This window comes from Albidovulum inexpectatum, assembly GCF_002927635.1.
Classification (GTDB): Bacteria; Pseudomonadota; Alphaproteobacteria; order Rhodobacterales; family Rhodobacteraceae; genus Albidovulum; species Albidovulum inexpectatum.
On the sequence record NZ_PRDS01000003.1, the window covers coordinates 168,062 to 224,971 of the forward strand.

Annotated in this window: 51 protein-coding genes (2 of these 51 only partly in view); 24 read left to right on the top strand and 27 right to left on the bottom strand. The window is 65.4% G+C overall.

The features are described 5' to 3' along the window. The 3 genes from purM to rnd form a co-directional block, all read left to right on the top strand. Window positions 1–625: the 3' portion of a phosphoribosylformylglycinamidine cyclo-ligase gene (gene purM, locus LV82_RS06300; protein ID WP_104070274.1), read on the top strand. Its footprint begins 419 nt before the window's first position; 625 of the gene's 1,044 nt are visible here — the last part of the coding sequence; its start codon lies beyond the left edge, outside the window; its stop codon occupies window positions 623–625. After that, window positions 622–1,212, top strand: coding sequence for a phosphoribosylglycinamide formyltransferase (purN, locus tag LV82_RS06305; protein WP_104070058.1), 591 nt, complete (start codon window positions 622–624; stop codon window positions 1,210–1,212). Before purM ends, purN begins: the two co-directional genes overlap by 4 nt. Before the next feature lie 101 nt (window positions 1,213–1,313). Further along, entirely contained in the window at window positions 1,314–2,468 is a 1,155-nt protein-coding gene (gene rnd / locus LV82_RS06310; RefSeq protein WP_104070059.1) for a ribonuclease D, read from the top strand. Between the two features lie 10 nt (window positions 2,469–2,478). On the opposite strand, the gene LV82_RS06315 is transcribed toward rnd, so the two are convergent. Then, window positions 2,479–2,949, bottom strand: coding sequence for a hypothetical protein (locus tag LV82_RS06315; protein ID WP_104070061.1), 471 nt, complete (start codon window positions 2,947–2,949; stop codon window positions 2,479–2,481). 135 nt (window positions 2,950–3,084) lie between these two features. Between LV82_RS06315 and LV82_RS06320 the strand changes: the two genes are divergently transcribed. Beyond that, on the top strand, window positions 3,085–3,516 hold the full coding sequence (locus LV82_RS06320; RefSeq protein ID WP_104070063.1) for a SufE family protein: 432 nt from the start codon (window positions 3,085–3,087) through the stop codon (window positions 3,514–3,516). 7 nt (window positions 3,517–3,523) lie between these two features. On the opposite strand, the gene LV82_RS06325 is transcribed toward LV82_RS06320, so the two are convergent. Both LV82_RS06325 and LV82_RS06330 read right to left on the bottom strand, forming a co-directional pair. Further along, window positions 3,524–3,913 carry an SgcJ/EcaC family oxidoreductase gene (locus tag LV82_RS06325; protein WP_104070065.1) on the bottom strand — a complete coding sequence of 130 codons (390 nt, stop codon included), beginning with the start codon at window positions 3,911–3,913 and terminating at the stop codon, window positions 3,524–3,526. Then, a complete protein-coding gene (locus tag LV82_RS06330) occupies window positions 3,910–5,283 on the bottom strand; it encodes an FAD-binding oxidoreductase (RefSeq protein ID WP_104070067.1) in 1,374 nt (457 codons plus the stop codon). The genes LV82_RS06325 and LV82_RS06330 overlap by 4 nt, the downstream gene beginning before the upstream one ends. A 106-nt stretch (window positions 5,284–5,389) precedes the next feature. Here LV82_RS06330 and LV82_RS06335 point away from each other — a divergent pair, with 106 nt between their 5' ends. Then, window positions 5,390–7,075 carry a chloride channel protein gene (locus LV82_RS06335; protein ID WP_104070069.1) on the top strand — a complete coding sequence of 562 codons (1,686 nt, stop codon included), beginning with the start codon at window positions 5,390–5,392 and terminating at the stop codon, window positions 7,073–7,075. Between the two features lie 9 nt (window positions 7,076–7,084). On the opposite strand, the gene LV82_RS06340 is transcribed toward LV82_RS06335, so the two are convergent. The 5 genes from LV82_RS06340 to LV82_RS06360 all read right to left on the bottom strand — a co-directional run bounded on the left by LV82_RS06340 (window position 7,085) and on the right by LV82_RS06360 (window position 13,047). After that, window positions 7,085–7,420 carry a DUF427 domain-containing protein gene (locus LV82_RS06340; RefSeq protein WP_104070070.1) on the bottom strand — a complete coding sequence of 112 codons (336 nt, stop codon included), beginning with the start codon at window positions 7,418–7,420 and terminating at the stop codon, window positions 7,085–7,087. 63 nt (window positions 7,421–7,483) lie between these two features. Beyond that, window positions 7,484–9,304: an aminopeptidase P family protein gene (locus LV82_RS06345; RefSeq protein WP_104070072.1), complete on the bottom strand. Its 1,821-nt coding sequence runs from the start codon at window positions 9,302–9,304 to the stop codon at window positions 7,484–7,486. Window positions 9,305–9,419: 115 nt separating this feature from the next. Continuing rightward, window positions 9,420–11,291 (bottom strand): cobaltochelatase subunit CobT, encoded by a 1,872-nt coding sequence (gene cobT / locus LV82_RS06350; protein ID WP_104070073.1) that lies wholly within the window; start codon window positions 11,289–11,291, stop codon window positions 9,420–9,422. Window positions 11,292–11,331: 40 nt separating this feature from the next. Then, on the bottom strand, window positions 11,332–12,306 hold the full coding sequence (gene cobS / locus LV82_RS06355; protein WP_425427732.1) for a cobaltochelatase subunit CobS: 975 nt from the start codon (window positions 12,304–12,306) through the stop codon (window positions 11,332–11,334). 111 nt (window positions 12,307–12,417) lie between these two features. After that, window positions 12,418–13,047, bottom strand: a complete 630-nt coding sequence (locus LV82_RS06360) for a J domain-containing protein (RefSeq protein WP_104070076.1) — start codon at window positions 13,045–13,047, stop codon at window positions 12,418–12,420. A gap of 92 nt (window positions 13,048–13,139) precedes the next feature. Between LV82_RS06360 and LV82_RS06365 the strand changes: the two genes are divergently transcribed. Then, complete coding sequence (locus LV82_RS06365) at window positions 13,140–13,397, top strand: BolA family protein (RefSeq protein ID WP_104070078.1); 258 nt, start codon at window positions 13,140–13,142, stop codon at window positions 13,395–13,397. Window positions 13,398–13,400: 3 nt separating this feature from the next. Here LV82_RS06365 and LV82_RS06370 read toward each other — a convergent pair whose 3' ends face one another. The 5 genes from LV82_RS06370 to LV82_RS15250 form a co-directional block, all read right to left on the bottom strand. After that, window positions 13,401–13,805, bottom strand: a complete 405-nt coding sequence (locus tag LV82_RS06370) for a DUF4177 domain-containing protein (RefSeq protein ID WP_104070275.1) — start codon at window positions 13,803–13,805, stop codon at window positions 13,401–13,403. A gap of 104 nt (window positions 13,806–13,909) precedes the next feature. Beyond that, window positions 13,910–14,836 carry a homoserine O-acetyltransferase MetA gene (gene metA, locus LV82_RS06375; RefSeq protein ID WP_104070079.1) on the bottom strand — a complete coding sequence of 309 codons (927 nt, stop codon included), beginning with the start codon at window positions 14,834–14,836 and terminating at the stop codon, window positions 13,910–13,912. Between the two features lie 30 nt (window positions 14,837–14,866). Beyond that, the gene (locus LV82_RS06380; RefSeq protein ID WP_104070081.1) at window positions 14,867–15,739 is read right to left on the bottom strand and encodes an ATPase; all 873 of its coding nucleotides are present in this window, start codon (window positions 15,737–15,739) and stop codon (window positions 14,867–14,869) included. A 145-nt stretch (window positions 15,740–15,884) separates the two neighbouring features. Beyond that, a complete protein-coding gene (locus tag LV82_RS06385) occupies window positions 15,885–17,051 on the bottom strand; it encodes an outer membrane protein transport protein (RefSeq protein ID WP_104070082.1) in 1,167 nt (388 codons plus the stop codon). Window positions 17,052–17,191: 140 nt separating this feature from the next. Next, window positions 17,192–17,713, bottom strand: a complete 522-nt coding sequence (locus LV82_RS15250) for a DMT family transporter (RefSeq protein ID WP_342750176.1) — start codon at window positions 17,711–17,713, stop codon at window positions 17,192–17,194. A gap of 559 nt (window positions 17,714–18,272) precedes the next feature. Here LV82_RS15250 and LV82_RS06395 point away from each other — a divergent pair. The 4 genes from LV82_RS06395 to LV82_RS06410 all read left to right on the top strand — a co-directional run bounded on the left by LV82_RS06395 (window position 18,273) and on the right by LV82_RS06410 (window position 24,394). After that, window positions 18,273–19,238: a TDT family transporter gene (locus LV82_RS06395; protein ID WP_104070084.1), complete on the top strand. Its 966-nt coding sequence runs from the start codon at window positions 18,273–18,275 to the stop codon at window positions 19,236–19,238. A gap of 86 nt (window positions 19,239–19,324) precedes the next feature. Then, complete coding sequence (gene guaB, locus LV82_RS06400; protein WP_104070085.1) at window positions 19,325–20,773, top strand: IMP dehydrogenase; 1,449 nt, start codon at window positions 19,325–19,327, stop codon at window positions 20,771–20,773. 15 nt (window positions 20,774–20,788) lie between these two features. Beyond that, window positions 20,789–21,976 (top strand): RsmB/NOP family class I SAM-dependent RNA methyltransferase, encoded by a 1,188-nt coding sequence (locus tag LV82_RS06405; RefSeq protein ID WP_104070087.1) that lies wholly within the window; start codon window positions 20,789–20,791, stop codon window positions 21,974–21,976. Between the two features lie 105 nt (window positions 21,977–22,081). Then, complete coding sequence (locus LV82_RS06410) at window positions 22,082–24,394, top strand: PAS domain-containing sensor histidine kinase (protein WP_104070088.1); 2,313 nt, start codon at window positions 22,082–22,084, stop codon at window positions 24,392–24,394. A 244-nt stretch (window positions 24,395–24,638) separates the two neighbouring features. Here the strand turns inward: LV82_RS06410 and LV82_RS06415 are convergent, their stop codons facing one another. Next, window positions 24,639–25,244 (bottom strand): sulfotransferase family 2 domain-containing protein, encoded by a 606-nt coding sequence (locus tag LV82_RS06415; RefSeq protein WP_104070090.1) that lies wholly within the window; start codon window positions 25,242–25,244, stop codon window positions 24,639–24,641. 204 nt (window positions 25,245–25,448) lie between these two features. Here LV82_RS06415 and recA point away from each other — a divergent pair, with 204 nt between their 5' ends. The 4 genes from recA to LV82_RS06435 all read left to right on the top strand — a co-directional run bounded on the left by recA (window position 25,449) and on the right by LV82_RS06435 (window position 31,377). Beyond that, window positions 25,449–26,522, top strand: coding sequence for a recombinase RecA (gene recA / locus LV82_RS06420; RefSeq protein WP_104070091.1), 1,074 nt, complete (start codon window positions 25,449–25,451; stop codon window positions 26,520–26,522). A 194-nt stretch (window positions 26,523–26,716) separates the two neighbouring features. After that, window positions 26,717–29,377 carry an alanine--tRNA ligase gene (alaS, locus tag LV82_RS06425; protein WP_104070093.1) on the top strand — a complete coding sequence of 887 codons (2,661 nt, stop codon included), beginning with the start codon at window positions 26,717–26,719 and terminating at the stop codon, window positions 29,375–29,377. Beyond that, complete coding sequence (locus tag LV82_RS06430) at window positions 29,374–29,670, top strand: DUF1330 domain-containing protein (RefSeq protein WP_104070094.1); 297 nt, start codon at window positions 29,374–29,376, stop codon at window positions 29,668–29,670. Before alaS ends, LV82_RS06430 begins: the two co-directional genes overlap by 4 nt. A 162-nt stretch (window positions 29,671–29,832) precedes the next feature. Beyond that, the gene (locus LV82_RS06435) at window positions 29,833–31,377 is read left to right on the top strand and encodes a trimethylamine methyltransferase family protein (RefSeq protein ID WP_104070096.1); all 1,545 of its coding nucleotides are present in this window, start codon (window positions 29,833–29,835) and stop codon (window positions 31,375–31,377) included. Between the two features lie 64 nt (window positions 31,378–31,441). On the opposite strand, the gene LV82_RS06440 is transcribed toward LV82_RS06435, so the two are convergent. Next, entirely contained in the window at window positions 31,442–31,750 is a 309-nt protein-coding gene (locus LV82_RS06440) for a DUF6477 family protein (RefSeq protein ID WP_104070277.1), read from the bottom strand. A gap of 225 nt (window positions 31,751–31,975) precedes the next feature. Between LV82_RS06440 and LV82_RS06445 the strand changes: the two genes are divergently transcribed. Together LV82_RS06445 and lipA are read left to right on the top strand one after the other, a co-directional pair. Then, window positions 31,976–33,112, top strand: a complete 1,137-nt coding sequence (locus tag LV82_RS06445; protein ID WP_245873089.1) for a DUF6456 domain-containing protein — start codon at window positions 31,976–31,978, stop codon at window positions 33,110–33,112. Window positions 33,113–33,256: 144 nt separating this feature from the next. Beyond that, window positions 33,257–34,207, top strand: a complete 951-nt coding sequence (gene lipA, locus LV82_RS06450; RefSeq protein ID WP_104070099.1) for a lipoyl synthase — start codon at window positions 33,257–33,259, stop codon at window positions 34,205–34,207. A 52-nt stretch (window positions 34,208–34,259) separates the two neighbouring features. Here the strand turns inward: lipA and LV82_RS06455 are convergent, their stop codons facing one another. The 3 genes from LV82_RS06455 to LV82_RS06465 all read right to left on the bottom strand — a co-directional run bounded on the left by LV82_RS06455 (window position 34,260) and on the right by LV82_RS06465 (window position 36,715). Beyond that, window positions 34,260–35,156, bottom strand: a complete 897-nt coding sequence (locus LV82_RS06455) for a hypothetical protein (RefSeq protein ID WP_146065134.1) — start codon at window positions 35,154–35,156, stop codon at window positions 34,260–34,262. A 110-nt stretch (window positions 35,157–35,266) separates the two neighbouring features. Next, window positions 35,267–36,172 (bottom strand): cytochrome c, encoded by a 906-nt coding sequence (locus LV82_RS06460; RefSeq protein ID WP_425427733.1) that lies wholly within the window; start codon window positions 36,170–36,172, stop codon window positions 35,267–35,269. Window positions 36,173–36,250: 78 nt separating this feature from the next. Next, window positions 36,251–36,715: a c-type cytochrome gene (locus tag LV82_RS06465; protein WP_170063363.1), complete on the bottom strand. Its 465-nt coding sequence runs from the start codon at window positions 36,713–36,715 to the stop codon at window positions 36,251–36,253. A 206-nt stretch (window positions 36,716–36,921) separates the two neighbouring features. Here LV82_RS06465 and LV82_RS06470 point away from each other — a divergent pair, with 206 nt between their 5' ends. Further along, window positions 36,922–37,767 carry a LysR family transcriptional regulator gene (locus LV82_RS06470; RefSeq protein ID WP_104070103.1) on the top strand — a complete coding sequence of 282 codons (846 nt, stop codon included), beginning with the start codon at window positions 36,922–36,924 and terminating at the stop codon, window positions 37,765–37,767. Here the strand turns inward: LV82_RS06470 and LV82_RS06475 are convergent, their stop codons facing one another. Continuing rightward, window positions 37,768–37,959 carry a hypothetical protein gene (locus LV82_RS06475; protein ID WP_104070104.1) on the bottom strand — a complete coding sequence of 64 codons (192 nt, stop codon included), beginning with the start codon at window positions 37,957–37,959 and terminating at the stop codon, window positions 37,768–37,770. It lies immediately after the preceding gene. Next, window positions 37,956–38,513: a hypoxanthine phosphoribosyltransferase gene (hpt, locus tag LV82_RS06480; protein WP_104070280.1), complete on the bottom strand. Its 558-nt coding sequence runs from the start codon at window positions 38,511–38,513 to the stop codon at window positions 37,956–37,958. Before hpt ends, LV82_RS06475 begins: the two co-directional genes overlap by 4 nt. Window positions 38,514–38,578: 65 nt before the next feature. On the opposite strand from hpt, the gene LV82_RS06485 reads away from it, so the two are divergent. After that, window positions 38,579–39,058, top strand: a complete 480-nt coding sequence (locus LV82_RS06485; protein WP_104070106.1) for a type II toxin-antitoxin system RatA family toxin — start codon at window positions 38,579–38,581, stop codon at window positions 39,056–39,058. Window positions 39,059–39,120: 62 nt separating this feature from the next. Here LV82_RS06485 and LV82_RS06490 read toward each other — a convergent pair whose 3' ends face one another. The 4 genes from LV82_RS06490 to LV82_RS06505 form a co-directional block, all read right to left on the bottom strand. Further along, entirely contained in the window at window positions 39,121–40,299 is a 1,179-nt protein-coding gene (locus LV82_RS06490) for an ammonium transporter (protein ID WP_104070107.1), read from the bottom strand. 229 nt (window positions 40,300–40,528) lie between these two features. Further along, window positions 40,529–41,002, bottom strand: coding sequence for a CinA family protein (locus LV82_RS06495; RefSeq protein ID WP_104070109.1), 474 nt, complete (start codon window positions 41,000–41,002; stop codon window positions 40,529–40,531). Then, entirely contained in the window at window positions 40,999–41,499 is a 501-nt protein-coding gene (locus LV82_RS06500; RefSeq protein WP_104070110.1) for a phosphatidylglycerophosphatase A family protein, read from the bottom strand. Before LV82_RS06500 ends, LV82_RS06495 begins: the two co-directional genes overlap by 4 nt. Next, entirely contained in the window at window positions 41,496–42,626 is a 1,131-nt protein-coding gene (locus LV82_RS06505; RefSeq protein ID WP_104070112.1) for a bifunctional 2-C-methyl-D-erythritol 4-phosphate cytidylyltransferase/2-C-methyl-D-erythritol 2,4-cyclodiphosphate synthase, read from the bottom strand. The genes LV82_RS06500 and LV82_RS06505 overlap by 4 nt, the downstream gene beginning before the upstream one ends. A gap of 209 nt (window positions 42,627–42,835) precedes the next feature. Here LV82_RS06505 and dusB point away from each other — a divergent pair, with 209 nt between their 5' ends. From dusB to ntrX, 5 genes are all read left to right on the top strand, one after another. Beyond that, on the top strand, window positions 42,836–43,876 hold the full coding sequence (dusB, locus tag LV82_RS06510) for a tRNA dihydrouridine synthase DusB (protein WP_104070113.1): 1,041 nt from the start codon (window positions 42,836–42,838) through the stop codon (window positions 43,874–43,876). Continuing rightward, window positions 43,873–44,952: a two-component system sensor histidine kinase NtrB gene (locus LV82_RS06515; protein WP_104070115.1), complete on the top strand. Its 1,080-nt coding sequence runs from the start codon at window positions 43,873–43,875 to the stop codon at window positions 44,950–44,952. Before dusB ends, LV82_RS06515 begins: the two co-directional genes overlap by 4 nt. Next, a complete protein-coding gene (locus tag LV82_RS06520; protein ID WP_104070116.1) occupies window positions 44,952–46,322 on the top strand; it encodes a response regulator in 1,371 nt (456 codons plus the stop codon). Before LV82_RS06515 ends, LV82_RS06520 begins: the two co-directional genes overlap by 1 nt. A gap of 110 nt (window positions 46,323–46,432) precedes the next feature. Next, window positions 46,433–48,718 carry a sensor histidine kinase NtrY-like gene (locus LV82_RS06525; protein ID WP_425427734.1) on the top strand — a complete coding sequence of 762 codons (2,286 nt, stop codon included), beginning with the start codon at window positions 46,433–46,435 and terminating at the stop codon, window positions 48,716–48,718. Then, window positions 48,711–50,126 (top strand): nitrogen assimilation response regulator NtrX, encoded by a 1,416-nt coding sequence (gene ntrX / locus LV82_RS06530; RefSeq protein WP_104070118.1) that lies wholly within the window; start codon window positions 48,711–48,713, stop codon window positions 50,124–50,126. Before LV82_RS06525 ends, ntrX begins: the two co-directional genes overlap by 8 nt. Before the next feature lie 133 nt (window positions 50,127–50,259). On the opposite strand, the gene gatB is transcribed toward ntrX, so the two are convergent. From gatB to pepN, 3 genes are all read right to left on the bottom strand, one after another. Continuing rightward, complete coding sequence (gene gatB / locus LV82_RS06535; RefSeq protein WP_104070119.1) at window positions 50,260–51,777, bottom strand: Asp-tRNA(Asn)/Glu-tRNA(Gln) amidotransferase subunit GatB; 1,518 nt, start codon at window positions 51,775–51,777, stop codon at window positions 50,260–50,262. Between the two features lie 99 nt (window positions 51,778–51,876). After that, window positions 51,877–52,296: a PH domain-containing protein gene (locus tag LV82_RS06540; RefSeq protein WP_104070121.1), complete on the bottom strand. Its 420-nt coding sequence runs from the start codon at window positions 52,294–52,296 to the stop codon at window positions 51,877–51,879. A gap of 209 nt (window positions 52,297–52,505) precedes the next feature. Then, window positions 52,506–55,091, bottom strand: a complete 2,586-nt coding sequence (pepN, locus tag LV82_RS06545; protein WP_245873090.1) for an aminopeptidase N — start codon at window positions 55,089–55,091, stop codon at window positions 52,506–52,508. Between the two features lie 204 nt (window positions 55,092–55,295). On the opposite strand from pepN, the gene LV82_RS06550 reads away from it, so the two are divergent. Beyond that, window positions 55,296–56,910: the 5' portion of a malate synthase G gene (locus LV82_RS06550; RefSeq protein WP_104070124.1), read on the top strand. 536 nt of this gene lie beyond the right edge of the window; 1,615 of the gene's 2,151 nt are visible here — the first part of the coding sequence; its start codon is at window positions 55,296–55,298; the stop codon falls past the right edge of the window.

Consider the following 56,910-nt stretch of genomic DNA (forward strand, 5'->3'; position numbering starts at 1 on the left):
TGGCGAGACGGCCGAAATGCCCGGCATGTACCACGCGGGTGATTTCGATCTTGCGGGATTTGCCGTTGGCGCTATGGAGCGCGGCAGCGATCTGCCGCGCGACGTGGCCGCGGGGGATGTTCTGCTGGGCCTTGCGTCAAACGGCGTGCATTCGAATGGCTATTCGCTTGTGCGCAAGGTCGTGGAACGCGCGGGGCTTGGATGGGATTCGCCCGCGCCCTTTGCCGACGAAACGGTGGGCGCGGCGCTGCTTGCCCCGACCCGGCTCTATGTGCGCCCGTTGATACAGGCGCTGCGCGCGGGCGGCATTCATGCCCTGGCTCACATCACGGGCGGCGGCATCACCGAGAATCTGCCGCGCGTCCTGCCCGAGGGGCTGGGGGCGGAAATCGACCTGTCGTCATGGACGCTGCCGCCCGTTTTCGACTGGCTTGCCGATGTGGCCGAGCTTGATGCCGCCGAAATGCTGCGCACCTTCAATTGTGGCATCGGGATGATCGTGGTCGTCGATCCCGCCCGTGCGGACGAGGTTTCGAAAATTCTGCAAGATGCTGGCGAAACCGTCCATGACCTTGGCCGGGTCGTGGCGGGGCAGGGCGTGCGCTATCGGGGCAACCTGCGGTGAAGCGCGTCGCGATCCTGATCTCGGGCGGCGGGTCGAACATGGTCGCGCTGTGCCGCTCGATGCGCGGCGATCATCCGGCGCGGCCCGTGCTTGTCCTGTCGAATGATCCGGCCGCCGGGGGCTTGAATCGCGCGCGAGAGATGGGAATTCCGACTGCGGCCATCGATCACCGGCCATTTGGCGCGGATCGCGCGGCTTTCGAGGCCGAACTGGTGAAGCCGCTCTTGCAGGCCGAACCCGACATCATCTGCCTGGCCGGGTTCATGCGCGTTCTGACGGCCGGTTTCGTCAACCGCTTTGCCGGACGGATGCTGAACATCCATCCCTCGCTTCTGCCGAAATATCCCGGCCTGCATACCCATGCCCGCGCAATTGCCGCGGGCGACACAGAGGCCGGCTGCACCGTGCACGAGGTGACGCCGGTGCTGGACGACGGCCCGATCCTGGGCCAGGCGCGCGTGCCTATCCTGCCTGGCGATACGCCCGACAGCCTGGCGGCCCGGGTGCTGGAGCAGGAACACCGCTTGTATCCGGCCGTCCTGCGCCGTTTCGCCGAAGGCGACCGGACCCCGGTGTATCTGGCGTAAGACATGCGCGTCCGGCTGGGCTGCGGGCTCTTTCAAATCCCGGCGCAGTGACCTAAGAGGGGGCTGAGGCGGGATGACCCCGCGCCCCTGACGGACAGCTTATGCGCACGATCACGACGACCCGCGAGCTCGCGGACATTTGCGACAAGGCCAAACAAGGCCCCTATGTCACGCTCGATACCGAATTCATCCGTGAACGCACCTACTTTGCCCGCCTCTGCCTGGTGCAGATGGCGCTTCCGGGCGACGATGGCGAGGCCGTCCTGATCGACCCGCTGGCCGATGGTCTGTCGCTCGACCCGTTGTTCGACCTGTTCCGCCACAGGGGCACGGTCAAGGTCTTTCATGCCGCGCGGCAGGATCTGGAGATCTTCTACACGATCGGCAAGGTCTTTCCCGAGCCGCTGTTCGACACCCAGATCGCGGCGATGGTCTGCGGATTTGGCGATCAGGCCGGTTACGAAACGCTGGTGCGCAAGATCGCCAAGGCGAATCTCGACAAGAGTTCCCGTTTCACCGACTGGTCTCATCGCCCGCTGTCGCCCGCGCAAAAGAAATACGCGCTGGCCGATGTCACCCATCTGCGAAAGATCTACGAGTTCCTTTCCGCTGAACTGAAGCGCACGGGCCGCGAGAAATGGGTCGAGGAGGAAGAGGCGATCCTTCTGGATCCCGAAACCTATGTCACCCATCCCGAGGATGCCTGGCGCCGGGTCAAGACACGCACGACCTCGGGCCGATTCCTGGCCATCGTGCGGGAACTTGCCCGTTTTCGCGAAGAATATGCTCGCGCGCGTGATGTGCCGCGAAACCGCGTCTTCAAGGATGACGCGCTTCTAGAAATCGCCTCGAGCCGCCCGACAACGCTGGAGGAGCTGAGCCGCACGCGGCTGTTGATGCGCGAAGGGCGCAAGCCCGAGATTGCCGAGGGCATCATTGCCGCCGTCAAGGCGGGGCTTGCGGTCCCCGAAAAGGAATGCCCGCGCATATCGAAACCGCGCCAGAACCTGCAGGTGGATTCGGCCCTGGCCGACCTGCTGCGCGTGCTTCTGAAGGCCAAATCCGAACAGACCGGGGTCGCGCCCAAGCTTATTGCCTCGTCTTCGGATCTCGATGCATTGGCGGCGGGCGAAGAGGACGTCCCCGCGCTGAAGGGCTGGCGGCGCGAGGTCTTTGGCGAAGACGCGCTGAAACTGTGCCGGGGACAGATCGCGCTGTCGGCCAGGGGCGGCAGCGTTCGCGTGGTGCCGGTCTGAGGCGTTGCGCCTAGCGGCGGGTGGTCAGCTGGTTCTCGGCGCCGATGACGACGATCTGCCGAACGCGCGGCAGCTTGGCGTTCGAGATCGACCTGGCCACGACGATCTCGCGCGATTGCGGGGTCGAAACGCGCGTCTCGCCCAACGGGGGGGCCACGACAAAGCGATAGGTCATGACCCCATCGACCGGCTCGCCGCCATTTTCGGGGACCAGCTCGGCCTCCCACCAGCCCTGGGTCGGCGGCAGGCCGGTGGCGCGGACGATCGCGCCGCCGGAATAGCGTTCGACGGCAAGTCCCGTCACCCGGGCCACCAGGACGCGCGGATCCTCGGGCCGGTCGGGAACGACCCCCACAGCCTGGGTTTCCACCGACTCGGCGCGTTGGAACCAGTTGAAGGGATTGAACCGGCTTTCGCGGACCGTGCCGCACCCTGCAAGGCTAAGCGCCACGATCACGGCACCTGTCAGCGGCAATCTCATCCCCTTGGCCTCCTTCGATGGTTCCTGCCTTGCCTAGCCCATTCGCGCCCAGCTGAAAAGGCCCACCGCGCGCCGGGTCAGGCTGGACGCGCGCGGCGCGAATGACTAGGTGAAGCAACGCAGACGGAGGAAGCCATGGCCACCGAAGCCTTCGAGGAAATCGCCGAGACGTTCGAATTCCTGGACGACTGGGAAGACCGCTATCGCCACGTCATCGAGCTGGGGCGCGCGATGCCGCCACTGGATGACAGTTTCAAGGTGCCCGCGACCAAGGTCGAGGGCTGCGCCAGCCAGGTGTGGCTTCTGCCCCGCATCGAAGGCACCGGGCCAGAGGCGCGGTTCGACTTTCAGGGCGACAGCGACGCGATGATCGTGCGCGGGCTGATCGCGATCCTTCATGCGCTGTATGCCGGTCTCAGCGTGCGCGAGGTGCTGGAGGTCGATGCCCAGGCGGAACTGGCCCGTCTGGGGCTGGACGAACACCTGTCCTCGCAACGCTCGAACGGACTGCGCGCAATGATCGGACGCATTCGCAGGCTGGCGCAGGAGACGATGGAAACCGCCTGAGGCCAAGCTAGACTTCGGCCGCGAACTGCGCCGAGACGACCCGCCAGCCGTCCTCTCCTTCGGTCAGGACGGCAGACAGGACCGCGCCCACGCGCCCCGCATCGCTGCCGTCCTCGTTCACGATGCCCGACAGCACATAACGCTGCATGATCTGCACCACGCCCGTGGCCAGGGAGCGGATCTTGCCGCGACCCGTGACCATGCGTGCGCGAACAAAGGCGCCGGCCATCTCCTGGGCCAGGATTTCGGCGATCTGGTCGCGGCCTTCGGCCCATGCGCCGGTCAGGGTCAACAGGTCGGCATCGGGCGCGAACAGGTCGGCGATTTCCTCGGGCTCGCGCCGCGACCATGCGGCGGCAAAGGCGCGTGCGAAATCTTCGGGTGAGCCAAGCGTCATGTTTCTATCCTTACCACCTTGCCGGGGTTGAGAATGTCCCGGGGGTCCAGGGCGCGCTTCAGGGTTGCCATGACCTGCCAGGCGGGCCCGTGTTCAAGTTCCATCAGGTCCAGCTTGCCCGCGCCGACACCGTGTTCGCCGGTGATCGTTCCGCCCAGCCGGATCGCGCGTTCGGCCATGCGCCGGGACAGGGCCTTGGCCCGGGCCAGTTCTTCAGGATTGCCGCGCTCGATCAGCAGCAATGCGTGGAAATTGCCGTCTCCCACATGGCCGACGATCGGGCCGGGGATGCCGCTGGATTCGATATCGGCGCGCGTCTCGGCCACGGCCTGCGCCAGGCGCGAGATCGGCACGCAGATATCCGTGGCAAGGCCCATGGAACCCGGACGCGAGGCAAGGATCGTCCGATAGGCCGCGTGGCGCATGGCCCACAGTCGATTGCGATCTTCGGGCCGGGTGGCCCAGGCAAAGTGGCCGCCGCCCATCTCGGACACGATTTCGCCGAAACGTTCTGCATCCTCGGTCACCGCGCGCTCCGAGCCATGGAATTCGACCATCAGATGCGGCTTTTCGGGCAGGTCGGTGCCGTTCATCCGGTTGAAGATCGCCGCAACGGTTTCGTCCACGAATTCGATCCGCGCCATGGGGATGCCGTGCTGGATCGTGGCGATCACCGTCTGGACCGCGGTCTCGAAATCGTCGAAGGCGCAGGTTGCGGCCGAAATCGCTTCGGGCTGGCCATGCAGGCGAAGGGTCAGCTGGGTGATGATGCCCAGCGTGCCTTCGGAGCCGACGAAAAGCCCCGTCAGGTCGTAGCCCGACGACGATTTCCTTGCGCCCGATCCGGTGCGGATCACCCGGCCATCGGCCAGAACGACCTCAAGTCCCATGACATTGTCGCGCATCGTGCCATAGCGCACCGTCGTCGTGCCCGAGGCGCGCGTCGCGGCCATGCCCCCGATCGTGGCATTGGCGCCGGGATCGACGGGAAAGAACAGCCCCGTGGCGCGCAATTCGGTATTCAGCGCCTCGCGGGTGATGCCGGGCTGAACGACGGCCTGCATGTCCTCGGCCCGGATCTCCAGCACCCGGTTCATGCGCGACGTGTCAAGACACAGCCCGCCGCGCACGGCCAGGGCATGCCCCTCCAGCGAAGTGCCCGCCCCCCAGGGCACGACAGGAAAGCCATGGCGCGCGCAGATCCCGACGATCCGGGCCACTTCCTCGGTCGATTCGGGATAGGCCACCGCATCCGGCGGCGTCGCGGGAAACCAGGTTTCGCTTTGTCCGTGCAGGTCGCGATCAGGCTTGGACCGGACCAGCCGATCCCCTAAGAAGGTTGCGATTTCGTCAAGTGCCGTCTGGGCCATTTTGTCCTCGGGTTCTGGCGCGGCGACCCTAGGCCAAGCCGCCTGCCCGGGAAAGCCCCGACAGGGCGGGTCCGCGGAATTGCGCCGGCTGCAGGAAGACTAGCGGATGCAGGAAGAACAGATAAACCCCATTCGCGAGGCACTCGTCTCGGTCCGTGCCGAAATCGCGCGCGCCCTGCATGTGGTGCGCACGCGCGGGCCAAGCCAGATCCAGTTCTGGTTCCTTGCGCTCGCCGTCGGGGTCGCCTCGGGGGCGGCGGCATTGTTCTTTCGTCTGGGCATCGGATGGGTGCAGACCTTCTTCTATGGCAGCGACGATCTGCGCCTGGCCACGACGGCCGAGCGTCTGCCGTGGTGGTGGGTTCTGGGCGTCCCGATCCTGGGCGGGCTGATCGTGGGGCTGATCCTGCACCGTTTCACGCCCGATGGACGGGTGCGATCGGTCGCGGACGTGATCGAGGGCGCGGCGCTGCGCGAGGGCCGGGTCGAGCGGCGCGCGGGTCTTGCATCGGCGCTGGCTTCGCTGATCACGCTGGGCATGGGGGGCTCGTCGGGGCGCGAAGGGCCGGTCGTCCACCTGGCCGCCCTGATTGCCACCTGGGTCAACAACCGCATCCATGCCAGCGGCATGACAGGGCGCGATCTGCTGGGCTGTGCGGTCGCGGCGGCCGTGTCGGCCAGCTTCAATGCGCCGATCGCCGGGGCGATCTTCGCGCTCGAGGTCGTGCTGCGCCATTTCGCCGTTCATGCCTTCGCGCCCATCGCCATCGCCTCGGTCGCGGGGACGGTCATCAACCGGCTGCAATTCGGCGGCGTCACCGAGTTTCACCTGCCGATGAAAAGCGCGCTGGGCTTCTATGTCGAGCTTCCGGCCTTCCTGCTGCTGGGGCTGGTCTGCGGGCTGGTCGCCGTGGTTCTGATGCGGGCCGTGATCTTTGCCGACGATTTCGGGTCGTGGGTGCAGGGCCAGACGGGGATGCCGCGATATCTGCGCCCGGTGATCGCGGGGGCGATTCTCGGGGCGCTTGCCATTCCCTTTCCCCAGATCATCGGTGTCGGCTACGAGACGACCTCGGCGGCGCTGACCGGGCGCATCGGGCTGGGCATGGCAATCGCGCTTGCGGTGGTCAAGGTCGTGGCGGTTTCGGTCACGATGGGCGGGCGCATGGGCGGGGGCATGTTTTCGCCGTCGCTGGTGGTGGGCGCACTGACCGGCCTTGCCTTCGGTCTGATCGCGACCAGCATCTTCCCCGATGCCTCGGGCACGCAGACGGTCTATGCGTTGGCCGGCATGGGCGCGGTCGCCGCCGCCGTCCTGGGGGCGCCGATCTCGACCACGCTGATCGTCTTCGAGCTGACGGGCGACTGGCAGACCGGAATTGCCGTCATGACAGCGGTGTCGCTGTCTACTGCCATCGCCTCGCGCCTGGTCGAACGTTCGTTCTTTCTTGCATTGCTCGAACGTCGGGGCATCCATCTGGCCGCGGGCCCCCAGGCCTACCTGGCCGAGACCATCCGCCTGTCGTCGATACTGAGACCCATGGGGCATCCGCGCGCAGCGGACCGGCAAGCCTGCGAAGAATTGATGCGCGAGGGTACGGTGCTGGACGAGCGGCAATCGCTGGAAACCGCCCTGCGCCTGTTCGAGCGGTCAGGTGCCGATTTCATCCCCGTGACGCGAAGGGCCAGGGGGCAAGAGCAGCCCGAACTGGTCGGCGCCGTGTTCCAGACCGATGCGCTGCGGGCCTATGCGCGGGCGCTGGCCGAAACCGCGGCCGAGGAACACAGCTGATCGACGCCGCTACAGGCATTCGATCGTCACCTTGTCGGGGTAGAAGGCCAGATGGCCCGCAATGGCGGCAACGGACTGATCGGGCGTCTCATAGCTCCACGCGGCATCTTCGATGCGGTTGCTCTTGCCCACTACCGTGAAGTGCACGGCGCTTCCCTTGTGGGGGCAGAATGTCACCGTGTCGGACCGATCCAGAAAGGCCATCGCTATATCCTCGCGCGGGAAATAGATGACCGGCGGCAGATCGGCCTCGATCAGCTCCAGCGCGCGATCGCTTTCGCCGATGATGGCGCCAGCGGCGCGGACGACCCATTTGCCCTGCGCGGGACGAATCGTGATTTGCATGTTCGCTTCCCACCTGTCGTTTTCATCGGGGCAAGTGTCTGCCCGCGATATGTCAGTTCCATGTCAGATCGGCGCCGTCGCTTCGCGCAGCCATCGCGCCGCGGGCTCTGATACGCGATGTGCCAGAAGCTGCGCGACCTGTGCGTGATAGGCATTCAGCCAACCGCGTTCATCGACGCTCAAAGCATCGACATCGATCAGTCTTCTGTCGATGGGGGCAAAGGTCAATGTGCGGAAATGCAGCATCCGGCGGTGCGGATCCGCGCCCGGCAGATCGGGTGCGGGTTCGACGAGAATCAAATTCTCGATGCGGATGCCAAAGGCGCCTTCGCGGTAATATCCGGGTTCGTTCGAAAGGATCATGCCGGGCTGGAAGGCAACGGTGCCGGTTCGGGCAAGCCGTTGGGGGCCTTCATGCACCGAGAGGTGACAGCCCACGCCGTGACCAGTGCCGTGGTCGTAATCCTGTCCGGCCAGCCACAGCGGGTAGCGGGCGATCGCGTCGAGATGCGCGCCGGACAGCCCTTCGGGCCAACGCAGGCGTGAAATCGCGATCATCCCGTTCAGCACGCGGGTAAAGGCCGCGCGTGCATCGGGATCGACCGCGCCATCGGGGCGCGGGACCAGGATCGTTCGCGTGATGTCGGTCGTGCCGAACGGATACTGGCCGCCCGAGTCGATCACGACGACATCGCCGGGATTCAGCGCGCGGTTCGTCTGTCGGGTCACGCGGTAATGGGGCAGCGCGCCGTGGGGACCGGCGCCACAGATCGTTTCGAAGCTGATTTCGCGCAATTGTCCGGTTGCGCGGCGAAACTCTTCCAGCTTCGTGACGACATCGATCTCGGTCAGGGCGCCGCCCGGCGCGGTTTCGTCCAGCCAGGCAAGGAATTCGACCATCGCCGCGCCGTCGATCAGATGGGCCTCTTCCATTCCCCGGATTTCGGCCGGGTTCTTGCACGCCTTGGGCAGAAGGCACGGGTCCTCGGCCCAGGCGATCGGGATATCCGCGGCGCTCAACGCATCCGCCACGGCCAGGGGCGCCGTGGCCGGATCGACGCGCACCGGCCCTTGCAGGGCGCCCAGCGATGGCAGCAGCGCATCGGGGTCACGGATGTCCACGTCCGGGCCAAGATGGGCGCGCAACGCATCATCCAGCTTGGCCGGGTCGATGAAGATCTGCGCCGTTCCGTCTGCGCGCAGCACGGCGAAAGCCTGAACGACCGGATTGCGGGGGATGTCCGCGCCGCGGATGTTGAACAGCCACGAGATCGAATCCGGCAGGGTCAGCACGACGGCTTGCTGCCCGGCCTTGTCAAGCTCGGCCCCGATCCTGCGCCGCTTGTCGTCGGCGGATTCCCCGGCATATTCAAGCGGCTGGATCCTGACCTTGCCACGTGGCGGGGCCGGCCGGTCGGTCCAGATCGCATCGACGAGATTGGCCGATGGCACAAGCTCGATACCGCTGCCCGACAGCGCGGCTCTCATGTCGGCGATTTCGCGATGCGTATGCAGCCAGGGGTCGAATCCGATACGTCCACCCTGTGGCAGCTTCTCGCGAAGCCACGGCCCCGGCCGGGTTTCGGGCCACGGCACGGGCGTGAATGTCGTCAGATCCACCTGTGCCTTGACCTGCGCGCGATAGCGGCCATCGACGAAGATACCGGCCTCGTCCCGCAGGGCGATGCAGAAACCGGCCGATCCGGTAAAGCCCGTCAGCCATGCCAACCGTTCGTCACATGGCGCGACATATTCGCCCTGATGGGCATCCGCGCGCGGGACGATGAAACCGTCAAGTCCTGCGCGCGCCATTTCCCTGCGCAGGAGGGTCAGGCGGGGCGGCCCCTGTTCGGGGCTGGCGGTCGTTTCGAAGCTTTGAAACATGGGGCTCCCTTGGTCTGGGGCCGGACTGCGCGCGATCCGGCCGTCGGGGGCAAGATTGCCCATCGGCGCGTGCCGGGCAAGACCGGATGCAATCGCTTGTCCCCGTGCCGGCCGATCAGACCGCGCGACGAATCCCCATCACGCGGGCGCGGGCCCGGGGGTCCTTGTCGAACAACGCGGCAAGCTGCTCGGTGATGGCGCCGGCAAGCTGGTCGGCGTCGGTGATCGTCACGGCGCGCTGGTAGTAGCGCGTGACGTCATGGCCGATCCCGATGGCGATCAGCTCGACCGCCTTGCGCCGCTCCACCATCGCGATCACGTCACGCAGGTGCTTCTCCAGGTAATTGGCCGGGTTGACCGACAGGGTGGAGTCATCCACCGGCGCCCCGTCCGAGATCACCATCAGGATCTTGCGCGCCTCGGGCCGGGCCAGCATCCGTCGATGCGCCCATTCCAGCGCCTCGCCGTCGATGTTTTCCTTCAGTAGCCCTTCCTTCATCATCAGGCCCAGATTGGGCCGAGCCCGCCGCCACGGCGCGTCGGCGGACTTGTAGATGATGTGACGCAGGTCGTTCAGCCGCCCCGGCGATTGCGGCCGTCCGTCGGCCAGCCATTTCTCGCGGCTTTGGCCACCCTTCCAGGCGCGGGTGGTGAAGCCCAGGATCTCGACCTTGACGTCGCAGCGTTCCAGCGTGCGCGCCAGGACGTCGGCACAGATCGCGGCGATCGAGATCGGCCGACCGCGCATCGAGCCCGAATTGTCCAGCAACAGCGTCACCACCGTGTCGCGGAACTCGGTATCCTTTTCCACCTTGAAGGACAGCGGCGTCGTCGGATTGGCCACGACGCGGGCCAGACGGCCGGCGTCCAGGATGCCTTCCTCGCGGTCGAATTCCCAGCTGCGGTTCTGCTGGGCCTGCAGGCGGCGCTGCAGCTTGTTGGCCAGCCGCCCCACCGCGCCCTTCAACGGTTCGAGTTGCTGGTCCAGATAGGCCCGCAGGCGTTCCAGCTCGACCGGCTCGGCCAGATCCTCGGCGCGCACCTCCTCGTCGAACTCGGTCGTATAGACACGATATTCCGGGTCGGCCTCGGAATGGGGCGCGGGCGGTGGGGGCTCGTCGGGGGCCTGGGCCTCGGGCAGGTCGGTTTCGTCGCCTTCGTCGCTGTCGGCTAGGTCGTCCATCGCGACCTTGGCCTCCTGCTGGTCGGGCTGGTCCTCCTGCGTTTCGTCCTCGCCCTGTTCCTGATCCTGCGACTGTTCCTGGCCGTCCTCGTTCTGGGGCTCGTCCTCGGGCTGGGCTTCCTCGCTTTCGTCGCTGGAGCTTTCGTCCTGCTGGTCGGGATCCTCGCCCAGCTGGTCGCCATAGCCCAGATCCTTGATGACCTGACGGGCAAGCCGGGCAAAGGCGGTCTGATCCGACAGCGCCTTCTGCAGGTTCTCAAGCGTCGCGCCGGCCTGCTGCTCGATGAAGGGGCGCCACAGCTCCAGCACGTTCTGCGCATCCGGGGGCAGGGGGCGGCCCGTGGCCAGATGTCGGACAAGGTATCCCGCGGCCTCGGCCAGGGGGGCGTCCTGCTGCGAGCGGATCTGGCCATAGCCGCGCCGAGCGGCATCGGCGGCGATCTTGGCGTCGATATTGCTCAGCGTGCCCGGCATGTCGCGCGCGCCCACGGCTTCGCAGCGCGCCGCTTCCATGGCGTCATAGATGTCGCGCGCCATCTGACCGGGCGGAGCATAGCGCGCACCGATCTCGGCATCGTGGTGGCGACGGCGCAGCGCCAGCGAATCGGCCGTTCCGCGCGCGACAAGAACCTCGTCCCGGGTCATCCGGCGGCTGACTTGCGGCAGGCGCACCGTATCGCCCGCCATCCCCGGCGGATCGACCGAATAGCTGACCGTCAGGTCAGGCGCATCGGCCAGCGTCTTGGTCGCCTCGGCCAGCGCCTTCTTGAACGGATCGGCAGGGTTGTCGGACCTCGATGCCATTGTTCCCCCGGCGGGGCGGGACCCTTGGGCCCGCGCCCTGTCACTTCATGCTCTGGCTTGCCGCGCTTTCGGGCAGTTCCTCGCCAAAGCAGCGCTGATAGAACTCGGCCACGGTCTGGCGTTCAAGTTCGTCGCACTTGTTCAGGAAGGTCAGCCGGAACGCATAGCCCACGTCACGGAAGATCTGGGCATTCTGCGCCCAGTTGATGACGGTTCGCGGGCTCATCACGGTGGACAGATCGCCGTTCATGAACGCCGTCCGCGTCAGATCGGCGACGGTGACCATCTGGCTGATGATCTGGCGGCCCTTTTCCGTGTTGTAATGCGGGTTCTTGGCCAGCACGATCGCGGCCTCGGCGTCATGCGACAGATAGTTCAGCGTGGCGACAAGGCTCCAGCGGTCCATCTGGGCCTGGTTGATCTGTTGCACGCCGTGATACAGGCCCGTCGTGTCGCCCAGACCCACGGTGTTTGCCGTCGCGAACAGCCGGAAATAGGGGTGGGGCGTGATGATTTCATTCTGGTCCAGCAGGGTCAGCTTGCCGTCATGTTCCAGAACGCGCTGGATGACGAACATCACGTCGGCGCGGCCGGCATCGTATTCGTCGAACACGATCGCGACGGGATTGCGCAGCGCCCAGGGCAGGATGCCTTCCTGGAACTCGGTCACCTGCTTGCCATCGCGCAGCTTGATCGCGTCCTTGCCGATCAGGTCGATCCGGCTGATATGGCTGTCCAGGTTCACGCGCACGCACGGCCAGTTCAGCCGGGCGGCCACCTGTTCGATATGGGTGGATTTGCCCGTGCCATGATAGCCCTGGATCATGACGCGGCGGTTATAGGCAAAGCCCGCGAGGATCGCCAGCGTGGTATCGGGGTCGAACTTGTATGTCGGGTCGATGTCCGGCACGCGGTCGGTGCGTTCGGCAAAGCCCTTGACCTTCATGTCGGTATCGATCCCGAAGACCTCGCGGACGGAGATTTCCTCGGTCGGTTTCACGGTGGTGTCGAGCATGGTTTCCGCCATCGTTTTGAATGCCTGCGCCGCGCGAGCGTGGCCACCGTGACTAGATGAAGCATCTGCCCCCGGGGTTCAAGGGGCGCATGGCGGCGACGGCGGCGCCGGTCAGTCCTTGAAGAACCGGCTGTCGCGGATCTGTTCCCAGGCCCAGACGACTTCCTGCAGCCGCTCTTCGTCGTCGCGGTTGCCGCCGTTCATGTCGGGGTGCAGGTCCTTGACCAGCGACTTGTATTGCTTGCGGATCTCGGCGCGGGTCCAGGTCTCCTGGGCCTGCAGGATTTCAAGCGCGCGCCGCTCGGTCGGCGGCAGGCGGCGCTTGGTCGATGCGGTGCCCGGATTGCGCGTGGCGTTCGAGCCCAGGATTTCCATCGGGTCGTCGATGCCCAGCCGGGCCCAGGCCGGTGCCTCGACCCCCATGCGGCCGAAGGGTTTCGTCGGACGTTCCCACACGCGATTGTTGCGCAGGAACTTTTCGAACTCCTCCTCGGACTTGCCGTCGAAATAGTTCCAGCGCGTGTTGTATTCGCGCACGTGATCGCGGCAGAACCAGTAATATTCGTTCAGCCTGTCGGGTGATTTCGGCGCGCGGTATTGTCCGGGCTCATTGCAGCCCTCGTGCTCGCAGATCCGCTTCGAGGTCTCGAAGGCGCCCGACATTCCGCGCCGCCCGCGCGTGCGCTTCTTCTTGTCGGCGGCCGCCGAGATGTCGAACCCGAAGGGATCTGGTCTGCTCATGTCCTGTGGCCTTCCGTTTCTGGAACCGGTTTGCGACTCGGAGGCGAGAGTTTATGTCATTTGACGCGGCATTGAAGGGGGAAAGCTGAAAAATGCGCACGATCGACGAAATCCGCCAAAGGCTGGAACAGGCGTTCCATCCTGAATTTCTGGAGGTTCTGGACGAAAGCGAACGCCATCGCGGCCATTCCGGTTGGCGGGAAGGAGGGCAGACACATTTCCGTGTGCGCATGAAGGCTGCGGCCTTGTCGGACCAGTCGCGGATCGGCCGCCACCGCGCCGTGCATCGGGCGCTGGGCGACGAGCTGATGGGCCGCATTCACGCGTTGGCGCTCGAGCTTGACGGCTGAGCCTCAGGACTCGCGGTCGGGATCGTCAGCGTCGTCGGGCTTTTGCGCGGGGCGCGTGAACAGAGGCTTGCGCAACGGCGGCTCGGGCTGGGCCGCCCGCAGGACCGAAGCACGCGGCGCGGGCGGCGTCCGGACTGCGGGGTCGTCATTCATGGCCGTCTCGCGCGGCGCGGGTTCGGCGGGGCGGCGGAAGACCAGCATCGAATGATAGACGGTGGTTCGGCGGGTGAAACCCGCGCGTTCCTCGCAGGGCAGGGTGTCCGAACGCAGGTATTCCCAGCCCTTCGCTGCCATCTCGTTGATGGTCGCGGTCAGCGCCGCGCCGAAACGTTCCGCATTGGTCTTTGCTCCCGCGGCCTTCTGTCCGCGCATCGGCGCCGGAACCACCCGGTATTCGTATCGTGTCATCCTTGCCACTCGCTCCTGCGGCGCTGTGCCGCGCACCACTTCTAGCCCGCGCATCCGTTTCGGGCAACGCCCGGCCATGGACCATAGGCGGGAGGTTGCACGGCCTAGGCCCGATCGGTTCCGATGCGGTCGATCTCGTACGGCGTGGTCTGGTAGATCTCGTTGATCCAGTTGCCGTACAGAAGATGCGCGTGGCTGCGCCAGCGGTTCAGTGGCGGCTTGGACGGATCGTCGTCGGGGTAATAGTTCACAGGCACCTCGATCGGCGTGCCATTGGCCACGTCGCGGTCATATTCCTGCTTCAGCGTGTCGCTGTCATATTCGAAGTGGTTGAAGATATACAGCGCGCGGTGGCAGCGATCCTCGACCAGGCAGGGACCGACCTCGTCGCTGCCCAGCAGCGTCACCAGCTCGGGCACCGCGTCGATCTCGTCCTGCCGCACTTCCGTCCAGCGGCTGACCGGGATGACGAAATCGTCCGAGAATCCACGCAGATAGGGTGATGCGGGGGCCAGGTTGCGGTGCCGGTAACACCCGAAGGCCTTGCGCGGCAGCATGTGCTTCCGGATGCCGTGGAAGTGATAGGCCATCGCCATGCCACCCCAGCAGACGCCAAAGGTCGAATGCACGTTGGTCTGGGTCCAGTCCATGACCTCTTGCAGCTCGTCCCAATAGGTCACCTCCTCGAAGGGCAGGTGTTCGACCGGGGCGCCGGTGATGATGAGACCATCGAATTTCTCGCCCTTCACCGCCTGGAACGGACGATAGAATTCCTCCATGTGTTCCGCGGCGGTGTTCTTCGTCTGATGGCCGGTCATCCGGATCAGGTGAAGGTCGATCTGCAAGGGTGTCGCGCCGATCAGCCGGGCGAACTGGTTTTCCGTCTGGATCTTCTTGGGCATCAGGTTCAGCAACCCGATGCGCAGCGGTCGGATATCCTGATGCGCCGCGCGGTCGGGGGTCATCACCATGACGCCTTCCCGCTTCAGGACCTCGAATGCAGGCAGGTTTTCGGGCAGGGTGATGGGCATGTCCGTCTCCGTCTGTCAGGACCGTCGGGATTAGTCCTGTTTTTGCGCATCATCAATGGCGCGGGCGATCAGGTTCACGAAATCTTGTGGGCTGGCGATCCGGGCCACGTCCTCGGCCGCCACGGTCACGCCCCAGTTGCGCGCCATCGCCGCATAAAGCGGCTGGCGATGGGCCAGGGCCCGCGCATAGGTCCAGCGCACGAAATCGTCGGGATCGACGCGATCTTCGGCCACGCCCTTTTCGCGGCGGTATTCGGCCCAGGCCGCGTGCAGGAAATCGGGGCGGTAATACATTGGCTTTGGCGCGCGGTCGAAGCGGCGGATCAGCTCTTCGGTATGGGCCTCGCTGCCCTTGATCCACACCATCAGCGCGGCGCGCGACAGCGCCGTCAGCACCGAATCCTGTGGATCCTCGGGGTCGACCACCTCGCAGATCGAACCGCCCGAATCGCAGACGAAATCGGCATAGCCATAGATTTCCAGCGCGCGCTGGGCGAAATGTTCGGTGTCCAGCAGCGCGGCGATCTCGGCCGTGCGGTGCTGCTCTTGCCGCTTGAGATATTCATCGAAAGGCAGGCCGCCCTTGGCGGGGTCGCCCGGCTTGCCCAGATAGGTCGACAGCGGCGCGAGATTGTCGAAGGTGATGTTCGAGCTGATATGGACCGAGTCCGACATCAAGAGCTCGCGCAACAGCGGCACCTTCATCGCCTCGCGTTTGAAATTGTCGGCGATGTGTTCGCCCATGTATCGCGTGCCGATCCGGTAATCGACGGAGTAGTGGAACCAGGCGCCTTCGCGCCGAAGCAGGTTCGATACATGCGTCTTGCCCAGCCCCGACATTCCGAACAGAAGCACCTTCTTGCGTGGCGCGTTCAACCAGTCCCGGCCCGTTTGATACAGCATGCACATCCCCGCGCATCGACCCTGTCCCACGCGCCTGACTAGCGCGGGACCATGCGGATTTCACGTGGAATCTTTCCCAGGTGACGCCCGCCAACGAAATCGGCCCCGCCGGGGGCGGGGCCGAAAGATCTGCGTCAGGCGCGGATCAGAAGCTGTAGCCGACGCGGATGCCCCAGGCCACGGCATGGTTGTCCGTGAACTTGCCGAAGGTCCCGCAATCGTCATCGCCGCTGGTGTTGCAGGTGCCAAGAAGATTGCCCAGCGAAGAGGGGATCTCGGTCTCTGCATCACCGATCAGGACATAGCGAAGGCCCGCGGTGATCTTCATGTTGTTCCGCGTGTAGCTGACCGCGGCCCCCAGCGCCGTCGAGCCATTCGTCGGCCCAAGGTTGCCCGAATACCCGTCATGCGACGCTTCGTACGAGGCAAAGACCGCGCCCGACCACACGTCGTTGAACTTGCGCCCGACACCCAGCGTGTAGGTCACCACGTCGTCGGAATACGAGACAAGCCCCTCGTTGTACACGTTCGAAGGGTTGTTCACATACAGCGTGGGAGCGATCTCGAACGCCGACCAGTCCACCCACCGGACCGAGCCGAAGAGCAGGGTATTGGCCGCGATACCCGTCTGACCCTCAAGCAGGACCGATTGCGGGATCTCGGTCTCGAAGGTCGTGGTCACGCCATTCTCGTTGGCAGTGAAGTCATGCGTCACGGCCGAGTTGTAGGTCAGCGCGACCCGCGCGGCGATCTCGGGCTTTTCCCACGCGACGCCAAGCACATAGCCATAATCGGTCTCGGTGCTCGATCTCATGTTGTAGCCGTTGAACAGCGCGACCTTGCCCGAGGTCCTGATCTGACGCACACCGCCGATCAGGCTGAAGTTGTTGGGCAGGCGGTAGCGGACGAGCGCGGTCGTGCCGACCGAGTTGATGTCCGCCGTCGAGCCGCCGTACAGGTAATTCAACCCCACAGGGCTTGTTCCGGCCGGATAATTGACGTCCGCGCCCACGGGTTCATCCATGATCAGTGCGACATCGAACTGCTCACCCAGCGACATCTTCAGGCCGAGGCCATAGGTGTTGTAGTCATCGGCCATGTCGCCGGACTTGGACCCCGCCAGGGACATTGCGCCGGCCGAGATCTGCTGCGTGCCGCTTACCTTGGGGGCCACGCGTCCGATGCTGAATTCGGCGTAATTTCCCTTCTCGAACAGGATCGCGACGGATTGCGGCGACCGCTCGATTCCGCCGGCCAAGGCCGTGGTCGCGCCGAGCATCAGGCCCAGTGCGGAAATTCCGATCTTCTTCATGTTACTCTCATCCCAGGTTGTGGTGGTTGCGATTGTTTTTTTGATTTCAGGGTTGTCCCCGCCTGCGCCCTGCGTCAATCGGTGACGTTGCGTATGGCCAAATATCGCATCCGGGCGTGGCCGGAATGCACGACTCGCGTTCACGCGCGCAGGTTGATCCAGTTTGCCGTCAGGATCACCGCTCCACCCAGAAGCACCCAGGGGTCCAGCGGTTCGGCGTAAAGCAGCGCTCCGATCAGGGCAATCACCGGCAGGCGCAGGAAGTCCATTGGGGTGACGATCGTCGCCGGTGCCAGCGACAGCGCCTTGGTCAGGCTGAAATGCGCCATCAGGCCGGCAAGCCCCATGACCAGAACCCACAATGCCACTTTGCCATGAGGCAGCGCGATGCGGCCATCGATCCCGGCAAAGGCAAGACCCAGAAGCGACTGCATCAGGGCCAGCCAGAACAGGATGCACCCGACCGAGGCCACACGCGTCAGCCGCTTGGTGGCGATTGCGGTCAGCGCGAATGCCACCGCGCAGCCCAGCGCGGCGATCAACCCGATTGGCACGGATTGCGCGCCAAAGGGACGCGCCACGATCAGGATGCCGCAAAAGCCAAGCCCGACCGCAGCCATGCGCTGCAGGCTCAGCCGCTCGGCCAGAAGAAGGGGGGGCAAGCATGGCCACGATCAGCGGGCTCGAGAATTCAAGCGCGAAAAGCTGTGCCAGCGGAATTAGCGCCAGCGCATACAGCCACAGGTTCTGGCCAGCGAAATGGATGACGTTCCGTGCGGCATGCAGCCCGATATGGCGCGCCGAGATTTCGTCCAGCCGTCCGGAAAGCGCCAATGCGGCGACCACGACGGCGACACCGATCACCGAGCGGTACAGCATCATCTCGAATGTATCGAGCGCGTCGGAAATCTCGCGGCCCGATATGGCAAGCGCCGAAAATCCGGTGATCGAGCCCACCATCCACAAAGCCGCGGCCAGCGGGCGTGGCCCTGTGTCCGCGGGGATGCCGTGGCTTGCGGGTAGTCTGGTCGTCGTCATGCAGATCTTCCGTTCGGCTGCTGCGGATGAAGCCCCAAAAGCCGATGAAAAGGAATGGCAAAAATGCAGCATCATCATCGGGTGGCGACAGCGTGTCGCGTTGCATTCCACCCCCTATCGGACTTGCTTTTCGTTTCGTTGGCTGCAATCGGGGTATCTGTCACAAGCTTCGGAGGTTTCATCATGCGCGCACCGAACCTTGCCGTGCCCGGTGCCGGCCGCTGGCGCCGGACGCCGCCTGCGATCTTTCCACCGATCATGGGATTGTTCGGTCTGGGCCTGTGCTGGCGCCGCGCCGCCGAGGCCGGAATGTTGCCCGGCGCGGTTGGCGAGATGATCCTTGGCGGCGTGACGCTGTTGTTCCTGTTCGCGGCCTTTGCCTATCTGGCCAAGCTCGCGCGCCGCACGACTGCCCTAGTCGATGACCTCCGCATCCTGCCGGGGCGGGCCGGCCTGGCGGCGATGGTCCTGTGCGTCTATCTGCTGTCGATCACGCTTGTGCCCTACTGGCCTGTCCTTGCGCGCTCTGTCCTGTTCGCGGGGCTCGTAGCGCATCTGGGCCTTGTCGCGGTCCTGATCCACGTCTTCGTGACCGGACCTGCCGAGCAGCGCCGCGTCTCGCCCGTATGGCACCTGTCCTTTGTCGGCTTCATCATCGGCGGACTTGCGGCGGTGCTTCTGGGAATGGAGTTCCTTGCGCTGTTCATCCTGGCCGCGACCGCCATCATGGCGACAACGATCTGGGCGGTCAGCCTGGATCAGTTCGTGCGCGAGGGCGTGCCCGCGCCGCTGCGGCCGCTGCTGGCGATCCACCTGTCGCCCGCGGCGCTTCTTGGCATGGTCGCCGCGCGCCTCGGGCTGGTTTCGCTGGCACAAATCTTTGCCGTCCTTGCCGCGTTGCTTCTGGGGGCGATGGTTCTGCGGCTGCGCTGGCTGACCCAGGCGGGCTTTTCACCCATGTGGGGGGCGTTCACGTTCCCTCTGGCGGCGACCGGGTCTCTCTGGCTGGGACTTGGCGGGGTGTGGCTGTGGCCCGGCATGGTCGTGCTGGCCGCCGCGACGGCGGTGATCCCGGCGATTGCCTGGGGCGTGCTGCGGATGTGGGCAAACGGTCAGCTTGCGACCCGGACCAATGCCGCGACGGCCTGAGCGGGGGCTTGGGGGACTTTTGGCTTGCCTTTGTCCTTCGGCCGTGAAAATGGGAAGCGCCAAACGAAACTCCTCAGGAGGGTGCGATGGAGATTCGCGAGGCGCTTACCTTTGACGACGTGCTTCTGGTTCCCGCGGCGTCCAGTGTCTTGCCCGCGCAGGCCGATACGACGACCTGGGTGACCCGCAAGGTGCGGATGAACATCCCGCTGCTGTCATCGGCGATGGATACCGTCACCGAGGCACGGATGGCCATCGCCATGGCCCAGTCGGGTGGCATCGGCGTGATCCACCGCAATCTGAGCATCGAGGAGCAGGCCGCCGAGGTCCGCCGGGTCAAGCGCTTCGAATCCGGCGTCGTCTACAACCCGATCACGTTGCGCCCCGATCAGACACTGGCCGATGCCAGGGAATTGATGAACCGCTACAACATCACCGGCTTTCCGGTGGTGGACGATGACGGGCGCGTTGTCGGTATCGTGACCAACCGCGACATGCGCTTTGCCACCGACGACAAGACGCCGGTGCGCGTGATGATGACGTCGGAAAACCTGGCGGTCCTGAAGGAACCCGTGGACCGCGAGCAGGCGATCAGCCTCATGAAGGCGCGGCGCATCGAAAAGCTGCTGGTGACCGATGAACAGGGCAAGCTGACGGGCCTGCTGACGCTGAAGGATACCGAGCAGGCCGTGCTGAACCCACATGCCTGCAAGGACGAGCTGGGCCGGCTGCGCGTGGCCGCGGCCTCGACCGTGGGCGATGCGGGCTTTGAACGCAGCGAGGCGCTGATCGACGCCGGCGTCGATCTGGTCGTCATCGACACGGCCCATGGTCATTCGGCGGGTGTGGCCCAGGCCGTCGAGCGCATCAAGAAGCGCCATGGCGATGTCCAGGTCATCGCGGGCAACGTCGCCACGGCCGAGGGCACGCGCGCCCTGATCGATGCGGGTGCCGATGCCGTCAAGGTCGGTATCGGCCCGGGGTCGATCTGCACGACGCGGATCGTGGCCGGCGTGGGCGTTCCGCAGCTGACGGCGATCATGGATGCGGTTTCGGCCGCGGGTGATGTGCCCGTGATCGCGGATGGCGGTATCAAGTATTCGGGCGATTTCGCCAAGGCCATCGCGGCCGGGGCAAGCTGCGCCATGGTGGGCAGCGCCATCGCGGGCACCGATGAAAGCCCGGGCGAGGTCATCCTGTACCAGGGGCGTTCGTTCAAGACCTATCGCGGCATGGGCAGCCTTGGCGCCATGGCGCGCGGTTCGGCCGACCGCTATTTCCAGAAGGACGCCGCGAGCGACAAGCTGGTGCCCGAAGGGATCGAGGGTCAGGTGCCCTACAAGGGGCCGGTGGCCGCGGTGATCCACCAGATGGTCGGCGGTCTTCGCGCGGCGATGGGCTATACCGGCTGCGCCACGATCGAGGAGATGCGCAGGAATTGCCGCTTTGTCCGCATCACCGGCGCGGGCCTGCGTGAAAGCCATGTGCATGACGTCCAGATCACGCGGGAATCGCCGAACTACCGTATCGTCTGAGGTGGGGCCTGCCCGATGACGCCCGAAGCCCGGATCCAGGCTGCAATCGGCGTGCTTGACCGGATTCTGGCTGGTGAACCGGCCGAGCGCACGTTGACGAACTGGGCCCGGGCCAGCCGCTTTGCGGGCTCGGGCGACAGGGCCGCCATTCGCGATCATGTCTTCGATGCGCTGCGATGCCTGCGCAGTTTCACGGCATTGTCGGGCGCGGCCGAGCCATCGGGCCGGGCGGCGATGATCGGGGCACTGCGCGCGCATGGCCGCAACCCCGACGACATCTTCACGGGACAGGGACATGCGCCTAGCCCTCTGACCCCCGAGGAGCGGAACGCGCTTGCTGCCGCGCCGGCACTGGATGCCTTGCCCCGGAACGTGGCGCTCGACTGCCCGGATTGGATCGCGCCGCATCTTCGCCGCGCGTTGCAAGAGGACTTCGCCCCCGTGCTGCGCGCAATGCGCGAGCGCGCGCCGGTCTTCCTGCGGGTCAATGCCGCCAAGGCCGATGTCGGAACGGCCATCGCGGCCCTTGCGGCGGATGGCATCGTCGCCGCGCCTGATCCGGCCGTCTCCCATGCCCTGCGTGTCATCGAGGGTGCGCGTCGCATCACCGGCGGACACGCCTATCGCGACGGCGTCGTGGAGTTGCAGGATCTCAGCCCTCAGGCGGCCGTGCAGGATCTTCCGCTGGGCGACGGGATGCGCGTGCTGGATTATTGCGCGGGTGGCGGGGGCAAGAGCCTTGCCATGGCGGCACGCGCGCGGATCGACATCGTGGCCCATGACATCGCCCGGCAAAGGATGCGCGATCTGCCCGAACGCGCGCGAAGGGCAGGCGCCAACATTCGCCTGGCGCAACCGGGCAAACCGATCGGCAAGGACTTCGATCTGGTTCTGGCCGATGTTCCCTGTTCGGGCACAGGCACCTGGCGGCGGACGCCCGACGCCAAGTGGCGCCTGACTGAAAGCCGCCTTGGCGAGCTGCTTCAGACGCAATCCCTTATCCTGGATCGGGCTGCCGATCTGGTCGCCCCGAAAGGCTGGCTGGCCTACATGACGTGCTCGCTCGTCGATCTTGAGAACGGCGATCAGGTAAGGGCATTCCTGTCGCGCCATCGGGGCTGGACGCTTGGCAAGGAAAGGCTGTTCACGCCGCTGAGCGCGGGTGACGGGTTTTACATGGCGCTCTTGACGCGCGAAGCGTGACGGAAATAAACAACTCTGGCGGGCATCGCGCCGTTTCCCGATTAATCGCACATTAACCATTTTCCCGCGCAATGGCCGCACCACGAATCCGCGTCGGGGAAATGGATGACCGTATCGGCTCAATTGTCCGAGCAATTGACGCGAGGCGCCCTTGCCGCTGCGCCGGTTCGGGGGTGGCTGGCCCTGTGCGCGGGGCTGTGCGCGTCGGTCGGGCTGATCCTGCCCGAGTACGGCTTGCGCCTGGCGGTGGTGGGAATCGCCCTGACCCTTGCGGTCGCCACCGTGCTGATCGGCTTTCTGGCGGGGCGTCCCGCAAGGCTGCAATCAGATCTTGGGCGCTGTGTCGAAAGGATGCTGCGTCATGATGCGGTTCCAGGAATCCTGACCGATGTTGAAGGCGTTGCGATTGTCCTGAACCCTGCCGCCCGCAACCGGTTCGGAGCGAAGCCAGGCGTGTCCTTTGCGCGAATTCTGGGCGCGGAACTTGCTGACCCCGCGCCCCTTGTCCGCCGCTTGCATGCCCGCGCGCAGGCCGAGGGAGCAGCAAGCGAGGACGTCGTGACCCTCGCGGGTCGGCTGCGGCTTGACGCGCGTGATCTGGGCGCGGGCTGTATTCTTTGGCAGGTCGCGGATATTGCAGCCGAACCCGAAAATGACGTCCGCGCGAACCATCTTCCGATGGCAGTCGTGTCCGAAGACGGATCGATCGTGTCGATGAACGACGCGATGCAGCGGCTGACCGGCAATGGCGTCAAGAGGCTTGACGATCTGGTTCTCGACATGCCGATTCGGCCGGGAGAGGAGCACCTGGTGGTCGCGCGCGATGGCGCAACCCGTCGGACAGTGCTTTGGGTGGATGCCGGGTCGGGGCGGCATGAACTGTATGTCTTGCCTGCGTCGCCCGTGGTTGCGCATGACGGGGAATCGATCCCGTTCGAGGCGTTGCCCGTCGCGCTGGTGCGGCTTGATGGCCATGGGCGCATCGTGCAGGTCAACCGCGCCGCTCGTGAATTGCTTGGCGAGGTCGCGATAGGGGCCGAGCTGGCCGGCATGATGGAAGGCCTCGGCCGGCCGGTAGGGGCCTGGCTGAACGATGCACTTGCGGGGCGGGGCGACGGTCGTCCCGAGGTTCTGAAGATACGGCGCAAGGATCGCGAGACCTTTCTTCAGGTCAGCCTGACCCGTGTCTCGGTCGCGGGTGAAGCGGGCCTTGTCGCGGTCCTTTGGGACGCGACCCAGCTCAAGCGACTTGAGGCGCAGTTCGTTCAGGCGCAAAAGATGCAGGCGATCGGGCAGCTTGCCGGTGGCGTGGCGCATGATTTCAACAATCTTCTGACCGCGATTTCAGGTCATTGCGACCTGTTGTTGCTGCGCCACGACAAGAGCGACCCGGACTATGCCGACCTGATCCAGATATCGCAGAACGCCAATCGGGCCGCGGCGCTGGTCGGACAGCTTCTTGCCTTCTCGCGCAAGCAGACGCTCAAGCTGGAAAGAATTGACCTGCACGAAGTCCTGGCCGATCTGGGGCATCTGCTGAACCGGCTGGTCGGTGAAAAGGTGCGGCTCAAAACGGCGGTCGATCCCGACCTTGCCGCAATCCGCGCCGACAGGCGGCAGCTCGAGCAGGTTCTGATGAACCTTGTCGTCAACGCACGCGATGCCATGCCCCAAGGCGGTGAGGTCCGTATCGAAGCCCGGAACGAAACGCTTGCAGAAGCCCTGAATCGTGATCGCGCCAGCGTTTCGCCCGGCGATTATGTCGTCTTGCGCGTGATTGACGAGGGCACCGGCATTCCCGGCGACCTGCTTACCCGGATATTCGAGCCATTCTTCACGACCAAGCGGCAAGGCGAAGGCACCGGGCTTGGGCTTTCCACCGTCTATGGCATCGTCAAGCAAACGGGTGGATACATCTTTTGTGACAGCGCCGAAGGCGATGGGACGACCTTCACCATCTATCTGCCGGTCTGTTCCGAATCCGATGCCGTTTCGACCGATGCCCCTGCTCGGCCCGCCACGCGATCGCTGGATCGCGGCACAAACGAGGTCATTCTTCTTGTCGAGGACGAGGCCCCCGTGCGTGCTTTTGCCAGCCGCGCCTTGCGCCTGCGCGGATACCAGGTGATCGAGGCCGACAGCGCCGAAGCGGCCCTACAGATCCTGTCTGACGACAATCTGCATGTCGATGTCTTCGTGACCGATGTGATCATGCCCGGCATGGATGGGCCCAGCTGGGTCATGCAGGCACTGGAAAGACGCCCGGATGTCCGGGTGATCTTCGTTTCCGGCTATTCCGAAGAAAGCCTGTCCGAGCTGCGGGATCGGGTTCCGAATTCCGTCTTCCTGCCCAAGCCGTTCTCGCTGAATGACCTTACGGAAACGGTCTGGAAGGTGTTGAGCGAAACGGCCGAATGACCCCGACAGCGGGATTTGGTGCACGGAGTTTGCGACTCTGCACCCGCGCATGGCGCGGGGCGTCTGGACGCTTCGGGTCTGAACGCCGCGCGTGAGGTTTCCGGATCAGCGCCCGCGTCCGCGTCCATGATCGCCGGTTGGACAGACGCGCCCGACGATCTTGGCGGCCTGTGTCCGCGCGGTGGTTTTGTGCATTCGTGCGCCGCGTCAGGTGGCGGTGTGCCGAAGAAAGCGAAGAGAGATCTCAGGCCAGTTCCTGGGCCTTCAGCGCCTCATAGAGGGCAAAGTCGCGGTGGCAGACCTCGCGCAGGCGTGCCTCGGTCTCGGCCGACAGGTCCAGGGCGCCCTCGGGCGAGACGTTCAGCCGGGGCAGGGTGATTTCGCAATCCAGACGATCCTCGAGGAATTCGACGAACTTGCCCATGTCGTCATAGCGGAAGATCCTGTCAACGCCGGGCCCCTGATCCGGAACCAGGAAGCGGGCCTGCGAGCCGACCCGGGCGAATTCGGGCTGCGGGTCCGATAGATAGGCCTGCACGAATTCGTCGAAACTCAGATGCGCGGTCGAACGATCGGGGCGCAATTCCTCCTTGCGCTGGCGGTATCGGTACCAGCTTCCCAGCCAGTCGAGCGGCTCGCGCATCACGGCCACGACCATGAAATCCTCATCCGCTGCCTTCTGCAGATAGGGCGCAAGATAACGCCAATAGCGATAGGCCGAGGTATGCTTCAATTCCGGCGGGCGCTGGATGACGACACTGGCCAGGGGCTCCAGCGCCGATTCGATCGCGGTCGAGCCGGTCTTTGGCGTGGCCAGGTAAACCAGTCGTTGTTTCCAGAAGACGAGCATCCAGAGACCCTCCGCTGCATTTCGATCCCGATGCGGGAAGGAAACCCGCTGGGGTTAACTAAAGATTTACCGTCAGGGGCAAAAGTCGAATTTTAGAAAATCCGGTTGAAATGTTCCCCTTTTGATCTCATAAGTGTGAGAACATCGCAAGAACCCAGGCAGAGATTGCCGCGCCCTTGCGGGTGTGAAATAAGGAAGCGACCAATGGCCATAGCGGATCTCCTGAGCATGAGCGACAAGCGCAACACCGAAAAGCAGAAGGCGCTGGAAAGCGCACTGGCACAGATCGAACGCCAGTTTGGCAAGGGTTCGATCATGCGCCTTGGGGCGGAAAACCCGGTCATGGAGATCGAGGCGACCTCGACCGGATCGCTGGGTCTGGACATCGCGCTGGGTATCGGCGGTCTGCCCAAGGGGCGCATCATCGAGATCTATGGCCCGGAAAGCTCGGGCAAGACGACGCTGACACTGCATGTGGTCGCCGAGGAACAGAAAAAGGGCGGCGTCTGCGCATTTGTCGATGCCGAACATGCGCTTGATCCGCAATATGCCAAGAAGCTGGGCGTCAATCTTGACGAGCTTCTGATCAGCCAGCCCGACACGGGGGAACAGGCGCTGGAGATCGTGGACACGCTGGTGCGGTCCGGCGCGGTCAGCCTGGTCGTGGTCGATTCGGTCGCGGCGCTGACTCCGAAATCGGAACTGGAAGGCGATATGGGCGATGCCAGCGTCGGCGTTCAGGCGCGCCTGATGAGCCAGGCCATGCGCAAGCTGACCTCGTCGATCGCGCGATCCAACTGCATGGTCATCTTCATCAACCAGATCCGCATGAAGATCGGCGTCATGTTCGGCAGCCCCGAGACGACGACGGGCGGCAATGCGCTGAAATTCTATGCCTCGGTCCGGCTGGATATCCGCCGCACTGGTTCGATCAAGGACCGGGACGAGGTCGTGGGCAACGCGACCCGCGTCAAGGTGGTCAAGAACAAGGTCGCCCCGCCGTTCAAGGAAGTCGAATTCGACATCATGTATGGCGAGGGCATCTCGAAGACCGGCGAGCTTCTGGATCTTGGCGTCAAGGCCGGCGTGGTCGAGAAATCGGGTGCCTGGTATTCCTATGGCGACGAGCGCATTGGACAGGGGCGCGAGAATGCCAAGCGGTTCCTGAAGGAACATCCCGACATCGCGCAAGAGATCGAGGACAAGATCCGGGCAAGCCACGGCCTGCTGGACCTTTCGGCAAAATCGGCCGACGATGATGCCCTGATGGAGGGTTGAACCCCGCACGGGACTTCTTGCCAAAACCGCAATGGGCGCGCACCGGGATGGGCGCGCCCATTTGTTTCTGCCAGTGGCAGCATCCCCCGGGAAATGCGCCCGCGGCCCAATCTGCCGCATGGATTGTGGACATGGCGCGGGCGAGCGGATAAACCGGGCCGACGCCTTCATTTTCCGCAGGAAAACCGGTTGCCATGCCAAGCCTGAACGATATCCGATCCACCTTTCTGGACTATTTCCGCCGCAACGGGCACGAGATCGTTCCGTCCTCGCCGCTGGTGCCGCGAAACGACCCGACCCTGATGTTCACGAACTCGGGCATGGTCCAGTTCAAGAACCTCTTCACCGGTCTGGAAAAGCGCGCCTATACCCGTGCGGCGACGGCACAGAAATGTGTCCGCGCGGGCGGCAAGCACAACGACCTTGACAATGTCGGCTATACCGCCCGGCACCACACCTTCTTCGAGATGCTGGGCAACTTCTCGTTCGGTGACTATTTCAAGGAGCAGGCGATCCCCTATGCCTGGGAGCTGCTGACGCGCGAATTCGGGCTGGATCCGAAGCGGCTGCTGGTTACCGTCTATCACACCGATGACGAGGCCGCCGCGATCTGGAAGAAGGTCGCGGGCTTCTCGGACGATCGCATCATCCGCATTCCGACCGATGACAATTTCTGGCGCATGGGGCCGACCGGACCCTGCGGTCCCTGCACCGAGATCTTCTTCGACCATGGCGAACATGTCTGGGGCGGTCCTCCGGGATCGGCCGAAGAAGACGGCGATCGCTTCATCGAGATCTGGAACCTCGTGTTCATGCAGAACGAACAGTTCGAGGATGGCTCGATGCGCGCGCTCGACATGCAGTCGATCGATACCGGCATGGGGCTCGAACGGATCGGCGCCGTGCTTCAGGGCAAGCACGACAATTATGACACCGATCTGATGCGCGCGCTGATCGAGGCGTCGGCCAATGCGACTTCGACCGATCCGGACGGACCGGGCAAGGTCCATCACCGGGTGATCGCCGATCATTTGCGCTCGACCAGCTTCCTGATCGCCGATGGCGTCATGCCCTCGAACGAAGGTCGCGGCTATGTCCTGCGTCGGATCATGCGTCGCGCGATGCGCCATGCGCATCTTCTGGGGGCGCAGGACCCGCTGATGCATCGCCTTGTTCCGGCGCTGGTGCGCCAGATGGGTACGGCCTATCCCGAGCTGGTCCGCGCCCAGGCGCTGATCGAGGAGACGCTGAAGCTGGAGGAAACGCGGTTCAAGCAGACGCTGGATCGTGGCCTGAAACTGCTGGACGAAGCCGTTTCGCGCCTGGGCGAGGGCGAGCCTCTGCCCGGCGAAACCGCATTCCGGCTGTATGACACCTATGGCTTCCCGCTTGACCTGACCCAGGACGCGCTGCGCGAGATGGGCCGCACGGTGGATGTGGCCGGTTTCGACCGCGCCATGCAGGAACAGCGCGCCAAGGCCCGCGCGGCCTGGGCGGGTTCGGGCGAAACCAGGGACGCCACGATCTGGTTCGATCTGTCCGAACGGCATGGTCCGACCGAGTTCCTGGGTTATGAGACGGAAACGGCCGAGGGACAGATCCTTGCGCTGGTGCAGGACGGCAAGGAAGTCGGCTCGGTGGAAGAGGGGCAGGAGGTTCAGGTCGTCGTCAACCAGACGCCCTTCTATGCCGAAGCCGGCGGCCAGGTCGGCGATAACGGTCTGATCCGCACCGATACGGGGCAGCTGGAGGTCACCGACACGAAAAAGGCCGCGGGTGTCTTCATCCATGTCGCCCGCGTGATCGAAGGCCAGATCGCGCGCGGCCAGCCCGCGAAGCTGGAGGTCGATCACACGCGCCGCACGCTGATCCGTGCAAACCATTCGGCGACACACCTGCTGCACGAGGCGCTGCGCCGCCATCTGGGCGATCACGTCGCCCAGCGGGGGTCGCTGAACGCGCCTGACCGGCTGCGGTTCGACTTCAGCCACGCCAAGGCCCTGACCGACGCCGAAATCGCGGCGATCGAGGCCGAGGTCAACGCCTTCATCCGCCAGAACAGCCCCGTCGAGACGCGGATCATGACGCCCGACGAGGCGCGCGCGCTGGGGGCGCAGGCCCTGTTTGGCGAGAAATATGGCGACGAGGTGCGCGTGGTCTCGATGGGCTATCTGGCCGACTCGGGCAAGGGCGTGGATGGCCATACCTATTCGATCGAGCTGTGCGGCGGCACGCATGTCCGGCGCACGGGCGATATCGGTGCCTTCGTCATCATCAGCGAGGGCGCTTCCTCGGCGGGGGTCCGGCGTGTCGAGGCCCTGACGGGGCAGGCCGCGCTGGACCATCTTCGTGCGCAGGAGCGTCTGCTGTCCGAGGCCGCACAGGTGCTGAAGTGCCAGCCCGGCGATCTGGCCCAGCGGCTGCGCGCGCTGGTCGAGGAACGCAAGACGCTGAACAACGAACTTGCCCAGCTTCGGCGCGAACTGGCCATGGGCGGCGGTCAGGCCCGGGTCGAGACGCGCGAGATCGGCGGCGTGAAGTTCCTGCCGCAGGTTGTTTCGGGCGTGTCTGGCAAGGATCTGCCCGCGCTGGTGGATGAGCTCAAGGCGCGCGTCGGTTCGGGCGTGGTCCTGGTCGTGGCCGATACGGGCGGCAAGGCTGCCGTGGCCGCGGGCGTGACACCGGATCTGACGGAACGGCTTTCGGCGGTCGATGTCGTCCGCGCGGCGGCCCAGGCTCTGGGTGGCAAGGGCGGTGGCGGCCGGCCGGACATGGCGCAGGCCGGAGGCGCGGATGCATCCAGGGCCGAAGAGGCCATTCGCGCCGCCGAAACGGTGATCGGGGGCGCGGCATGAGCGACCCCAAGGCTGCGCTGTGGATCGCCCATGTGACCGTCCACGATGCCGAGGCCTATGGCCGTTATGCCGAGCTGGCCGGTCCGGCCATCGCCAGGTATGGCGGCGTCTTCCTTGCCCGCGGCGGCCGCTATCGCCAGCTGGAAGGGGCCGATCGGCCGCGCAACGTGGTGGCGCGCTTTCCGTCCTTCGAGGCCGCCGTGGCGTGCTATGAAAGCCCCGAATACCAGGCTGCCCTGGCCCATGCGCGCGGCGCGGCCACGCGCGATCTGTCCGTGATCGAGGAAATCTGAACGGCCAGGACGAAACGAAGGGGGTCGCGTCCGGGCAGGGCGCGGCCCTCTTGCATGGGGCCGCATGTCGTTTTCGCCCGAAACATGCCGCATACTGCCGTGGTCCTGCGCGATTTGCGATTAGAACGGGGCCAAACCCACACGGACAGGAGTTTCGGTCAGATGAGCGAAGTTGCGGAAGGCCGGCGGTCGCGCAGTGGAGGCGGTGCCGCGCGCCGTGCGGCGCGCACCGCGGTGCGGATCGAATGCGCCAGGTATATCGAACGCAACATCCCCAATCTCGAGATCCTCAACGAAGAGGCGCTCGAGATTATCGAGAACAATGCCGAAACCGTTCTGCAGGAAATCGGCGTGAATTTCGTCGACAATCCCGCGGCGCTGAAGCTGTGGAAAGATGCGGGTGCGGATGTCGATGGCGAACGCGTGCGCATCCCACGCGGCCTGGCGCGCGAATTGTGCAAGACCGCGCCGTCCACCTTTGTCCAGCACGCGCGCAACCCGGAACGCAACGTGACGATCGGTGGGCGCAATCTGGTCCTGGCTCCGGTCTATGGCCCGCCCTTCGTGCGCGATGCCCAGGGCGGCCGCCGCTATGCGACGCTGGAAGATTTCCAGAAGTTCGTGAAGCTGGGCTTCATGTCCAAATGGCTGCACCATTCGGGCGGAACGGTCTGTGAGCCGACCGACATCCCGGTGAACAAGCGCCATCTGGACATGCTGCTGGCGCATATGACCCTGTCGGACAAGCCTTATATGGGGTCGGTCACGGAACCGTCCCGGGCCGAGGATTCGGTCGAGATGTCGAAGATCCTGTTTGGCCAGGATTTCGTGGAACAGAACACCGTGATGACCTCGCTCATCAACATCAATTCGCCGCTTACCTTCGATTCGGTGATGATGGGCGCGCTTGAGGTCTATGCCCGCCACAATCAGGCCGCGATCATTTCGCCCTTCATCGTGGGTGGCGCGATGGCCCCCGTCACCGTCGCGGGAACACTGACGCAGGTCCTGGCCGAGGTTCTGGCTGGCGTCGCCTACAGCCAGCTTATCCGGCCGGGCGCCCCGGTGATCTTTGGGGCCTTCGTCACCTCGATCGACATGAACTCGGGTGCGCCGACCTTCGGGACGCCGGAAGCATCGCTGATCACCTATGGCGCGGGTCAGCTGGCAAGGCGTCTGGGTTTGCCATATCGTTCGGCGGGGGCGTTTACCGGGTCCAAGCTGCCCGATGCGCAGGCGGCCTACGAATCCGCCAACAGCCTGAACATGGGGCTTTTGTCGGGCGTGAACTTCATGCTTCACGCGTGCGGCTGGCTGGAAGGGGGGCTGGTTTCGTCGTTCGAGAAATTCGTGATGGATGCCGATCAGCTGGGCGTCCTGCATGGTCTGGCCCGTGGCGTGGATCTGTCGGAAAACGGTCAGGCCATGGACGCGATCCGCGAGGTCGGTCCGGGCGGACATTACCTGGGCTGCGCGCATACGCAGGCCAATTTCCGCGACGCGTTCTGGCGTACCGAGCTTCTGGACTACAAACCTTTCGAAACCTGGGAAGAAGAGGGCGCGCGCGATACCGTCGCGCTGGCCTCGGCACGCGTTGCCAAGATGCTGGCCGATTATCAAAAGCCCGCGATCGACCCTGCGGTCGAGGAGGCGCTGAAGGATTATGTCGCGCGCAAGAAGGCGTCGATGCCCGATTCCTTCATGTGATCGATACGCATTCACGCCTGCGGGCCGCCCGATCGGGCGGCCCGTTTCGTTTGCTGCATGCGTGTCATTCGGCGGCCAGTCGCGTGGCCTGTGCTGCCTGCGCCAGCAGCGCGTATTCGCCCATCAGGGCGATCGTCACCTCCAGGTGACGAATGAAGTCGTACCATTCGGCCCGTTCGCGCCGGATCGTGTTCAGCCGGGCTTCTTCCTCCAGCAGCAGGCGCAGCGCGGATTGCGGTGCCGGAGCATGCGGCAGGCGCAGAAGGCGTTTCAGATCCCGCTGCCGATCGTATTCGCCAAGCCCCGCACGCGCGGCGCGAACCAGCGTCGCCGGCCGGCGCAGGGCATGAACGGCGTCCATAAGGTTTTTCATGTCGGTATCCCCCGTCTTGACTGGATCAACCGAAACATGAATCGGAACCCGTCCCTGTTGCCGCATGATGCCAGGCAGCGAACGGTCTGGTCAGGAAAATTTATGTTTTATCAACGAATCTCGGCTCCGTGCTTGGCCTTAACCCGCCGGTAACGAAAACAACCCACGGTTGTGTACGTCGTGGTTAAGGCAAAGTGAAACACCGGAACGAATTCGGGGAACTACATGACGGTCTCTATGCAGATTCCAGGCGGCGCGGCACTGCCTGCCTGGCTTCCCAAGAACGCTCGTCTCTATCTGCGCCATATCGAGGAAGGCCTGTCGCTGCGCGCGATCGCGCGGGACGAGGGCTGCCATGCCTCGACGATCATGCGCAAGGTTCGCGCGTTCGAAAACCGTCGTGACGATCCGCTGGTGGACGAGGCGCTGACGCGGCTTGGCCGACTGGTGTTCGGTTCCGGTGCCACTGTCGTTCAGACCCAATCCCAGACCGAGGAAGGAGCCTGCCCCATGACCGCACCCATCCGCCACGCAAGCCCGAAGATCGTCGATCAGGCCACCCTGGAACGCGAGGCCCGCCGCATCCTGCGCCGCCTGTGCGAATTCGGCGCGGTTCTGGCCGTTGCCGGAGAACTGGACAAGGCGGCGGTGTTGAAGGGAACCGTTCGCACCGCCGTGGTGGATCGCGAGGTCGCCGAGGCCTTTGCCCTGAAGGACTGGATCGCGGTCAAGTCGGTGGGGCGGGTGACGACCTACCAGATCACGCAGGCTGGCCGCGCCGCGCTCAAGCGCCTGCTTGCCGAGGAGCAGGCCGCGCGCAACGCCGGCCTTGGAGATGCCGCCAACCCCTTTGCCGACCAGCATCGCGACGTCGAGGATCACGAGCTGACCGACGACCAGACGGGCCAGCCGCGTCGCGTGCGGATCAACCTGTCGGAAAGCCCGCTGGCCATCCTTGCCCGGCGCAAGGACAAGGATGGCCGTCCTTTCCTGTCGCCCGATCTTGTCGCCGCGGGCGAACGTCTGCGCGAGGATTTCGAACTGGCCCAGATCGGACCGCGCGTTGCGCAGAACTGGGATCGGTTCCTGACGGCCGGCGACCGCGGAAGCTTTGGTTCCGCGGATGCGCTGGGCGGGTCGTCGCGTGCGCGCGACCGTGTTGCCGCCGCCCTGCGCGATCTGGGGCCTGGCCTGGGCGATGTCGTGCTGCGCTGCTGCTGTTTCCTCGAAGGGCTGGAGGCCGTGGAAAAACGCATGGGCTGGTCGGCGCGCTCGGGCAAGATCGTCTTGCGCATTGCGCTGCAGCGGCTCAAGCGGCACTACGAGGAAACCTATGGCTGCCAATCTCCACTGATTGGCTGACCTGTCCCCCGCCGATACGCCCGCCGTCCTGGCGGGCGTTCTTGCATCGCGCGCCATGCAATGCGGCCATGCGGTCTGCCTTCGCGATTGTTTTTGCCCGCGCAAGCGCGTAGATGAAAGGGAACCGCAGCAAGGAAAGAGCCCATGCGCGACCTGAAGATCCCCGACCAGCGCCACCCGGAAAAGGCCCACCGCCCCGATCAGGAGCAGCCCAGGAAACCCGCATGGATCCGCGTGAAGGCGCCGACCTCCGAGGGCTACAGGAAGACGCGCGACATCCTGAAGGAAAACCGCCTGGTCACGGTCTGTGAGGAAGCCGGCTGCCCCAATGTCGGCGAATGCTGGAGCCAGGGCCACGCGACCATGATGATCATGGGCGAAATCTGCACGCGCGGCTGTTCCTTCTGCAACGTGGCCACCGGTCGCCCCGATGCCCTCGACCCGTTCGAGCCGGGCCGCGTCGCCCATGCCGTTCAGAAACTGGGTCTGGCCCATGTGGTGGTGACCAGCGTCGATCGCGATGATCTCGAGGATGGCGGGGCCGAGCATTTCGCCCAGACGATCCGCGCGATCCGCCATCGTTCCCCCGGAACCACGATCGAGGTCCTGACGCCGGACTTCCTGAAATGCGGACCCGAGGCGCTTGAAAAGGTCGTCGAGGCCCGCCCGGACGTGTTCAACCACAATCTTGAAACGGTTCCCTCGCTCTATCCTTCGGTTCGCCCGGGCGCGCGCTATTTCCATTCGCTGCGCCTGCTGCAACGGGTGAAGGAGCTGGATCCGACGATGTTCACCAAGTCGGGCCTGATGGTGGGCCTGGGCGAAACCGCCCAGGAGGTGCGCCAGGTGATGGACGACATGCGCTCGGCCGATGTCGATTTTCTGACGATCGGCCAATACCTGCAGCCCACGCCAAAGCACCATCGCGTCGTGCGCTTCGTGACACCCGAGGAATTCGCCGCCTATGAAAAGGCCGCCTATGGCAAGGGCTTCCTGATGGTTTCCGCCACCCCGCTGACACGGTCATCCTATCACGCGGGCGAGGACTTTGCCCGCCTGCGCGCCGCGCGGCTGGCAAGGCTGGGCCGGGCCTGAAGATCTGCTGCGGCGCGGGGTGTCCCCCGCGCCGCACGCATGTTTCGTTCGATCAGAACTTGTAGCCAAGCGACAGGTCGAACACCGCGTCGGCATCCGACGAATCCAGGATACCGCCCTGCAGATATGCCCCGCTGGCAAAGCTGTAGGTGCCGCTGAGGCCATAGATGGCTGACAATCCGTCGATATCCAGCAGGCTGGCGGTCACCGCAACGGCCGAATTGGGCTGGTAGGTCGCCCAGGCCATCAGCGCATCGTCGACCAGGTTCGAGCCCACGGTATAGCCGATCCCGGCCTCGTAGTTCGCGCCCGTCGCGCCGATCTCGAGATGCAGGGTCGACTGGACCGAGGTCGACGGCAGCCAGACGCTTTCATAAGCGCCATTGACGAAGAAGCGGCCCGTGTCGAAGCTGACCGCGATGTCGGCGACATCGACATCGGAATCGTCAAAGCGATGCAGCGACACCGCCCCCTTCAGCGCGCCATAATCGCCGTCGTAGCGCAGGCCGATCGGGGTCTCGCCATCCAGCAGATAGGCATAGGTGACAATCCCATCCGTGAAGACTTGCGTTTCCGCCGCGAAGTATTGCGACCCACCGATTTCCGGCATGCGCGAATAGGTGCCGGCTGCGCTGCGCGGCACGCCGAAGCTGAACTTGCCATAGCTGGTGCGGTAGGTCAGAGCACCAAAGGCGATCAGCTCACCCTCGAACCCATCGCCGTCCAGACCGTACAGTCCACCGTCAAAGCCCAGGCCGGTCTGGCCCAGACCCGGATCCACGGACAGGCTGACATCGCCGAAGACAAGGGTTTCGTCCGCGCCGTCACCCGACAGGTATTCGAGCTCCAGAACGCCCAAAGTTTCGATGTTCACGTCCTGGGCGTTGACGGCCAGTGGCAGGAACGCTGCGGCGGCCATCGCGGACAGGGCCGCTTTGCGACTCATCATGTTGGTTTCCCCTTTGGTACTTGTGTGCAGGCACGGGCTATGCCAGTCGCGGCCCGACCACAATTGATTTTCCTTGGGCAACAGCGGCTTGTGACCGCGCTGCAACGGGATCAGGGCCGTTCGGCGACGGGCGGCACGCGCTTCAGATAGGCCGCAATGGCGGCGCGGTCCGATTCGGGCAGATGGGCGGTATTCTGGACGACCAATGCCATGTGCCCGCCCGCGCTGTCATAGTCCGGTGTGAAGCCACTTGTCAGGTATTCGACGATATCGGCCTGCGACCAGTCCAGCGCGCCGGGCGTGATGTTGGGAATGCGCCCCTTTCCGTCCGGGCTGGGCGCACCGGCCAGCCATAGGTTCAGCTGCATTCCGCCCAGAGCGTTGCGCGGTGTGTGGCATTCGCCGCAATGGCCCAGCGCCTCGACCAGATAGCGGCCGCGCGCCTCCTGTTCGGTCAGATCGCCGGTCACGACCCAGTCGTCCGTCAGGAACAGAAGCTTCCAGCCCCCCAGTGCGGCACGGATGTTGAAGGGAAAGCCGACCTCATGCGGTTGCGAAGGCGTCGGATCGGGGGGCAGGGTCATCAGGAATGCGTGCAGATCCGCGATGTCCTGCAGGTCCGCGCGGGCATAGCTGGCATAGGGAAAGGCGGGGTAATAGTGCTCTCCCTCTGGCGACACGCCCCGTTTCATCGCGTTGGCAAGGTCCAGTGCCGACCAGCTGCCGATCCCCGCCTGCGGATGGGGCGAGATGTTGGGCGCAACGAAGGTGCCAAAGGGCGAGGCAAAGCGCTGGCCGCCGCGCAGGATCAGCTTTTCGTCGCCCTTCGCATCGAAATCGGCATGGCAGCCCGCGCATCCCGCGGCCCAGAAAACCTGCTCGCCCCGCACCGGATCGCCGGTCAGCCCCGCCATTGCGTCCTGCGACAGGGGCTGCGGAGCCAGAAGGATCCATGCCGCCATGGCCAGACCCCCAAGGCCCGCAGCAAGCCAGATGATTCGCCGTTTCAAGGCCATGCCTTCCCCTTGGACGTTCTTTGCGTCAGCGATGGGTCAGGGGCGATGCGCGCCCCCGACCCAGTGCAGGATACGCCGTCAGTTCGGGATGCGCGTCGCCTTGTGGCAGCTGCCGCAGGACGCACCCAGCGGCCCCATCGCGGCCTTCAGCTGATCCAGCCCCTGGCCCGCCGCTTGCTGCATGGCCAGTGCGGCGTTCACGAACTCGGTATGCTTGCCGTCGTAATCGGTCTCGATGTCCCACAGCTTGGCATCGGCCGTCGTGGCGGGGTTGGCCGAATGGTCGGACCCTTCGGGCCACAGCAAGGATTCATCCAGCTGGGCCGATGCCGCCAGTGCATCCGCAGCGGCCTGCGCGGCCTCTGCATTGTATTCCGCCTCGCCCTTGGCCATGGCGCCCAGACGGCCCAGGTTCAGCGCGCGGTAGGCCATGATGCCCTGCCGCGCCTTGATCTCCATCGCGAAGGGCGGCTTGTCCTGGGCAAGGCCCGCGCCCCCCATGACCATGGCGGCCAGTGTCAGTCCCGCAAAAAGCTTCTTCATCTGTTCGTCTCCCTGAAGGGTCTTCATGGATTTCGCCGTACCCGCAAGTGTAGCCGAGGCAAATTTTCACACCACTCGCAATTTTTGCATGTAACTGTTTAATATTCGCACAGGGCGCAAAAGGGCCCGGAACCTGGCGGTTTCCGAGACGACAGGATGGACGCAAGCCGCTGCCTTTGCCTGTCACGATCGCGTGAGGATGACGCATGCGCACGAACTGGGACGACATTCGCCACGTTCTGGCCGTGGCGCAGGAAGGTTCGGTCAGCGCGGCCGCGCGCAGGCTGGGGGTGAATCACGCCACCGTGCTGCGCCGGATCGCGGCATTCGAGACCGCCGCCGGCACGACGATCTTCGAACGCTCGGCCCGCGGCTATGAGGTTCCGGCCGAACGTGCCCGCCTCATCGCGGCCATGGAGGACGTGGAACAGGCCGTGTTGCGTGTCGCCCGCTTGATCGAGGGCAGCCGCGCGCCCGTCCATGGCGAGGTTCGGGTGACATCGACAGACAGTCTGTGCCGGTTCGTGTTGCCCGCGATCCTGGCCGATCTGCAGCGGGTCGAGCCGGGTCTTCGGGTCGAGCTTCTGTGCTCGAACGCGCATCTCGATCTTGGCCGGCTGCATGCCGATATCGCCGTGCGCCCGACCGAACGTCTGCCCGACGATCTGGCCGGCGAAGTCGCCGGACGAATGCGGTTCGGCGTGTTCCGCGCGCGCGGTTCGCATGTCGAGACCTGGATCGGCGCCGCTGGGCCGCTTTCGCGCAGCGTGGCGGGCCGCTGGCTGGCATCATCCGTTCCCGCCGATCAGCGCGCAGGCGCGGCCGACAGTTTCATGGTCATGGCCGAGCTGGCCGCGCGGGGCCTTGGTCTTGCGTTGGTGCCGGTCGTCGTGGGCCGGGCCGATGCGCGGCTCGAGCCGGTCGAAGGGGCCGCGCCGCCCATGGACGTCCCGGTCTGGGTGGCCAGCCATGCGGATCTCGCCGATCTGCCGCGCATCGCGACGGTGCGCCGGGCGCTGGTCCGGGGCCTTGCCCGCGCGCTTGACGCGTGATCAGGGCAGCGGCCGGATCTGCGGGCGCGGGGGGCGTGCCGGCAGGCCGAACCAGTCGGGCAGAAGGCCCAGCCACTCGGCCCCGGCCAGGACCAGGCAGACCGCGATCACGCCCAGCACCAGCTTGACCATGCGCTCGGATGGCGGGTTGCGCGCCCATTTGGCCATCCGCAACAGGTGGCGGATATTCATTCCTTCGGCTCCGGCTGTTCCAGCATGCGGACCTTGCCGATATAGGGCAGGTTCCGGTCCCGCTGGGCATAGTCGATGCCATAGCCCACGACGAATTCGTCGGGAATCGTGAACCCCGTCCATGTCGCCCGGATCGGCACTTCCCGGCGCGAGGGCTTGTCGAGCAGCGCACAGACCTCGAGCCGGCGCGGCTCGCGGTTCTTCAGCAGGCGCAGGACATGGTGCAGGGTAAAGCCCGTATCCACGATGTCCTCGACCACCAGCACGTCGCGCCCGGCGATCTCGCCCCGCAGATCCTTCAGGATGCGCACCTCGCGGCTGGATTCCATCGCATTGCCGTACGAGGACGCCTCGAGGAAATCGACCTCGACGGGCAGGTCGATCTCGCGCACCAGGTCGGCGATGAAGACGAAGCTGCCGCGCAGCAGCCCCACGACGACCAGCTTGTCGGTGCCCGCAAAGGCGCGCGTGATCTCGCGCGCCAGTTCCTCGACCCGGGCTGCGATGGCCTTGGCCGAGATCATCTCGTCGATCACATGATTCTGCCGCGTCATGTGGCCCCCTTGAATTTCCGGCACCATTTAGCGACACGGAGGGCCAGAGTCACGAAGGACCCACGATGCCGGCGCATTCCGAAACCCGTGTGATGCCCTATACCGCGCGACAGATGTACGATCTGGTCGCCGATGTCGCGCGCTATCCCGAGTTTCTGCCCTGGACGGCCGCCGCGCGCATCCGCTCCCGCAGGCCCCAGCCTGACGGGTCCGAGGTGATGGAGGCCGATCTGGTCATCGCCTTCAAGGTCTTCCGCGAACGCTTTGGCAGCCGCGTCACCCTGCGTCCCGACGACGGCCGGATCGAGACCGAATATCTTGACGGGCCGTTTCACCATCTTCGCTCGGAATGGACCTTTCGCGACCTGCCGCAGGGCGGGTGCGAGGTTTCCTTCTTTGTCGATTTCGCCTTTCGCAACGCCATCCTGCAAAAGCTGATCGGCGTCATGTTCGACGAGGCGATGCACCGCGTCGTCCGCGCCTTCGAGGATCGCGCCCGCGCGCTGAACGGCCCCGGAACCGCGGGCGCGGGGCAGGGCGCCTGACGGCAAGGGAAACGGCGCGGGGAACTGCCCCCGCGCCGCGTGATCTTCAGGCCGGATTCGGCTTACGAATTGATGTCATAGGCCCGTTCGCCGTGGATCGACAGGTCGAGCCCGTTGACCTCGGTTTCGGCATCGACCCGGATCGGCGCGATCAGGCCCACGATCCGCGCGATCGCCCAGGTTCCGACCACCGTGAAAGCCCCGACGATCGCCAATGCGCCAAGCTGGGCCACAAGGCTGCCCTTGCCAAGCACCGCGATCATGACCGTCCCGAAGATCCCGCCCACGCCGTGGACGGCAAAGACGTCCAGCGTATCGTCGATCCGCAGGCGGTTGCGGATCAGCCCGACGGCTTCCTGGCACAGGATGCCCGCGACCGCGCCGATGACCAGCGCCTGGACAGGGCCGACGAATCCCGAGGCCGGCGTGATCGAGGCAAGGCCCGCGATGGTGCCGGTCACAAGGCCGACCAGCGAGGCACGCCCGAACTTGATCCGTTCCCACAGGGCCCAGCTCAGCGATGCCGCGGCGGCCGAGACATGCGTGACCGCGATCGCCATTGCCGCGCCCCCGTCCGCGGCCAGTTGCGACCCGCCGTTGAAACCGAACCAGCCGACCCAAAGAAGCCCCGCGCCGATGGCGACATAGCCGGGATTGTGCGGCGGCGTCGTGCGGTTCCTGCGCGGTCCGACCATGATGGCCAGGACCAGGGCGGCAAGGCCCGCCGTCTCGTGGACGACGATACCGCCGGCGAAATCGCGCGTGCCGATCTCGCCGAAGAGACCGCCATCGGCCATGAAGCCGCCGCCCCAGATCCAGTGCGCGACCGGCGCATAGATCAGCAGCATCCACAGGGCGGAAAACCACAGGACAAAGGCAAAGCCGATCCTTTCGGCAAAGGCGCCCACGATCAGCGCGGGCGTGATGATCGCAAAGGTCATCTGGAATGCGAAGAAGGCGATCTCGGGCAGGGCGCCCGACAGCGTGTCGGCCGTGACACCCGACAGGAACGCCCGGTTCAGCCCGCCCCACAGCGCCCCCTCTCCGCCAAAGGCGATGGAATAACCGATGGCCAGCCACAGCACGCTCATCAGCGCGGCAATGGCAAAACAGTGCATGAAGACGCTGAGCACATTGCGGGCCCGCACCAGGCCTCCATAGAACAATGCCAGCCCCGGCAGCGTCATCAGAAGGACCAGGGCGGTGGCCACCAGGACCCATGCGGTATCGGCTGCATTCATGTGTCTCATCCCCCTTGCATGGTCGGTCGGGGGCAGATTGCGCATCGGCCGTGCCGGGAAAAGCGGCAAGTCTCGAAAGTCCGCCCTGTGGATGGGCAATTCCACAACTGCCGAATTATTGGTCAGCAATAATGCCGATCTGCACAATCGATGCGCGACATGCGAACCGGAAAGCGCCCGTCTTTTGTGCAGGACGGCAAGGGGCCGCCCGATTCCGGGGCACCCTTTGTCAGTCGCGCAGCGCCGCGATCAGCAGGCCAAGGGCATGATCCACCGAGGCGGCCCGAACCCGCGCCCGGCCCAGCGGGCCGAACTCGACCGTCTCGGTCCGCGTCGGCCCGCCCCTGCGCGCCAGCCCGAAACAGACCCGCCCCTCGGGCTTGTGCTCCGAGCCGCCGGGGCCGGCGATCCCGGTCACCGAAACGGCCAGATCGGCCTCTGAATGGCGCAGCGCGCCCTCGGCCATCTCGCGCGCGACCTCCTCGCTGACCGCGCCATGGGCGGCAAGGGTTGCTTCGCGCACGCCCAGCATCTGGCGCTTGGCCGCGTTGGAATAGGTGACAAAGCCCCGGTCGAAGATGTCGGACGAGCCGGGCACATCGGTGATCGCGCCCGCGATCAGCCCGCCGGTGCAGCTTTCGGCGGTGGCGATCATCGCCTTGCGCCGGCGCGCCAGATCCAGCAATTCCCTGGCCTCTGTCATGCCGCCATGATCCCGTGCGAAATCGCGGCCGCGACGATCGTCGCCAGCCCCGCGAAAAGGCCCGCCCACAGGTCGTCGATCATAGTGCCATCGGCCGTGTGCAGGCGGTCGGCGCGACCGATGGGGCCAGGCTTCCAGATGTCGAACAGGCGGAAGAAGACAAACGCCGCCACCCAACCCGGCCAGGGGAAGCTCCAGCTGTCAAGCCCCGCCCACCAGAACCCGGCGGAAGGAAAGAGAAGCGCGATCCACTGTCCCGCGACCTCGTCGATCACCACTTCCGAAGGGTCCTTATCATCCCGCTGCGCGACATGCCCGCGCGTCGCCCAGAAGCCCAGCGGGATCACCAGAACGGTCGCCGCCAGCAAAAGCGGAAAATGCCCCAGCTTGTGGATCAGCACGCCCAACGCCACCGCCACGGCCGAGCCCCATGTGCCCGGGGCGGGGCGCAGATATCCGACACCGAACCAGGTCGCCAGGATGCCATGCAAGGTCATGTCTTCACCAATGTTGCGGTTGCGATTGCCGCGATCCCTTCCTCGCGCCCGGTGAAGCCCAGCCGTTCCGAGGTCGTGGCCTTGACGCTGACCCGTTCGGCCTCGACGCCCATGATGCGCGCAAGTTCCCTCGCCATGTCAATGGCATGCGGTCCGATCTTCGGGCGTTCGCAGATCAGCGTCACATCGGCATTGCCGATGGAAAAGCCGCGCGTTCGGGCCAGTTCGGCCGCGTGTGACAGAAAGACGTGGCTGGCCGCGCCCTTCCATTGCGGGTCGCTGGGCGGAAAGTGGCGGCCGATATCGCCCGCGGCCAGCGCGCCATAGATCGCGTCGGTCAATGCGTGCATCCCGACATCGGCATCGGAATGGCCGGCAAGACCCCGGTCATGCGGCACGCGGATGCCGCACAGCATGACGTGATCGCCTTCGCAAAAGGCGTGCACGTCAAAGCCGTTGCCCAGGCGGATATCCATGCGTCCCTCCAGGATGCGTTCGGCCCGGGCAAAGTCCTCGGGCCAGGTCAGCTTGATGTTGTCTTCCTCGCCCCGCACGATGGCCACGTCAAGCCCGGCGGCCAGGGCGACCTCGACATCATCGGCGGCATCTCCTGCATGGGACCGATGCGCCTGCAGGATCTGCGGGAAACGGAAGCCCTGTGGCGTCTGCGCACGATACAGCCCGTCGCGTGATACGGGCGCGACAACGCGGCCATCCTCCCCCCGCCACAGCGCATCCGTCACCGGCAGGGCCGGGGCGGCGGCCGGGGAGCCCTCAAGCGCCGTCAACACGCGGCGGATCAGATCGGCCGATGCAAAGGGTCGCGCGCCGTCATGGATAAGGACGCGGGAAACCTGTTTTTCATCAAGTGTTTCCAAGGCGTTTCTTACGGATTGCTTGCGACTTTCTCCGCCCGCGACCAACACCGTGCGTCCGCCGAACTCGGCGAGGCCGCGTGCCATGTCGTCGGGATGCAGGACCAGAACGACCGGTCCAAAGGGTTCAAAGGCGCGCACGGTCCGCGCCAGCACGCTTTGCCCGCCCAGCATGCGCCATTGCTTTGGTTCGCCCCCGCCCGCGCGCGTTCCCCGCCCGGCGGCGACAATGATGATGGCCGTCTGCGACATCTGGATCCCCCAACGGTTTTGGCGATTGCTGTAGCCGGGCGAGGCCGTTCGGGCAATGCCCCGTCGCCGTGCAGCCCGTGCCGGATATTGCCTGAAAATTGTGCAAGTGCTGTATTTTTTGGCGAAGATCGGTGGGGCGCCTTGCGGCATGCCGCGCCGGCCGGTAATCCGAACCCACGCAATTGCAGGAATTCGCGGTGAGCCAATCCATGTCATCCGGCCCGATCCTTGACAGCCCGATCGCGCTTGCCGCGCCACACGGCAAGCCGATCACGATCGACCCGCCGGTGCTGCTTGCCCCCATGGCGGGCATTACCGATCTGCCGTTTCGTCGTCTGGTGGCCCGGTTCGGCGCGGGCCTCGTCGTGTCCGAGATGGTGGCCTCGGGCGAGCTTCTGACGCGCAAGCCCTCGGTCCGGGCAAAGGCGCGCACCGATCTGGGGCTGGCCGATGACATCCCCACCTCGGTCCAGCTTGCCGGGCGCGAGGCCGCGCCCATGGCCGAGGCCGCCCGCGTCGTCGCTGACATGGGCGCGCGCATCATCGACATCAACATGGGATGTCCGGCAAAGAAGGTCACCGGCGGCCTGTCCGGTTCGGCGCTGATGCGCGATCTTGACCATGCGCTGCGGCTGATCGATGCGGTCGTGGGCGCGGTCGATCTGCCGGTCACGCTGAAATGCCGCCTGGGCTGGGACGAGGAATGCCTGAACGCGCCCGAGCTTGCCCGACGGGCCGAGCAGGCGGGAATCCGCATGATCACCGTCCATGGCCGCACGCGGCAGCAATTCTACAAGGGCCGGGCGAACTGGGCCGCGGTCGCGCAGGTTCGGCAGGCCGTGTCGATCCCGGTGATCGTGAATGGAGATATCGTTGATCCGGTCTCGGCCCGTTCGGCCTTGGCGCAGTCCGGCGCGAATGGCGTGATGGTCGGGCGCGGCGCCCAGGGCGCGCCCTGGCGTCTGGCGCAGATCGCCGCCGATCTGTCCGGCGCGCCGTCTCCGGACGTTCCGCAGGGGCAGGCGCTTTGTGACCTGATTTCAGAACATTACGAGTCGATGCTGAAGTTCTATGGCGTCGATCTGGGCCTGCGCGTCGCGCGCAAGCATCTGGGCTGGTATGCCGACGAAGCCGGGATCGCGCCCGAGATCCGCAAGGCGCTGATGGTGGCCGAAACGCCGGGGCGCGTACTGGACCTGATCGCGCGGGGATTTTCCGACGCCGGACCGGGGGAAAGGCGCGCCGCATGAGCCTGCCTTCGGCCGAGACGCTCTGGGCTTCGTTGCCGGTCGCGGCCGTCATCGTGGACGAATCCGACCGGGTGGTCGAGCTCAACCCCGCGGCCGAGGAATTCCTGAACCTTTCGCGCAAGGCGATCTGCGGCCAGAACGTGTTCGAGAAACTGACGATCGATGCCCCATTGAAAGAGGTGTTGACCCGCGTCCGCACACAGCGGTCGTCGCTGTTCGTCAATCAGGTCGATGTCGGCACATGTGATCGCGCGCCGGTCATCTGCAATCTTCAGGCCGCGCCGCTGCAGGGCCAGGACGGCCATATCATCCTGATGATCGAGCCGCAGGAGCTGGCCGGGCGGCTTGGGCGGGGCCGGGGCGTGCGCAGCACCGCGCGTTCGGCCATCGGCATGGCCGAGATGCTGGCCCATGAGATCAAGAACCCGCTTGCGGGCATCACGGGCGCGGCCCAGCTGCTTTCGATGTCGCTGCCCAAGGAAGACCAGGAACTGACCGACCTGATCGTGGCCGAAAGCCGGCGCATCGTGAAGCTGCTTGAGCAGGTCGAGCAATTCGGCAACCTGCGCCCGCCCGAGACAAGGCCCGTCAACGTGCATGACGTTCTGGACCGCGCGCGGCGCTCGGCGCAGCTGGGCTTTGCGGCCCATATGCGGATCGAAGAGGAATACGACCCCTCGTTGCCGCCCACCCTGGGGGACGCCGACCAGTTGGTGCAGGTGGTGCTGAACCTGCTGAAGAATGCGGCCGAAGCCTCGGGCGGCAAGCCCGGGACGATACGTCTGCGCACCTGTTACGACCACGGATTGCGGTTGCGCATGCCCGATGGGCGCCTGGTCGCGTTGCCGCTGCAGGTCGAGGTGATCGACGACGGTCCCGGCATTCCGCCCGAGATCGCTGGGGACATCTTCGAACCCTTCGTTTCAGGGCGCGAGAATGGCACGGGGCTGGGCCTTGCGCTGGTGTCGAAGATCGTCACCGATCACGGCGGCTGGGTCTCGGTGGACTCGGTTCCGGGGCGCACGATGGTCCGGCTGTCGCTGCCCGTTGCCGCCGCTACAACGGAGAATGCGTAATGGACGGAACCGTTCTTGTCGCAGACGATGACCGCACGATACGCACGGTGCTGACGCAGGCGCTGACGCGCGCGGGCTGCAAGGTCCACGCAACGGCCAGCCTGGTGACGCTGATGCGCTGGGTCGAAGAGGGCAAGGGCGATCTTGTCATCTCGGACGTCGTCATGCCCGACGGCAATGGCCTGAAGATGCTGCCACGGATCGCCGAGCTGCGGCCCGGCCTGCCGGTGATCGTGATTTCGGCGCAGAACACGATCATGACCGCCATCCAGGCGGCCGAGGCCGAGGCCTTCGACTATCTGCCCAAGCCCTTTGATCTGCCCGACCTGATGAAGCGCGCAGGCCGGGCGCTTGCCCAGGGCGGACGACCGCGCCCCCGCGCGGAACCCGCCCCGCGGGAAACGGCCGAGGATCTGCCGCTGGTGGGCCGCACGCCGGCCATGCAGGCGCTCTATCGGCTGGTCGCGCGCGTGATGAACACCGACCTGCCGGTCCTGATCGATGGCGAATCCGGTTCGGGCAAGTCGCTGGTGGCGCGGGCGATCCACGACTTCTCTGACCGTCGCGCGTTGCCCTTCGTGGTGGTGACCGGTCCCGATCTGCATGGCATGGATGGCCCTGCGACGGTGCTGTCGCGCGTGCGCGGTGGGACGCTGGTTCTGGACGAGATCGGCGACTTCGACACCGCGACCCAGGCGCGCGTGGTGCGCATGCTGGATGCGCTGCCCGATCCCGCCCCGCGCATCATCGCGACCAGCCAGGTCAACCTGGCCAGCCGGACCGAAACCGGCGCCTTCCGGCAAGATCTCTTTTACCGCGTGGCGGGCGTCACGCTTTCGGTGCCCGCGTTGCGCGACCGTGTCGAGGATATCCCGCTGCTGGCCGAGCATTTCCTGGCCCGCGCCGAGAGAGAGGGTCTGGCGCCGCGCCGTCTGTCCGCCCAGGCGATGGAGCTGATCCGCGCCTGGCGCTGGCCGGGCAACGTGCGCCAGCTGGAAAACACGATCCGTCGCCTTGCCGCGACCGGTGCCGAACCCGAGATTTCGCGCGCCGAGGTCGAGGCCGCGCTGGGCGCGCTGCCGGCCGATCTGCCGCGCAACATTGCCGAGGCCGACGGTGATCGGCTGTCTGCGGCGATCGCGCGGCATCTTCGGCGCTATTTCGACCTGCATGGCGATGAATTGCCGCCGCCCGGTCTGTATGACCGCATCCTGCGTGAGATGGAGCTGCCGCTGATCGAGATCGCGCTCGAGGCCACGGGCGGAAACCAGGTGCGCTGCGCCGATCTTCTGGGCATCAACCGCAATACGCTGCGCAAGAAGATCAGCGATCTCGATATCCGCGTGACACGGCGGCGCAAATTGATGTAAAACCGCAACAGTCCGCGTCCCGGCCGAGTTTCCGCGTCGTTGGGACGCAAGATGTTGCGGTCGTGGCTTGCCGCGCCGAAATATCTGGACAACCGAACCAGCGGGCGGAGTTGAAGCGGGTGCAGGACATCAGGCGCGCCGTGACATGGGACAGGCTGTCGCAACTGCGGCGCAAGCGGCAATTGCAGAATGCCGCGACGCTTGGGCTTGTCGTGATGGGCCCGCTTCTGGCGCTGGCCACGTTCACCGCGCTGGGGCCCATGGGGCAGGGGGCGGATTCGACCGCCCTGCGCCTGATCCTGCTGGCCGATCTGGTCTATTTCCTTGCTCTGGGCGGGCTGGTTCTGGCGCGGCTGGCCCGGATGATCGCGGCGCGACGGGCGCGCTCGGCGGGCTCGCGTCTGCACATGCGCCTGACCGCGGTCTTTGCGGGCGTTGCCATGACGCCCGCGATCCTTGTCGCGGTCTTTGCGGGGCTGACGCTGAATATCGGCCTTGAAGGCTGGTTTTCGGACCGTGTGCGCAGCGTGGTTTCGGCCTCGCTGACTGCCGCCGAGGCCTATCAGGAGGAACACCGCCGCGACCTGGAAACCGACGCGCGCGCATTGGCCGATTTCGTCAACCGCGCGCGCCAGCAGAATTTCCTTCTGCCGGATGGAGAGCTTCGGCAGGTGCTGACGCTTGGCCAGGCACAGATCCAGCGTGGCCTGCGCGAAGCCTATGTCATCGACGGCGGGGGCGAGATCCGCGCGCGCGGCGAGCGCAGCTATCTGTTCGACTTTGAGGCCCCGACACCCGAGGATATCGCCCGCGCCCGCGCCGGAGAGGTCGTCCTGATCGAGGATTGGGACAATAACGAATTGCGCGCGCTGGTCGCGCTGCCGTCCTATGCCGATCGGTTCCTGTATGTCAGCCGCAATGTCGATGGCGATATCCTGAACCTGCTGGACGATACGCGCGCCACCGTGCAGCTGTATCAGCAGCTTGAAACCTCGCGCGGGCGGGTCCTGTTCGAATTCGGCCTGGTCTATCTGGGCTTTGCGCTGCTTCTGGTGCTGGCCGCGATCTGGATGGGCCTGTGGTTTGCCGAGCGTCTGTCGCGCCCCGTCGGCCGGCTGGCCGGGGCCGCGCAACGGGTCGGTGCGGGCGATTTCACCGTTCAGGTGCCCGAAGAGAAGGGCGACGACGAAATCGCCATGCTTGGCCGCATCTTCAACCAGATGACGCGCCAGCTGCAGGCCCAGCGCCAGGCATTGATCGACACGAACCGCGCGACCGAGGCGCGCAGGCGGCTGTTCGATTCCGTCCTGTCTTCGGTCACGTCCGGCGTCATCGGACTGGATGCCGAGGGACGGATCGACTTTCTCAATCGCGCGGCGATGCGTCTTCTGGGGCTGGACGAAACCGCCGATCACGATCGCCCGCTGGACCGGGCCGTGCCGGAATTTGCGGCCCTGTTCGCGCGCCTGCGCGAGGGGGTCTCGGAATCCGTGCAGGACGAGATCCGCCTGTCCCGCAACGGCCGCATGGAAAGCCTGCTGGTCCGCATGTCCACGCGCCGCAATGCCGATGGCGTGCTGGAAGGCTATGTCGTGGCCTTCGACGACGTGACCGAGCTCGTCTCGGCCCAGCGCATGGCCGCCTGGGGGGACGTCGCCCGCCGCATCGCGCACGAGATCAAGAACCCGCTGACGCCGATCCAGCTTTCCGCCGAACGGATCCGGCGCAAGTTCGGCCCGCTTCTGGGCGATCAGGCCGAGACACTGGCCCAGATGACCGACGTGATCGTGCGCCAGACGAACGATCTGCGCCGCATCGTGGACGAATTCTCGCGCTTTGCCCGCATGCCCGAACCCGAGCGGCGCGAGCAGGATCTGACGCGGATCCTGCGCGATGCCGTGACCTTGCAGGAGGGCGCGCTGTCAGGGGCAGCACTGGTCGCGGATCTGCCCGACGAGCCGGTGATGGCCGAGGTCGATCAGACCATGATCTCGCAGGCCCTGACGAACCTGATCAAGAACGCGGGCGAGGCCATCGAGGCGCGGCAGGAAAAGGGCCTTCATCCGGATCAGCCGGGCGAGGTTCGCGTCAGCATGCAGGTCGCGAACGATGCCGTCATCATCCGGATCGCCGATAACGGGATCGGCCTGCCCGAGGACCGCTCGCGCCTGTTCGAACCCTATGTGACCACGCGCGACAAGGGCACGGGCCTGGGCCTGCCGATCGTCAGGAAGATCATCGAGGAACATGGCGGCAAGCTGACCCTGACCGATGCCGAGCCCTTTGCGCCCGGTGCCCATCGGGGCGCGATGGCCGAGATCCGCCTGCCCCGGATGCGCCCGGGCAGGGGGCAAGGAAATAACGCCGCAAAGCCGGCCGGAGGAGCAGATGAATGACATTCTGATCGTCGATGACGAACGCGACATTCGTGAACTCATTTCCGAGATCCTGAAGGACGAAGGCTTTGAGACGCGCCTTGCGTCCAATTCCGACGAATGTCTCGCGGCGCTCAACGAAGCCGAACCCGCGCTGATGATCCTCGACATCTGGCTGAAGGACAGCCAGATGGACGGGATCGACATTCTCAAGAAGGTCAAGCGCGACAACCCGGACGTGCCGATCATCATCATCTCGGGTCATGGCAATATCGAGATCGCCGTCGCCGCGATCAAGCAGGGCGCCTATGACTTCATCGAAAAGCCCTTCAACCTGGACCAGCTGATGGTCGTGGTGCGCCGCGCGATGGAAACCTCGCGCCTGAGGCGCGAAAACGCCCAACTGCGCCGGCGGGAACAGAGCGCGGCCGAGATGATCGGATCCAGCACCGCCTTTCGCAATTTCAAGGCCCAGCTTGACAAGGTGACCAAGTCCAACGGCCGGGTGATGCTGACCGGGCAACCCGGGTCGGGCAAGGAGATCGCCGCCCGCTATATCCATCAGAATTCCCCTCGCGCGAATGGCCCCTTCATCGCCGTGTCTCTGGCCACGGTCGAGCCCGAGCGCATGGACGAAACCCTTTTCGGGCGCGAGACCGCCGCCGGGGTTGTCGAAAAGGGTCTGCTGGAGCAGGCCCATGGCGGCATTCTGTATCTGGACGAAGTTGCCGACATCCCGCCCGAAACGCAGGCGCGGCTGGTCCGCCTGCTCAGCGAACAGCAGTTCACGCGCCTTGGGGGCAGCGACAAGGTCCGGGTCGATGTGCGCGTCATCTCGTCGACCACGCGCGATCTGCGCGCCGAGATCGCGGCCGGGCGGTTCCGTCAGGAATTGTATGACCGTCTGAACGTCGTGCCGGTCGAGGTCCCGTCGCTGGAAGAGCGCCGCGAGGACATTCCGGAACTCGCGCGGCACTTCATCGCGGTCTTCAACCGCACGCAGGGCCTGCCGCTGCGCGAGCTGAGCGACGAGGCCGCGGCCCTTTTGCAGACGCTGCCCTGGCCGGGCAATATCCGTCAGCTGCGCAACGTGGTGGAACGGGTCCTGATTCTGGGGGATGCCTCGGGGCCGATCGAGGCGCGCGAGATCCCGACCCGCGAACCCGCGGGCGACGAGGCCGGGCGCATCGTGCTGTCCGGTGCGCTAGCGACCTTGCCCCTGCGCGAGGCGCGCGAGCTGTTCGAACGTGAATACCTGCTGACCCAGATCAACCGCTTCGGCGGCAATATCAGCCGCACCGCCAGCTTCGTGGGGATGGAGCGGTCGGCCCTGCACCGCAAGCTGAAGTCGCTGGGCGTCGTCACCACCACCCGTCATGGCGCCCGTGTGGCGCAGATCGAGGAAGAGGAAGAGAGCGCCGGGGAATAGCCCCGCCCACCGGCAGGACGTCGCTTGCTGCGGCGCACTGTCGGGGGCCTGAAACCGGCCCGGAAAAACGAACGGGCCGACATCGCGGATGCCGGCCCATTGCATTCCGTATCCCGGCTTTTCGTCCGGGCCGTTACAGGCCCAGCTTCTGCGTCACCAGCTGGTTGACCAGCGCGGGATTCGCCTTGCCGCCCGTGGCCTTCAGAACCTGCCCGACGAACCAGCCCGCCAGTTTCGGGTTGGCCTTGGCCTTTTCGACCTGCGCGGGATTGGCGGCGATGACCTCGTCCACGGCGGCCTCGATCGCGGCGGTATCGGTGACCTGTTTCATGCCATGGCGCTGGGCGACCTCGGCGGGATCGGCGCCGCGTTCGGTTGTCCACAGCAGCTCGAACAGGTCCTTGGCCATCTTGCCCGAGATTTCGCCCTTGGCGATCAGGTCCAGGATGCCGCCCAGCTGGTCGGCCGAAACGGGGCTTTCGCCGATCGTCAGGCCCTGCTTGTTCAGCCGGCCGAACAATTCGTTGATGACCCAGTTCGCCGCCTGCTTGCCGTCGCGGCCACGCGCCACTTCCTCGAAGAAGTCCGCGCTTTCCAGTTCGGCCGTCAGGACGCCCGCGTCATACTCGGTCACGCCGTAGTCACGGACGAAGCGCGCCTTCTTTTCGTCCGGCAGTTCGGGCATGCTCGCGGCGATCGCATCGACCCAGTCCTGTTCGATCTCCAGCGGAAGCAGGTCGGGGCAGGGGAAATAGCGATAGTCATGCGCCTCTTCCTTCGAGCGCATCGAGCGCGTCTCGCCCTTGTCGGGGTCATAGAGGCGGGTTTCCTGTTCCACCGTGCCGCCGTCTTCCAGGATCGCGATCTGGCGCCGGGCTTCGTATTCGATGGCCTGCTGGATGAAGCGCATCGAGTTCATGTTCTTGATCTCGCAGCGCGTGCCCAGATAGGAATGATCGCCCGTTTCGCGGAACTTCTCATAGTCGCCCGGGCGGCAGACCGAAACGTTCACATCCGCCCGCAGGTTGCCGTTCTGCATGTTGCCGTCGCAGGTGCCCAGATAGCGCATGATCTGGCGCAGCTTGGCGACATAGGCGGCGGCTTCCTCGGGGCCGCGGATGTCGGGGCGCGAGACGATTTCCATCAGCGCCACGCCGGTGCGGTTGAGGTCCACGAAGGACATCGACGGGTCCAGATCGTGGATGGACTTGCCCGCGTCCTGCTCGATATGGATGCGTTCGATCCGCACCCGGCGCGCCACGCCCGGCCCCATGTCCACGATCACCTCGCCTTCGCCCACGATCGGGTGATAGAGCTGGCTGATCTGGTAGCCCTGCGGCAGGTCGGGATAGAAGTAGTTCTTGCGGTCGAAGGCCGAGAACAGGTTGATCTTCGCCTTCAGGCCAAGGCCCGTGCGCACCGCCTGTTCGATGCAGAATTCGTTGATGACGGGCAGCATCCCGGGCATCGCCGCGTCAACGAACGAGACGTTGGAATTGGGTTCGGCGCCAAAGGTGGTCGATGCGCCGGAAAACAGCTTGGCCTTGGACGAGATCTGGGCATGGACCTCCATGCCGATCACCAGTTCCCAATCCTCGCGGGCGCCCGAGATCACCTTGGGTTTCGGAGCTTCAAAAGTCAGGTCGAGCATGTCGCGTCCCTCTCTGGTCGCGGGCTTTCTAAGGGGTTGTTCGGGACAAGACAAGAAGCCCGCGTCGCGGGCGGGCGGCACAAATGCTGGCGGCCTGCGTCAGGCCTGCACGATCGGGATGCCGCGCAACCCGAATTCGCGCGCCAGACGCCCCGGATCGGCCGTCTCGATTCCCGGCATCGCGACCGATTGCCCATCGGTCAATCGAACCACGCAGGCGGTTCGTCCATCGGGCATCTTGCCGACCCGCACCTGCTCGATATCCTCATAGGGCACGCTGTAGCGCCGGAACCCGTTCGACCAGCGCAGGCGATAGCGCCCAAGGCGCATGCCGCGCGTGGGAAACAGGAACAGCCGCACCAGAACGACCAGCAGATAGATCGCGGCCAAGGCGGGAACGATCGGGCTGACATTCGTCGTCAGACCGAAATGCAGGGCAAGAACCCCTACGGCAAGCGCCAGATACAACCGCCCGCGCCGCGCGCGCCCGCGCCACTCGAACGTCTCGACAAATGACATTTTTCAAATCCCGCAACTTAAAGTCGCATCATAGCCCGAGAAATGGTTAACGACAATCGTGCCGAACCGTTCCGCAAGACACGTTCGCGCGAAACCGCCCTGCGAAACGGGCGCTTCTTGCAAGATGCCTGCCCCTTTGCACGCACAGCGCGGGCCGGCGGGGGCGGGCCGCCGGTTCGGCGAACCGCCCCCCGAACCGGGCTCTGACGTCAGGCCTTCTCGGCGGCAAGTATCCGGCTGACCATCTCGAACGTGTCGCGCGACAGGTCCGGCGTCTGGCGGATCCGTCCGAGTTCCGCGCGGATCATGGCGCGGCGTTCGGCGTCATACCGCGTCCAGGTTTCAAATGCCGCGGACATGCGCGCGGTCGTCTGGGGGTTCACCGGGTCCAGCCGGATCAGCCAGTCGGCATAGAACCGATAGGCCGCGCCCGATATGTGGTGGAACCCGGCATGGTTCGCCGCAAGCGCCCCCATGAGCGCGCGGAAGCGGTTGGGGTTCTTCCATTCGAAATCGGGATGTTCGGCCAGACGCGCGGCGACCTGCGCGGCCATGTCGGGCTGGGCATGGGCGACCTGCAGTGCGAACCACTTGTCGATGACCAGCCGGTTGTCCTTCCAGCGTTCGTAAAAGGCCGCGATCTCGCGCGCGCCGCGCCCGCCATCGATCAGGCAGGCCAGTGCCGCCGCGCTTTCGGTCATGTTGTCGGCCGAGGCAAACAGCGACGCCGCCCGCGCGCCATGATCGATGCGGTTCAGATAGCCCAGCGCCGCAAGGCGAAGGGCGCGCCGCCCGGCCGATGCGGCATCGGGCGAATAGGGCGGGGGGGTCTCCATCTCCTCGTAGATGCGCACCAGATCCTTCTGCAGCTGGCGGGCCAGATAGGTCGCCAGCCCCTCGCGCACGGTGTGGATGCGTTCGGGTTCGGGCGTCGTGCCCGCATCGGCCAGCGCCTGGGCCAGGTCGTCTTCCGACGGCAGGCGCAGGCACAGCGCGCGGAACGCCGGGTCAAGCGTGTCGTCCGTCACCAGCCGGGCCAGCGCCTGCGCATGGGGCTCGCTGGGCGCGGCATCGTCGCGGATCATCGACAACAGGACGTCCCGCGCCAGCGACCGGCCCGCTTCCCAGCGGTTGAACGGGTCGGTGTCATGCGCCAGCAGGAAGGTGCGTTCGTCGAAGCTCGATTCCCGTTCCAGAACCACCGGGGCCGAGAAGCCGCGCAGGATCGACGGGACCGGCCGCGTCGCCAGGCCCGGGAAGGAAAAGCTCTGCCGCTCTTCGGTCATTTCCAGAACGGTGGTGGGCAGGATCTCGTCGCCATTGGGGTTGAGCAGCCCCACCGCGATGGGAATGACGCGCGGCGGCTTTTCGTCCTGTCCGGGCGTGGGCGGCGTGTGCTGGGTGAAGGTCAGCGTATAGGTGCCGCCCTGATCGCCCGGCTGCCAGTCTTCCTCGACCTTCAGGCGGGGGGTGCCGGCATCGGTGTACCAGCGCTTGAACTGGGCCAGGTCGCGGCCGGTCGCATCCTCGAAGACCTTCAGCCAGTCCTCGATCGTGGCGGCCTGGCCGTCGTGGCGCTCGAAATAGAGGTCCAGCGCGCGGCGATAGCCCTCGTCGCCGACCAGCAGCTTGAGCATCCCGATCAGCTCGGCGCCCTTCTCGTAGACGGTCGCGGTGTAGAAGTTGTTGATCTCGATATAGCTTTCGGGCCGGACCGGATGGGCAAGCGGCCCCATGTCCTCGCGGAACTGGCGCGCACGCAGCATCAGCACGTCCTCGATCCGCTTGACCGGGGCCGAGCGCATGTCCTTGGTGAATTCCTGGTCGCGGAAGACGGTCAGGCCCTCTTTCAGGCACAGCTGGAACCAGTCGCGGCAGGTGATGCGGTTGCCGGTCCAGTTGTGGAAATATTCATGCGCGATGACGCTTTCGATCCGCTCGAAATCGGCGTCGGTCGCGGTTTCCGGGCTGGCCAGAACCAGTTTCGAGTTGAAGATGTTCAGGCCCTTGTTCTCCATCGCGCCCATGTTGAAGTCATCCACGGCGACGATGTTGAATACGTCCAGATCGTATTCGCGGCCATAGACGTCCTCGTCCCATTTCATGGCGCGCTTTAGGCTGTCCATCGCATAGGCGCAGCGATCCTCGTCCCCCGCGCGCACCCAGATCGCCAGATCCACCTTGCGGCCCGACCGCGTGGTGAAACTGTCACGCACCGCGACAAGGTCGCCCGCGACCAGCGCGAACAGATAGCTGGGCTTGGGCCATGGGTCGTCCCATTCGGCCCAGCCTTCGCCCTGCGCCACGGGGTTGCCGTTCGACAACAGCACCGGCATGTCGGATTCGATGCGCACGTGGAAGGGCGCCATGACGTCGGGCCGGTCGGGATAGAAGGTGATGCGGCGAAAACCCTCGGCCTCGCACTGGGTGCAATACATGCCGCCCGACATGTACAGCCCCTCGAGCGCGGTGTTGGCCGAGGGGTCGATCTCGACCTCGGCCTCGAAGTCGAAGGCGCCGTCGGGCAGGGCATCGGCGGGGATCGTCAGGCCGGTCTCGTCGGGGCGGGCGGTCACCGGCGCGCCGTCGATCCGGGCCGCGATCAGGCGCAGCCTTTCGCCGTCCATTCGCAGGTCATGACGGCCCGGACGGGCAGGGTTGGGGTGGAAGCGGATGCGCGACAGAACGCGCGTGGCCTTCGGGTCCAGCCGGAAGGTCAGGTCGGTCTTCTCGATGCGGAAGGGATAGGGCTGGTAATCGGCCAGCCGTGTCGGTTGGGGCGTCGAATCCTTCACGGAAATCACCATCTGTTGGGGTGGCGCGACGATAGGCAAGCGCGCCGACTTGCGCAACCGCCCCGGACCGTGCCGCGCGCGGGATTGAAACAGTATCAGCCAGGACGGAAAAATCCCCCGCCGTGCCACGGTTGCGATGCGCCGGCGGCTGTGTCTAGGGTAGGCGCGCGCCGAAACGGCAACAGGGATGGGGAGAGGACTTTCATGACGGAACGGGTCGAGCGAGAGGGCCTGAAGGTCGATCAGCGGCTGGCGCGCTTCATCGAGGAACAGGCATTGCCCGGAACGGGCGTGGCGGCCGATGCCTTCTGGAAGGGGCTGGCGGGCATCGTGGCCGATTTCACCGACCGCAATCGGGCGCTGCTGAAGCGGCGCGAAGAGCTGCAGAAGCAGATCGACGCCTGGCATGTCGCCAATCGCGGAAAGCCGCATGACCATGAAGCCTACAAGGCGTTCCTGAGCGAGATTGGCTATCTGGTGCCCGAGGGGCCGGACTTCGAGATTGAGACAGAGAATACCGACCCCGAGATCGCGACCATTGCCGGGCCGCAGTTGGTCGTGCCGATCACCAATGCGCGCTATGCGCTGAACGCGGCCAATGCCCGCTGGGGCAGTCTGTATGACGGGCTGTACGGCACCGATGCGATGGGCGCGCCGCCGCCCGCGGGTGGCTATGACAAGGGGCGCGGCGCGCGGGTCGTTGCGCGGGCGCGCGTCTTCCTGGACGAGGCCTTTCCGGTGCGCGGCACCAGCCATGCCGATGCGCGGCGCTATCACGTCAAGGATGGCGTCCTGCTGATCGACGACATGCCGCTGGAACAGCCCGAGAAATTCGCGGGATGGCGCGGCGATCCGCGCGCGCCGCAGGCGGTGCTGTTGCGCAATCACGGCCTGCATGTGGAACTGGTCTTCGACCGGACCCATCCGGTGGGCGCGCGCGATCAGGCGGGCCTGGCCGATGTGCGGCTGGAAAGCGCGATCTCGGCGATCATGGATCTCGAGGATTCCGTCGCCTGCGTCGATGCCGAGGACAAGGTTCTGGCCTATGGCAACTGGCTGGGTCTGATGAAGGGCGATCTGGAGGCCGAGTTCGAGAAGGGCGGGCGCCGGATGACGCGGCGGCTGAACCCCGACGCGGTCTGGACGGCCCCGGAGGGGTCGGAATTCACGCTGAAGGGGCGGGCGCTGTTGCTGGTGCGCAATGTCGGCCACCTGATGACGAATCCGGCGATCCTGGATGCGCAGGGCGAGGAGGTCTTCGAAGGGCTGATGGACGCGATGATCACGACGTTGATCGCGATCCACGACCTGAAGAAGACGGGCGGGCTGCGCAATTCGGTCCGGGGGTCCGTCTATGTGGTCAAGCCCAAGATGCACGGGCCCGAGGAAGTCGCCTTTGCCTGCGAGGTCTTCGACCGGGTCGAACAGGCGCTGGGCCTGCCGGCCAATACCGTCAAGATCGGCATCATGGATGAAGAGCGGCGGACCTCGGCCAACCTGAAGGAATGCATCCGCGCGGCGCGGCGCCGGGTCTGCTTCATCAATACCGGGTTCCTGGACCGCACCGGCGACGAGATCCATACCTCGATGGAGGCCGGACCCTTCAGCCGCAAGGAGTTCATCAAGCGCAAGACCTGGATCCGCGCCTATGAGGATCGCAATGTCGATATCGGTCTGGAATGCGGTTTCTCGGGCCGGGCGCAGATCGGCAAGGGCATGTGGGCGATGCCCGACATGATGGCCGCGATGCTGGACCAGAAGATCGAGCATCCCCGCGCGGGCGCCAATTGCGCCTGGGTGCCATCGCCCACCGCGGCGA

Bases quoted from the DNA above. Each gene is read 5' to 3' on its own strand.
- LV82_RS06495 (WP_104070109.1), bottom strand. From the start codon at position 41,002: ATGACAGAGGCCAGGGAATTGCTGGATCTGGCGCGCCGGCGCAAGGCG.
- LV82_RS06380 (WP_104070081.1), bottom strand. From the start codon at position 15,739: ATGCTGTATCAAACGGGCCGGGACTGGTTGAACGCGCCACGCAAGAAG.
- LV82_RS06490 (WP_104070107.1), bottom strand. From the start codon at position 40,299: ATGAATGCAGCCGATACCGCATGGGTCCTGGTGGCCACCGCCCTGGTC.
- LV82_RS06345 (WP_104070072.1), bottom strand. From the start codon at position 9,304: ATGTTTCAAAGCTTCGAAACGACCGCCAGCCCCGAACAGGGGCCGCCC.
- dusB (WP_104070113.1), top strand. From the start codon at position 42,836: ATGTCATCCGGCCCGATCCTTGACAGCCCGATCGCGCTTGCCGCGCCA.
- hpt (WP_104070280.1), bottom strand. From the start codon at position 38,513: ATGACGCGGCAGAATCATGTGATCGACGAGATGATCTCGGCCAAGGCC.
- LV82_RS06395 (WP_104070084.1), top strand. From the start codon at position 18,273: ATGCGCGCACCGAACCTTGCCGTGCCCGGTGCCGGCCGCTGGCGCCGG.
- LV82_RS06365 (WP_104070078.1), top strand. From the start codon at position 13,140: ATGCGCACGATCGACGAAATCCGCCAAAGGCTGGAACAGGCGTTCCAT.
- lipA (WP_104070099.1), top strand. From the start codon at position 33,257: ATGCGCGACCTGAAGATCCCCGACCAGCGCCACCCGGAAAAGGCCCAC.
- LV82_RS06385 (WP_104070082.1), bottom strand. From the start codon at position 17,051: ATGAAGAAGATCGGAATTTCCGCACTGGGCCTGATGCTCGGCGCGACC.
- LV82_RS06475 (WP_104070104.1), bottom strand. From the start codon at position 37,959: ATGAATATCCGCCACCTGTTGCGGATGGCCAAATGGGCGCGCAACCCG.
- LV82_RS06460 (WP_425427733.1), bottom strand. From the start codon at position 36,172: ATGGCCTTGAAACGGCGAATCATCTGGCTTGCTGCGGGCCTTGGGGGT.
- LV82_RS06325 (WP_104070065.1), bottom strand. From the start codon at position 3,913: ATGACGCTTGGCTCACCCGAAGATTTCGCACGCGCCTTTGCCGCCGCA.
- LV82_RS06440 (WP_104070277.1), bottom strand. From the start codon at position 31,750: ATGAAAAACCTTATGGACGCCGTTCATGCCCTGCGCCGGCCGGCGACG.
- LV82_RS06405 (WP_104070087.1), top strand. From the start codon at position 20,789: ATGACGCCCGAAGCCCGGATCCAGGCTGCAATCGGCGTGCTTGACCGG.
- LV82_RS06335 (WP_104070069.1), top strand. From the start codon at position 5,390: ATGCAGGAAGAACAGATAAACCCCATTCGCGAGGCACTCGTCTCGGTC.
- LV82_RS06410 (WP_104070088.1), top strand. From the start codon at position 22,082: ATGACCGTATCGGCTCAATTGTCCGAGCAATTGACGCGAGGCGCCCTT.
- LV82_RS06515 (WP_104070115.1), top strand. From the start codon at position 43,873: ATGAGCCTGCCTTCGGCCGAGACGCTCTGGGCTTCGTTGCCGGTCGCG.
- LV82_RS06520 (WP_104070116.1), top strand. From the start codon at position 44,952: ATGGACGGAACCGTTCTTGTCGCAGACGATGACCGCACGATACGCACG.
- LV82_RS06505 (WP_104070112.1), bottom strand. From the start codon at position 42,626: ATGTCGCAGACGGCCATCATCATTGTCGCCGCCGGGCGGGGAACGCGC.
- LV82_RS06455 (WP_146065134.1), bottom strand. From the start codon at position 35,156: ATGATGAGTCGCAAAGCGGCCCTGTCCGCGATGGCCGCCGCAGCGTTC.
- LV82_RS06540 (WP_104070121.1), bottom strand. From the start codon at position 52,296: ATGTCATTTGTCGAGACGTTCGAGTGGCGCGGGCGCGCGCGGCGCGGG.
- alaS (WP_104070093.1), top strand. From the start codon at position 26,717: ATGCCAAGCCTGAACGATATCCGATCCACCTTTCTGGACTATTTCCGC.
- LV82_RS06340 (WP_104070070.1), bottom strand. From the start codon at position 7,420: ATGCAAATCACGATTCGTCCCGCGCAGGGCAAATGGGTCGTCCGCGCC.
- metA (WP_104070079.1), bottom strand. From the start codon at position 14,836: ATGCCCATCACCCTGCCCGAAAACCTGCCTGCATTCGAGGTCCTGAAG.
- cobT (WP_104070073.1), bottom strand. From the start codon at position 11,291: ATGGCATCGAGGTCCGACAACCCTGCCGATCCGTTCAAGAAGGCGCTG.
- LV82_RS06430 (WP_104070094.1), top strand. From the start codon at position 29,374: ATGAGCGACCCCAAGGCTGCGCTGTGGATCGCCCATGTGACCGTCCAC.
- LV82_RS06500 (WP_104070110.1), bottom strand. From the start codon at position 41,499: ATGACCTTGCATGGCATCCTGGCGACCTGGTTCGGTGTCGGATATCTG.
- guaB (WP_104070085.1), top strand. From the start codon at position 19,325: ATGGAGATTCGCGAGGCGCTTACCTTTGACGACGTGCTTCTGGTTCCC.
- LV82_RS06415 (WP_104070090.1), bottom strand. From the start codon at position 25,244: ATGCTCGTCTTCTGGAAACAACGACTGGTTTACCTGGCCACGCCAAAG.
- LV82_RS06330 (WP_104070067.1), bottom strand. From the start codon at position 5,283: ATGGCCCAGACGGCACTTGACGAAATCGCAACCTTCTTAGGGGATCGG.
- LV82_RS06320 (WP_104070063.1), top strand. From the start codon at position 3,085: ATGGCCACCGAAGCCTTCGAGGAAATCGCCGAGACGTTCGAATTCCTG.
- gatB (WP_104070119.1), bottom strand. From the start codon at position 51,777: ATGCTCGACCTGACTTTTGAAGCTCCGAAACCCAAGGTGATCTCGGGC.
- LV82_RS06470 (WP_104070103.1), top strand. From the start codon at position 36,922: ATGCGCACGAACTGGGACGACATTCGCCACGTTCTGGCCGTGGCGCAG.
- ntrX (WP_104070118.1), top strand. From the start codon at position 48,711: ATGAATGACATTCTGATCGTCGATGACGAACGCGACATTCGTGAACTC.
- LV82_RS06315 (WP_104070061.1), bottom strand. From the start codon at position 2,949: ATGAGATTGCCGCTGACAGGTGCCGTGATCGTGGCGCTTAGCCTTGCA.
- LV82_RS06360 (WP_104070076.1), bottom strand. From the start codon at position 13,047: ATGAGCAGACCAGATCCCTTCGGGTTCGACATCTCGGCGGCCGCCGAC.
- LV82_RS06465 (WP_170063363.1), bottom strand. From the start codon at position 36,715: ATGAAGAAGCTTTTTGCGGGACTGACACTGGCCGCCATGGTCATGGGG.
- LV82_RS06370 (WP_104070275.1), bottom strand. From the start codon at position 13,805: ATGACACGATACGAATACCGGGTGGTTCCGGCGCCGATGCGCGGACAG.
- LV82_RS06445 (WP_245873089.1), top strand. From the start codon at position 31,976: ATGACGGTCTCTATGCAGATTCCAGGCGGCGCGGCACTGCCTGCCTGG.
- recA (WP_104070091.1), top strand. From the start codon at position 25,449: ATGGCCATAGCGGATCTCCTGAGCATGAGCGACAAGCGCAACACCGAA.
- LV82_RS06485 (WP_104070106.1), top strand. From the start codon at position 38,579: ATGCCGGCGCATTCCGAAACCCGTGTGATGCCCTATACCGCGCGACAG.
- cobS (WP_425427732.1), bottom strand. From the start codon at position 12,306: ATGCTCGACACCACCGTGAAACCGACCGAGGAAATCTCCGTCCGCGAG.
- rnd (WP_104070059.1), top strand. From the start codon at position 1,314: ATGCGCACGATCACGACGACCCGCGAGCTCGCGGACATTTGCGACAAG.
- LV82_RS06435 (WP_104070096.1), top strand. From the start codon at position 29,833: ATGAGCGAAGTTGCGGAAGGCCGGCGGTCGCGCAGTGGAGGCGGTGCC.